The 50,936-nt window shown below is 64.9% G+C and carries 49 protein-coding genes, 1 tRNA gene and 1 riboswitch (1 of these 51 only partly in view); of the genes, 33 read left to right on the top strand and 17 right to left on the bottom strand.

Features of this window, described 5'->3' with window-relative positions; all coding sequences use genetic code 11:
• Positions 1-273, top strand: a 273-nt coding sequence (locus tag H162_RS33230) for a transposase (protein WP_020653248.1), incomplete at its 5' end; no start/stop codon positions are given.
• Between the two features lie 154 nt (positions 274-427).
• On the opposite strand, the gene H162_RS0113675 is transcribed toward H162_RS33230, so the two are convergent.
• The gene (locus H162_RS0113675) at positions 428-1,063 is read right to left on the bottom strand and encodes a hypothetical protein (protein ID WP_026354615.1); all 636 of its coding nucleotides are present in this window, start codon (positions 1,061-1,063) and stop codon (positions 428-430) included.
• A 19-nt stretch (positions 1,064-1,082) separates the two neighbouring features.
• Positions 1,083-1,670 (bottom strand): hypothetical protein, encoded by a 588-nt coding sequence (locus H162_RS0113670; protein ID WP_026354614.1) that lies wholly within the window; start codon positions 1,668-1,670, stop codon positions 1,083-1,085.
• 190 nt (positions 1,671-1,860) lie between these two features.
• On the opposite strand from H162_RS0113670, the gene H162_RS0113665 reads away from it, so the two are divergent.
• Positions 1,861-2,565 carry an HAD family hydrolase gene (locus tag H162_RS0113665; RefSeq protein WP_040787350.1) on the top strand — a complete coding sequence of 235 codons (705 nt, stop codon included), beginning with the start codon at positions 1,861-1,863 and terminating at the stop codon, positions 2,563-2,565.
• A gap of 90 nt (positions 2,566-2,655) precedes the next feature.
• Positions 2,656-3,672 (top strand): heat-inducible transcriptional repressor HrcA, encoded by a 1,017-nt coding sequence (gene hrcA, locus H162_RS0113660; RefSeq protein ID WP_020654039.1) that lies wholly within the window; start codon positions 2,656-2,658, stop codon positions 3,670-3,672.
• A 61-nt stretch (positions 3,673-3,733) separates the two neighbouring features.
• Here the strand turns inward: hrcA and fur are convergent, their stop codons facing one another.
• Complete coding sequence (gene fur, locus H162_RS0113655) at positions 3,734-4,165, bottom strand: ferric iron uptake transcriptional regulator (protein WP_020654038.1); 432 nt, start codon at positions 4,163-4,165, stop codon at positions 3,734-3,736.
• 215 nt (positions 4,166-4,380) lie between these two features.
• On the opposite strand from fur, the gene H162_RS30820 reads away from it, so the two are divergent.
• The 17 genes from H162_RS30820 to H162_RS0113570 all read left to right on the top strand — a co-directional run bounded on the left by H162_RS30820 (position 4,381) and on the right by H162_RS0113570 (position 25,366).
• Complete coding sequence (locus H162_RS30820) at positions 4,381-4,995, top strand: outer membrane protein assembly factor BamE (RefSeq protein ID WP_211223702.1); 615 nt, start codon at positions 4,381-4,383, stop codon at positions 4,993-4,995.
• Positions 4,996-5,007: 12 nt separating this feature from the next.
• A complete protein-coding gene (gene dapB, locus H162_RS0113645) occupies positions 5,008-5,817 on the top strand; it encodes a 4-hydroxy-tetrahydrodipicolinate reductase (RefSeq protein ID WP_020654036.1) in 810 nt (269 codons plus the stop codon).
• Position 5,818: 1 nt separating this feature from the next.
• Positions 5,819-6,145 carry a barstar family protein gene (locus H162_RS0113640; RefSeq protein WP_020654035.1) on the top strand — a complete coding sequence of 109 codons (327 nt, stop codon included), beginning with the start codon at positions 5,819-5,821 and terminating at the stop codon, positions 6,143-6,145.
• A 158-nt stretch (positions 6,146-6,303) separates the two neighbouring features.
• The gene (gene leuS, locus H162_RS0113635; protein ID WP_020654034.1) at positions 6,304-8,955 is read left to right on the top strand and encodes a leucine--tRNA ligase; all 2,652 of its coding nucleotides are present in this window, start codon (positions 6,304-6,306) and stop codon (positions 8,953-8,955) included.
• 3 nt (positions 8,956-8,958) lie between these two features.
• On the top strand, positions 8,959-9,474 hold the full coding sequence (locus H162_RS0113630; protein ID WP_026354613.1) for an LPS-assembly lipoprotein LptE: 516 nt from the start codon (positions 8,959-8,961) through the stop codon (positions 9,472-9,474).
• A 12-nt stretch (positions 9,475-9,486) separates the two neighbouring features.
• Positions 9,487-10,500: a DNA polymerase III subunit delta gene (gene holA / locus H162_RS0113625; RefSeq protein ID WP_020654032.1), complete on the top strand. Its 1,014-nt coding sequence runs from the start codon at positions 9,487-9,489 to the stop codon at positions 10,498-10,500.
• 94 nt (positions 10,501-10,594) lie between these two features.
• Positions 10,595-11,860 carry a glutamate-5-semialdehyde dehydrogenase gene (locus tag H162_RS0113620; RefSeq protein WP_020654031.1) on the top strand — a complete coding sequence of 422 codons (1,266 nt, stop codon included), beginning with the start codon at positions 10,595-10,597 and terminating at the stop codon, positions 11,858-11,860.
• A 15-nt stretch (positions 11,861-11,875) separates the two neighbouring features.
• Complete coding sequence (locus H162_RS0113615) at positions 11,876-12,292, top strand: CopD family protein (protein ID WP_020654030.1); 417 nt, start codon at positions 11,876-11,878, stop codon at positions 12,290-12,292.
• 129 nt (positions 12,293-12,421) lie between these two features.
• Positions 12,422-13,624, top strand: a complete 1,203-nt coding sequence (locus H162_RS0113610) for a THUMP domain-containing class I SAM-dependent RNA methyltransferase (RefSeq protein WP_371846847.1) — start codon at positions 12,422-12,424, stop codon at positions 13,622-13,624.
• A 1-nt stretch (position 13,625) separates the two neighbouring features.
• The gene (locus H162_RS0113605) at positions 13,626-14,906 is read left to right on the top strand and encodes a multidrug effflux MFS transporter (protein WP_020654028.1); all 1,281 of its coding nucleotides are present in this window, start codon (positions 13,626-13,628) and stop codon (positions 14,904-14,906) included.
• Positions 14,907-15,244: 338 nt separating this feature from the next.
• Positions 15,245-17,395, top strand: a complete 2,151-nt coding sequence (locus H162_RS0113600) for an HDOD domain-containing protein (protein WP_020654027.1) — start codon at positions 15,245-15,247, stop codon at positions 17,393-17,395.
• Between the two features lie 28 nt (positions 17,396-17,423).
• The gene (locus H162_RS0113595) at positions 17,424-19,616 is read left to right on the top strand and encodes a putative bifunctional diguanylate cyclase/phosphodiesterase (RefSeq protein WP_156885600.1); all 2,193 of its coding nucleotides are present in this window, start codon (positions 17,424-17,426) and stop codon (positions 19,614-19,616) included.
• A 6-nt stretch (positions 19,617-19,622) separates the two neighbouring features.
• Positions 19,623-21,191, top strand: a complete 1,569-nt coding sequence (locus H162_RS0113590) for a tetratricopeptide repeat protein (protein WP_020654025.1) — start codon at positions 19,623-19,625, stop codon at positions 21,189-21,191.
• Between the two features lie 132 nt (positions 21,192-21,323).
• Positions 21,324-22,553 carry a putative DNA modification/repair radical SAM protein gene (locus H162_RS0113585; protein WP_020654024.1) on the top strand — a complete coding sequence of 410 codons (1,230 nt, stop codon included), beginning with the start codon at positions 21,324-21,326 and terminating at the stop codon, positions 22,551-22,553.
• On the top strand, positions 22,550-24,040 hold the full coding sequence (locus H162_RS0113580; RefSeq protein WP_020654023.1) for a UdgX family uracil-DNA binding protein: 1,491 nt from the start codon (positions 22,550-22,552) through the stop codon (positions 24,038-24,040). Before H162_RS0113585 ends, H162_RS0113580 begins: the two co-directional genes overlap by 4 nt.
• Before the next feature lie 127 nt (positions 24,041-24,167).
• Complete coding sequence (locus H162_RS0113575) at positions 24,168-25,196, top strand: TraB/GumN family protein (protein WP_020654022.1); 1,029 nt, start codon at positions 24,168-24,170, stop codon at positions 25,194-25,196.
• A 96-nt stretch (positions 25,197-25,292) separates the two neighbouring features.
• A tRNA-Gly gene (locus H162_RS0113570) sits at positions 25,293-25,366 on the top strand.
• Between the two features lie 35 nt (positions 25,367-25,401).
• Here H162_RS0113570 and H162_RS30815 read toward each other — a convergent pair.
• Entirely contained in the window at positions 25,402-26,706 is a 1,305-nt protein-coding gene (locus tag H162_RS30815; RefSeq protein ID WP_156885598.1) for a sialidase family protein, read from the bottom strand.
• A 123-nt stretch (positions 26,707-26,829) separates the two neighbouring features.
• On the opposite strand from H162_RS30815, the gene H162_RS0113560 reads away from it, so the two are divergent.
• Together H162_RS0113560 and H162_RS0113555 are read left to right on the top strand one after the other, a co-directional pair.
• A complete protein-coding gene (locus H162_RS0113560; protein WP_051109930.1) occupies positions 26,830-27,756 on the top strand; it encodes an aldo/keto reductase in 927 nt (308 codons plus the stop codon).
• The gene (locus H162_RS0113555; RefSeq protein ID WP_020654019.1) at positions 27,753-28,424 is read left to right on the top strand and encodes a DUF6064 family protein; all 672 of its coding nucleotides are present in this window, start codon (positions 27,753-27,755) and stop codon (positions 28,422-28,424) included. The genes H162_RS0113560 and H162_RS0113555 overlap by 4 nt, the downstream gene beginning before the upstream one ends.
• A gap of 38 nt (positions 28,425-28,462) precedes the next feature.
• On the opposite strand, the gene H162_RS0113550 is transcribed toward H162_RS0113555, so the two are convergent.
• Both H162_RS0113550 and H162_RS0113545 read right to left on the bottom strand, forming a co-directional pair.
• On the bottom strand, positions 28,463-28,993 hold the full coding sequence (locus H162_RS0113550; protein ID WP_020654018.1) for a YqhG/Tai3 family protein: 531 nt from the start codon (positions 28,991-28,993) through the stop codon (positions 28,463-28,465).
• Positions 28,994-29,140: 147 nt separating this feature from the next.
• The gene (locus tag H162_RS0113545) at positions 29,141-30,256 is read right to left on the bottom strand and encodes a succinylglutamate desuccinylase/aspartoacylase domain-containing protein (RefSeq protein WP_020654017.1); all 1,116 of its coding nucleotides are present in this window, start codon (positions 30,254-30,256) and stop codon (positions 29,141-29,143) included.
• 166 nt (positions 30,257-30,422) lie between these two features.
• Here H162_RS0113545 and trmB point away from each other — a divergent pair, with 166 nt between their 5' ends.
• From trmB to H162_RS0113530, 3 genes are all read left to right on the top strand, one after another.
• Positions 30,423-31,103 (top strand): tRNA (guanosine(46)-N7)-methyltransferase TrmB, encoded by a 681-nt coding sequence (gene trmB / locus H162_RS0113540; protein WP_020654016.1) that lies wholly within the window; start codon positions 30,423-30,425, stop codon positions 31,101-31,103.
• Positions 31,104-31,230: 127 nt separating this feature from the next.
• The gene (locus tag H162_RS32665) at positions 31,231-32,445 is read left to right on the top strand and encodes a sensor histidine kinase (RefSeq protein WP_051109928.1); all 1,215 of its coding nucleotides are present in this window, start codon (positions 31,231-31,233) and stop codon (positions 32,443-32,445) included.
• A complete protein-coding gene (locus tag H162_RS0113530) occupies positions 32,442-33,194 on the top strand; it encodes a LytR/AlgR family response regulator transcription factor (protein WP_020654015.1) in 753 nt (250 codons plus the stop codon). Before H162_RS32665 ends, H162_RS0113530 begins: the two co-directional genes overlap by 4 nt.
• Before the next feature lie 9 nt (positions 33,195-33,203).
• Here H162_RS0113530 and recQ read toward each other — a convergent pair whose 3' ends face one another.
• Positions 33,204-35,030, bottom strand: coding sequence for a DNA helicase RecQ (gene recQ, locus H162_RS0113525; RefSeq protein WP_020654014.1), 1,827 nt, complete (start codon positions 35,028-35,030; stop codon positions 33,204-33,206).
• A 7-nt stretch (positions 35,031-35,037) separates the two neighbouring features.
• On the bottom strand, positions 35,038-35,871 hold the full coding sequence (locus H162_RS0113520; RefSeq protein WP_020654013.1) for an undecaprenyl-diphosphate phosphatase: 834 nt from the start codon (positions 35,869-35,871) through the stop codon (positions 35,038-35,040).
• 210 nt (positions 35,872-36,081) lie between these two features.
• Between H162_RS0113520 and H162_RS0113515 the strand changes: the two genes are divergently transcribed.
• Complete coding sequence (locus H162_RS0113515; protein WP_040787363.1) at positions 36,082-36,492, top strand: hypothetical protein; 411 nt, start codon at positions 36,082-36,084, stop codon at positions 36,490-36,492.
• Between the two features lies 1 nt (position 36,493).
• Here the strand turns inward: H162_RS0113515 and H162_RS0113510 are convergent, their stop codons facing one another.
• On the bottom strand, positions 36,494-36,772 hold the full coding sequence (locus H162_RS0113510; protein ID WP_020654011.1) for a YkgJ family cysteine cluster protein: 279 nt from the start codon (positions 36,770-36,772) through the stop codon (positions 36,494-36,496).
• Positions 36,773-36,907: 135 nt separating this feature from the next.
• Between H162_RS0113510 and H162_RS0113505 the strand changes: the two genes are divergently transcribed.
• From H162_RS0113505 to H162_RS0113485, 5 genes are all read left to right on the top strand, one after another.
• On the top strand, positions 36,908-37,801 hold the full coding sequence (locus tag H162_RS0113505; protein ID WP_026354609.1) for an SDR family oxidoreductase: 894 nt from the start codon (positions 36,908-36,910) through the stop codon (positions 37,799-37,801).
• Between the two features lie 104 nt (positions 37,802-37,905).
• Entirely contained in the window at positions 37,906-38,547 is a 642-nt protein-coding gene (locus H162_RS0113500; RefSeq protein WP_020654009.1) for a TetR/AcrR family transcriptional regulator, read from the top strand.
• Positions 38,548-38,707: 160 nt separating this feature from the next.
• Positions 38,708-39,361: a protein-L-isoaspartate O-methyltransferase family protein gene (locus tag H162_RS0113495; protein WP_020654008.1), complete on the top strand. Its 654-nt coding sequence runs from the start codon at positions 38,708-38,710 to the stop codon at positions 39,359-39,361.
• Positions 39,362-39,370: 9 nt separating this feature from the next.
• On the top strand, positions 39,371-39,694 hold the full coding sequence (locus H162_RS0113490) for a rhodanese-like domain-containing protein (protein WP_026354608.1): 324 nt from the start codon (positions 39,371-39,373) through the stop codon (positions 39,692-39,694).
• 39 nt (positions 39,695-39,733) lie between these two features.
• The gene (locus tag H162_RS0113485; protein ID WP_020654006.1) at positions 39,734-41,065 is read left to right on the top strand and encodes a TolC family outer membrane protein; all 1,332 of its coding nucleotides are present in this window, start codon (positions 39,734-39,736) and stop codon (positions 41,063-41,065) included.
• Positions 41,066-41,158: 93 nt separating this feature from the next.
• Here the strand turns inward: H162_RS0113485 and ribB are convergent, their stop codons facing one another.
• The 8 genes from ribB to H162_RS30805 form a co-directional block, all read right to left on the bottom strand.
• Positions 41,159-41,806, bottom strand: a complete 648-nt coding sequence (gene ribB / locus H162_RS0113480) for a 3,4-dihydroxy-2-butanone-4-phosphate synthase (RefSeq protein ID WP_020654005.1) — start codon at positions 41,804-41,806, stop codon at positions 41,159-41,161.
• A gap of 102 nt (positions 41,807-41,908) precedes the next feature.
• Positions 41,909-42,049, bottom strand: a riboswitch (FMN riboswitch).
• Positions 42,050-42,068: 19 nt separating this feature from the next.
• Positions 42,069-42,329: a hypothetical protein gene (locus H162_RS34025; RefSeq protein ID WP_156885597.1), complete on the bottom strand. Its 261-nt coding sequence runs from the start codon at positions 42,327-42,329 to the stop codon at positions 42,069-42,071.
• Between the two features lie 68 nt (positions 42,330-42,397).
• Positions 42,398-43,507, bottom strand: coding sequence for a hypothetical protein (locus H162_RS34020; RefSeq protein ID WP_156885596.1), 1,110 nt, complete (start codon positions 43,505-43,507; stop codon positions 42,398-42,400).
• Between the two features lie 39 nt (positions 43,508-43,546).
• Positions 43,547-45,109, bottom strand: coding sequence for a hypothetical protein (locus H162_RS33225; RefSeq protein WP_084677013.1), 1,563 nt, complete (start codon positions 45,107-45,109; stop codon positions 43,547-43,549).
• A 43-nt stretch (positions 45,110-45,152) separates the two neighbouring features.
• Positions 45,153-47,978: a type VI secretion system Vgr family protein gene (locus H162_RS0113470; protein ID WP_020654003.1), complete on the bottom strand. Its 2,826-nt coding sequence runs from the start codon at positions 47,976-47,978 to the stop codon at positions 45,153-45,155.
• Positions 47,979-48,250: 272 nt separating this feature from the next.
• Positions 48,251-48,664 carry a lactoylglutathione lyase gene (gene gloA / locus H162_RS0113465; protein WP_020654002.1) on the bottom strand — a complete coding sequence of 138 codons (414 nt, stop codon included), beginning with the start codon at positions 48,662-48,664 and terminating at the stop codon, positions 48,251-48,253.
• Positions 48,665-48,769: 105 nt separating this feature from the next.
• A complete protein-coding gene (locus tag H162_RS0113460) occupies positions 48,770-49,195 on the bottom strand; it encodes an OsmC family protein (RefSeq protein ID WP_040787357.1) in 426 nt (141 codons plus the stop codon).
• Between the two features lie 17 nt (positions 49,196-49,212).
• Positions 49,213-49,524: a hypothetical protein gene (locus tag H162_RS30805; protein WP_020654000.1), complete on the bottom strand. Its 312-nt coding sequence runs from the start codon at positions 49,522-49,524 to the stop codon at positions 49,213-49,215.
• A 130-nt stretch (positions 49,525-49,654) separates the two neighbouring features.
• Here H162_RS30805 and H162_RS0113450 point away from each other — a divergent pair, with 130 nt between their 5' ends.
• Positions 49,655-50,569: a DUF3667 domain-containing protein gene (locus H162_RS0113450; RefSeq protein ID WP_169444492.1), complete on the top strand. Its 915-nt coding sequence runs from the start codon at positions 49,655-49,657 to the stop codon at positions 50,567-50,569.
• Positions 50,570-50,699: 130 nt separating this feature from the next.
• A protein-coding gene (locus H162_RS0113445; protein ID WP_020653998.1) for an NAD kinase crosses the window boundary here: on the top strand, positions 50,700-50,936 show its beginning. 666 nt of this gene lie beyond the right edge of the window; 237 of the gene's 903 nt are visible here — the first part of the coding sequence; it begins with the start codon at positions 50,700-50,702; its stop codon lies beyond the right edge, outside the window.

Raw genomic sequence — 50,936 nt, 5'->3', positions numbered from 1 at the left:
TGGCAGACATCCGGCGGGTGGCAGTGGCTGCGCGCCTGGCGAAGCTGGCTGAAGATGGCAAACGACAGCGGGATCGAGCCGCTAAGGAAATTCGCCACCAAGTTAAAACCCTACTGGCGAGGCATCGCAGCGCGGCTGCGCTGGCCGATGCATACCGGCCAGCTCGAGGGCATCAACAACCGTATCAAGGTGATGAAGCGGATGGCCTATGGCTACCGGGATAGCGACTTCTTTTTCCTCAAGATCAAAGCCGCGTTTCCCGGAAATCCGTGATGAACCAAAAAAAAGCCCGCCGGGAGGCGGGCTGAAATCCAATTCTTTTCTGAGGAGAGTTGGAGGAGACAGGAGTTAGTATGCTGCGCTACAGCATATAAGTCCAATTTCCCTTTCAAATACTCGACATAAGAATTGCGTATAACTGATGAGCTCAGGTGCGCGGTACGCAGTTGACGTTGATGTTGGTCACCGGCGCGTCGCCCATGACGCCGGTCGGGTTCGACACGGTGCACACCAGGCCGTCCGGTTGCTTGACCACGGTCACGCCATAGCTCACGTTGTAGGGAACCTCCAGCGGCATCGCATAGTCGAACGTGGTCGCGTTCTTGGTCAGGGTCAGGATGCCGGTGGTGCTGCCGTTCGCCAGTTGCAGTCCGTCGACGGTCAGGCCGCTGATCTTGCCGCCGATGGCAAAGTCATTGATGAAGCAATTGACGATGACATTGATCCGCGCCAGGCGGCCGGCGGTATCCTTGTTGATCAGGTCGTTGGTGAAGGTGCCGGGGAACTCGCAGGTCTGGTGTTGCGGCTGGCGATCGATCAGGACGTGGTACTCATCGCCGTATTCCAGCTTGTTCGGGAATGCAAAGGTCACCGGATCGCCGGCCTTGGCCGGCGGCGCAACATTGATTCTCGTGCCGCCATTAATCAGAACCAGGTCAGGATAGACCAGGCCGCCGATGGTGCCGGCCACCGTGAACTCGGCTTTGTCGCTACCGCCACCACACGCGGCGAGACCCAGGGCCAGCGTCAGCGCGAGCGCCGGACGGATCAGGGAAGACTTCATTCGGTTTGCTCCAGGAGAATTAAGGGGCGCAGGTGACGACCACGTTGGTGACGTCGTTGGCGCCCATGGTGCCGCTGCCATTGGCGACGGTGCAGGACTGGTTGGCAGGTTGCTGCAGGACCGCGACGCCATAGGCGGCGTCTTCGGACACCTTGGCCATGGTGAACGAGGTCGCGCCGGCGCCGAGCGTCTGGCGATCGGCGCCGTTGACCAGGACCAGTTCGCCCTTGAGGCCGGTAATGGTTCCCTTCAGCTCGTGGGTCTTGATGGTGCAGATGACCTGGACGGTCTGGACGTGGAAGGCTGCGCGGCCGCGGCCCTGGCGCACTTCGCAGGTCTCGGTGTTCGACGGGCGCGCCTTGACCTCGACGTTGTACTGGTCGTCGGTCGAGACCAGGGTCGGGAACGCGAAGGTGCCGGCGCCGGTGCTATTCGCCGGCACCGGGACGGCGTAGTCGGAACCGCCATTGTTGGTCAGGACCAGGCCCGTCTTCGTGACACCGGCAAAGGAGCCACCCAGCACCAGCTCGCCGTCGCCGCCACCGCAGGCGGACAGGGCGAGCGTGCAGGCCAGCGCGGCGCCGGCACGCAGGTAGGAACTCTTCATAATTTCTCCAAAAGATCAGCGGGAATGCGCGGCAGCGCAGTTGGATAGACAAATCGCCCAACATTTTAGTGCATTTGCCAAGCAGCAGGTCTATTTGCCTTTGTATCACGGTGTAACGGCCGGGTATGATTGATTTTCGGGGAGCGGCTCGCTATGCTGGAAGCGCCTTCCCATCCTACCCCCACGCACTATGACGAGACCCTGGCCGAAAGCCGTTCTGTTCGATTTAGACGACACTTTGTGGCCGATCGCGCCGGTCATCATTGAGGCCGAGAAAATTCTCTATGCATGGCTGGCCGAGCATGCGCCGCGGGTGGTCCGGCAGTACACGATCGACACCCTGCGCCAGGCCAGGCTGGAACTGCTGGCGCGGCGGCCGGAATTCGAGCTCGACCTGGGCGCGCTGCGGCGCGCCGGCCTGATCGCCGCGTTCGAGCAGGCCGGCGAGGATGTCGGCAAGGTGGAACTGGCGATGGTCGAGTTCTTCGCGGCGCGCAACGCCGTGATTCCCTATGACGATGTATTGCCGGGACTGCTGCGCCTGAAGAGCCGGGTGCGGATCGGTTCCATCACCAACGGCAATGCCGACCTGGAGACGATCGGACTGTCGCGCCATTTCCACGGCTCGGTCTCGGCGCCCCGGCTCGGCGTGGCCAAGCCCGATCCGGCGATCTTCCTGGCCGGCTGCGAGGCGCTGGACGTGGCGCCCGGGGAGGCCGTGTATGTCGGCGACAACCTGCTGCTCGACGTGCAGGGCGCCCAGCGCGCCGGCTTGCGCGCGGTCTGGATGAACCGCATCGGCCAGGTCAACGAGCTCGCACACGAGGTGCGGCCGGACGGCGAAGTGAGCAGCCTGGATGAGCTGCTGAGCTGGCTGCAACAGGAACATGGCTGATCCGGCGCACACAATCCTTGCGCTGACGGGCTGCGTCCCAACGTACAATATGATCAGCGCAAAGCTTTTTGCTCCCAAGAATCAAGAACCATGTCAATCGATCATCGTGCCCAAACCCTGCTGAAAGCGCTTGTCGAACGCTATATCGCCGACGGCCAGCCGGTAGGCTCACGCGCGCTGTCGAAGATTTCCGGCCTCGACCTGTCGCCGGCGACGATCCGCAACATCATGGCCGACCTCGAGGAAATGGGCTATGTCTCCAGCCCGCACACCTCGGCCGGCCGCATCCCGACCCCGCGCGGCTACCGCCTGTTCGTCGATACCCTGCTGACCGTGCGCCACCTCGACGACAAGACGGTCGACGCCGAGCGCATGCGCCTGCCGTTCCAGCAGCCGCAGAAGATCATCGCGAACGCGGCCCAGATGCTGTCCTCGCTGTCCCAGTTCGCCGGCGTGGTGCAGAGCCCGCGCCGCGAATCGGTGTTCCAGCAGATCGAATTCCTGCGCCTGTCCGAGAAGCGCATCCTGCTGGTCATCGTCGATCCGCGCGGCGACGTCCAGAACCGGCTGCTGCTGACCGACGTCGACTACACGCCGGCCCAGCTGACCCAGTCGGCCAACTACCTGAACCAGAACTACGCCGGGCTGAGCTTCGACCAGGTGCGCGGCCGCCTGACCGGCGAGCTGCGCCAGCTGCGCGACGACATGGGACGCCTGATGCAGGCGGCGGTCGAAGCCGGCAGCGAGGCGATGGCCGAGGGGGACGACATGGTGATTTCCGGCGAGCGCAACCTGCTGTCGGTGTCGGACCTGTCGTCGAACATGAGCTCGCTGCGCCAGATGTTCGAGATGTTCGAGCAGAAGACCGGCCTGATGCAGCTGCTCGACGTGTCGAGCAAGGCGGGCGGGATCCAGATCTTCATCGGCGGCGAATCGAAGCTGGTGCCGATGGAGGAAATGAGCGTGGTGGCCGCGCCCTACGAGGTCAACGGCCGGATCGTGGGGACGCTCGGGGTGATCGGGCCGACGCGCATGGCCTACGAGCGCGTCATCCCGATTGTCGATATTACGGCGAAGTTGCTGTCGAACGCGCTGAGCCAGCCGTAAAAAAGCACGCCCTGGAAGCGTGCTGGGGACGGGAAAGCCGTCGGGTGCGACTTGGTGCTGCTTAGTGCTGTTTACGCGGGCAGTTCGGCTTGACGCAGTTGCCGTAGATGGCCAGCGCATGCTCCGCGATCTTGAAGCCGCGTTCGACGGCGATCTTGTGCTGGCGCGATTCGATCTCCTCGTCGAAGAACTCCTCGACATGGCCGCAGTCGAGGCAGACCAGGTGATCGTGGTGCGAACCGGCGTTCAGCTCATAGATGGCCTTGCCGGTTTCGAAGTGGTTGCGGTTCAGCAGGCCGGCCTGCTCGAACTGGGTCAGCACGCGGTAGACCGTCGCCAGCCCCACATCCATGTTGTCAGCCAGCAGGATTTTGTAGACATCTTCCGCCGTCAGATGCCGTACTGCGCTGTTCTGGAAAATTTCCAGGATTTTCAGTCGCGGCAGGGTGGCCTTCAGGCCACTGGCCTTCAGGTCGGTCGGGTTGTTGCTCATGTTTGTTACTCGTATATTGGCAGAGTGCTTTATGATATAGCGTTTTGGAGCTCCCGCTCAAGGGAACCTCGAAAAACCTGCTACGCATTGCGCTGTCGGCGGGGCCGCCCAGGCCTGCGATGCTCGCTGTACTCTCGTACAGCTGCGCTTCTCGGCCAACAGTGCTGCCGCTCGCTACGGTTTTTCGAGGTTCCCCCAACGTTTTGAGGTTATCTATGCGCGTCAAACATGCCGTATTTCATCGATTTCCAGCCAGGGCTGCGCTGGCGGCGGGCCTTGCATGCACGCTGATGCTGTCCGGCTGCGCCTCCTGGCGTAACCAGACGCGTCCTGCCGCGCCGGTGAATACGGACCCGGCCGCAACGGCCGCCGACGCCGAAAAATCCGCCGCGGCCGCCAACGCGGGCGCGCAAACCGTCCAGGCCACCAAGCTGCAGAAGTTCTTCTGGGTCTTCTCGCCTTTCCGTCCCGACATCCAGCAGGGTAACTTCGTCTCCCAGGAAATGCTGAACCAGCTGAAGGTCGGCCAGACCCGCGAACAGGTCCGTTTCCTGCTGGGCACGCCGCTGCTGACCGACGCCTTCCACGTCGACCGCTGGGATTACCCGTTCTACCTCGCGCGCGGCAATGGCGAACTGACCACCAGCCGCGTCACCGTGTACTTCAAGGACGACGTGGTCGAACGCTTCGAAGGCGGCAACCTGCCGAGCGAGCGCGACTACATCAACCGCATCGCCGGTCCGGCCAAGTCCACGGGCAAGGCCAAGCCCGAAACCCGTCCGGTCCAGCCGGTCAAGGCCGGCGACGCGCCGGCGCCAATCCAACCGTAATCGGAGCCAGTCATGACGAGCTTGAAAATCGCCGTTGCCGGCGCCAGCGGCCGCATGGGCCGCATGCTGATCGAAGCCATCCAGGCCGCGCCGGACGCGGAACTGGCGGGCGCCCTCGACGTCGCCGGTTCGCCCTTCATCGGCAGCGACGCCGGTGCATTCTCCGGCCAGCTGACCGGCGTGATCATCCAGTCCGACCTGGCGGCCGCCCTGGCCCGGGCCGACGTGCTGATCGACTTCACCCGCCCGGAAGGCAGCTTGCACCACCTCGAGTACTGCGCAGCCAACGGCAAGCAGATGGTGATCGGCACCACCGGCTTCGACGACGCCGGCAAGGCCGCGATCCGCGCCGCTGCCGAGAAAGTGGGCGTGGTGTTCGCCCCGAACATGAGCGTGGGCGTGAACGTCACCCTCAAGCTGCTCGAAATGGCCGCCAGGAGCTTCTCGGAAGGCTATGACATCGAGATCATCGAGGCCCACCACCGCCACAAGGTCGACGCCCCGTCGGGCACCGCCCTGAAGATGGGCGAGGTGATCGCCGACGCGCTGGGCCGCGACCTGAAGGAATGCGCCGTCTACGGCCGCGAAGGCGTGACCGGCGAGCGCGATCCGTCGACCATCGGTTTCGCCACCGTGCGCGGCGGCGACATCGTCGGCGACCACACGGTGCTGTTCGCCGGCATCGGCGAGCGCATCGAGATCACCCACAAGTCGAGCAGCCGCGTGACCTACGCCCACGGTTCCCTGCGCGCCGCGCGTTTCCTGGCCGGCAAGGCCAGCGGCCTGTACGACATGCAGGACGTGATCGGGCTGAAGGGCTGACATGGCCAGCGTGGAACTGAACGGCGCAGCCATCGTCGACGAGGCGGCCTTCCACGCGGAAAGCCGGCGCGCGTTCGGCTTTCCTGAGACCTACACCGACAGCATCGATGCCTGGGTGGATTGCATGAGCTACCTGCGCGACGAGGAGAACATGACCAGGTTCCGTCTCAAGGAGAACGAGACGCTGCAGATCGTCATCCTCGATGCCGGCAAGATGCAGGCGCAGGCGCCTGAGCTGTTCGAAGAGATCGCCTACTGCGTGGGCGGCATCAACGAGCGCTACGAGGATTACGGCGAAAAGCCGGCGCTGGAGCTCGTGCTGCGCTGAAGTTCGGCAGGCAACCAAACGACAACCGCCGTTCCCGCAGCCCGCGGCAACGGCGGTTTTCCTTTGTGGCTGCAGGCGCCGCCAGTGCGCTACGCCGCAGTGCAAGATGAACCAAGTATAATGTCCGGTTCCACCCCCACATTACGTCTGCAGAAATCATGCAAGAAAAATATAGTCCAGCCGAAGTCGAACAGGCCGCCCAGGCCTACTGGAAGTCGATCGACGCCTATAAAGCCGTCGAGAACGACCCACGTTTCCCAAAAGGCAAGTATTACGCCTGCTCGATGCTGCCTTACCCGTCGGGCAAGCTGCACATGGGTCACGTGCGCAACTATACGATCAATGACGTGATGTACCGCTACCTGCGGATGAACGGCTACAACGTCCTGATGCCGATGGGCTGGGACGCGTTCGGCATGCCTGCCGAGAACGCCGCGATGGCCAACAACGTGCCGCCGGCCGAGTGGACCTACTCGAACATCGCCCACATGAAGAAGCAGATGGAGTCGATGGGCCTGGCGATCGACTGGTCGCGCGAGATGACCGCCTGCAAGCCGGAATACTACAAGTGGAACCAGTGGATGTTCCTCAAGATGCTCGAGAAGGGCATCATCTACCAGAAGACCGGCACCGTGAACTGGGACCCGGTGGACCAGACCGTGCTGGCCAACGAACAGGTGGTCGACGGCCGCGGCTGGCGTTCGGGCGCGCTGATCGAAAAGCGCGAAATCCCGATGTACTACGTGCGCATCACCGAGTACGCCGACGAACTGCTCGACTACGTCGACAACAAGCTGCCGGGCTGGCCGGAGCGCGTGCGCGTGATGCAGGCCAACTGGATCGGCAAGTCGGTCGGCGTGCGCTTCGCCTTCCCGCACGTGGTCATGGACGAAGCCGGTGAACTGATCAACGACGGCAAGCTGTACGTCTTCACCACCCGCGCCGACACCATCATGGGCGTGACCTTCTGCGCCGTGGCGCCGGAACACGCGCTGGCGCAGCACGCCGCGAAGGACAACCCGGAACTGGCCGCCTTCATCGCCGAGTGCAAGATGGGCTCCGTGATCGAGGCCGACATGGCCACGATGGAGAAGAAGGGCATGCCGACCGGCCTGTTCGTCACCCACCCGGTGACGGGCGAGCAGATCCCGGTCTGGGTCGGCAACTACGTGCTGATCACCTACGGCGACGGCGCCGTGATGGGCGTGCCGGGCCACGACGAGCGCGACTTCGCGTTCGCGAAGAAATACGACCTGCCGATCAAGCAGGTGATCGCGGCCGAAGGCCAGGAATTCTCGCTCGACGGCTGGCAGGAATGGTACGGCGACAAGGAGCAGGGCAAGACCATCAATTCGGGCAAGTACGACGGCCTGGATTACACCGCCGCCGTCAACGCGATCGCGGGCGACCTCTCGCGCCTGGAGCTGGGCGACAAGAAGGTCACCTTCCGCCTGCGCGACTGGGGCATCTCGCGCCAGCGCTACTGGGGCACCCCGATCCCGATGATCCACTGCGGCGAGTGCGGCTCGGTCCCGGTTCCCGAGCAGGACCTGCCGGTCGTGCTGCCCGAGCACCTGGTCCCGGACGGCACCGGCAACCCGCTGAACAAGGACGAAGCCTTCCTCAAGTGCGACTGCCCGAAGTGCGGCAAGCCGGCGCGCCGCGAGACCGACACGATGGACACCTTCATCGACTCGTCCTGGTACTACATGCGCTATACCTCGCCGGGTTCGGACGAGGCCATGGTCGACGCGCGCAACGATTACTGGATGCCGATGGACCAGTACATCGGCGGCATCGAGCACGCCGTCATGCACCTGCTGTACGCGCGCTTCTGGACCAAGGTGATGCGCGACTTCGGCCTGGTCGCCTTCGACGAGCCCTTCGTCAACCTGCTCACGCAGGGCATGGTGCTGAACGAGACCTACTACCGCGAGGACGCCTCCGGCAAGAAGACCTGGTTCAACCCGGCCGACGTCGAGCTGACCTTCGACGACAAGGGCCGTCCGCACAGCGCCATCCTGAAGGCCGACGGCCAGCCGGTGGAGCTGGGCGGCACCGAGAAGATGTCGAAGTCGAAGAACAACGGCATCGATCCGCAGGCGCAGATCGAGCAGTACGGCGCCGACACCGCGCGCCTGTTCACCATGTTCGCCTCGCCGCCGGAGCAGACCCTGGAGTGGTCGAACAGCGGCGTCGAAGGCGCGAGCCGCTTCCTGCGCCGCGTCTGGGCCTTCGGCTACGCGCAGCGCGAGCGCATCGCGGCCGCGCTGGCGGGCCACCAGCAGGCTGCCCTGGACTCCCTCGACGACGCCCAGAAGACCCTGCGCCGCGAAGTGCACAAGGTGCTGCAGCAGGCCGACTACGACCTGAAGCGCATCCAGTACAACACCGTGGTGTCGGCCTGCATGAAGATGCTCAACACCCTGGAATCCAGCAAGCTGGCCGAGGGAGAGGCGTCGAATGCCGTGGTCGCGGAAGGCTTCTCGATCTTCCTGCGCCTGCTGAACCCGGTCTCGCCGCACATCACCCACGCGCTGTGGCAGGAGCTCGGCTATGCCCAGGTCCATGGCGACATCCTCAACACGCCGTGGCCGGAAGTCGACCCGGCCGCGCTGGAGCAGTCCGAGATCGAACTGATGATCCAGGTGAACGGCAAGCTGCGCGGCTCGGTCAAGGTACCGAAGGAAGCCGACAAGGCGGCCATCGAGGCGGCCGCACTGGCTTCCGAGGCGGTGCAGAAGTTCGTCGAGGGCACGCCGAAGAAGGTCATCGTCGTGCCGGGCAAACTCATCAACATCGTGGTGTAAGCGATGACAGCGCCGAGAATCCAATTGGTGCGCGTGCTGGCGGCGCTGCTGGCGGCCGCGGTCCTGGCGGGCTGCGGCTTCCAGCTGCGCGGCTCGGGCGGCCAGTACAACATGCCCTTCCAGAGCGTGTGGCTGGCCTTCCCCGAGACCTCGCCGCTCGGCACTGAGCTCAAGCGCAACCTGCGCGCGGCCGGCACCGTGCGTGTCGAGGAGGACGCCTCGAAGGCGCAGGCGCTGTTCGACGTGCTGGGCGAATCGCGCGGCAAGTCCATCCTGTCGCTCAACAGCCTGGGCCGGGTGCGCGAATACTCGCTCAGCTACACGCTGGTGTTCCGCGTGCGCGACGCCAACAACCGCGAGCTGCTGGCGCCGACCGAGATCACCCTGCGCCGCAACATCGCCTTCGACGAATCGCAGGTGCTGGCGAAGGAATCGGAAGAAGTGCTGCTGTACCGCGACATGCAGGCCGACCTGGTGCAGCAGATCCTGCGCCGCCTAGCCGCGATCAAGCCGGTGTGAGTGGGCTGAGCGATGCAGTTGCGGCTTGAGGCGCTCGAGGGGCACCTGTCCAAGGGACTGGCGCAGTTGTACGTGATCACCAGCGACGAGCACCTGCTCGCGCTGGAAGCGGCCGACCGCATCCGCAAGACCGCGCGCGCCCAGGGCTACACCGAGCGCGACGTGCTGACGGTCGAGCGCACCTTCAAGTGGGGCGAGCTGCTGGCGGCCAACCAGGCGCTGTCGCTGTTCGGCGACAAGAAGCTGATCGAGCTGCGCATCCCGAGCGGCAAGCCGGGCAAGGACGGCAGCGCCGCCCTGCAGAGCTATGCCAAGGACCTCAGTCCCGACAACCTGACCCTGATCACCCTGCCCAAGCTGGACTGGCAGACCGCCAAGTCCTCGTGGGTGACGGCCTTGCAGCAGGCGGCGGTCTACATCGAGATCCCGAACGTGGAGCGGGCGCAGCTGCCGGCCTGGATCGGCATGCGCCTGTCCAGCCAGGGGCAGAGCGCCGAGCGCCAGGGCCTGGACTTCATCGCCGACCGGGTCGAGGGCAACCTGCTGGCGGCGCACCAGGAGATCCAGAAACTGGGATTGCTGTACGAGCCGGGCAAGCTGAGTTTCGAGCAGGTGCACGACGCCGTGCTGAACGTGGCGCGCTACGATGTCTTCAAGCTGTCCGAAGCGATGCTGACGGGCGATCCGGCGCGGCTGGCGCGCATGCTCGATGGCCTGAAGGGCGAGGGCGAGGCGCTGCCGCTGGTGCTGTGGGCGGTGACCGAGGAAATCCGCACGCTGCTAAAATTGAAAACCGGAATGGGGCAGGGGCGTCCGCTGGGCGCGCTGCTGAAGGAATACCGGATCTGGGGTCCGCGCGAGCGGATGATGGAACCTGCGCTGCGCCGCGTGTCGATCGGCACGCTGGAGGCGGCGCTGCAGGATGCGGCGCAGGTCGACCGGATGGTCAAGGGCCTGCGCTCGAAGCAGTTTGCGGGCGACGCATGGGATGCGATGCTGCAGCTGGCCTTGCGGGTGGCGCGGTAACGGCGACGCGATCCGCCAACCCACGGGTGAAGGTCCATGCCCACTCGCCGTAACTGATCGACAACACAACGCGACAACGCAACGGGACAATACGATGGACATCACCGCACACATGCACACCCTCGGCCGACAGGCCCGCGCGGCTTCGCGCGCCATGGCCCGCGCCGACGGCGCCACGCGCAACCGCGCGCTGCTCCTGATCGCCGAGGCGATCGAACGCGATGCCGCGGCGCTGCGCGCCGCCAACCAGCTCGACCTCGACGCCGCCCTCGCCGGCGGCCTGGCGCCGGCGCTGCTGGACCGCCTGGCGCTGTCGGATGCCGCGATCGCCACCATGGTGGCCGGCCTGCGCCAGATCGCCGAGCTGCCCGATCCGATCGGCGAGATCTCGAACATGAAGGTGCGCCCGACCGGCATCCAGGTCGGCCAGATGCGCGTGCCGCTGGGCGTGATCGGCATCATCTACGAAGCGCGCCCGAACGTGACGGTCGATGCGGCCGGGCTGTGCATCAAGAGCGGCAACGCGGCCATCCTGCGCGGCGGCTCGGAAGCGATCCACTGCAACCGCGCGCTGGCCAGGCTGGTGGCCGAAGGCCTGGACCAGGCCGGCCTGCCGCAGGAGGCGGTGCAGGTGGTCGACACGGTCGACCGCGCCGCCGTGGGCGCCCTGATCACCATGCCGCAGTACGTCGACGTGATCGTGCCGCGCGGCGGCAAGGGCCTGATCGCGCGCCTGATGGAAGAGTCCACGGTCCCGATGATCAAGCACCTGGACGGCATCTGCCACGTCTACATCGACGCCAAAGCCGATCTCGAGAAGGCGCTGCCGGTCGCGTTCAACGCCAAGTGCCACCGCTACGGCACCTGCAACACCATGGAAACCCTGCTGGTGTCGCGCGAGATCGCCCCGACCGTGCTGCCGCGCCTGGCGGAGCTGTACCAGCAGAAGGAAGTCGAGCTGCGCGCCGATCCGGAAGCGATCGCGATCCTGGCCGGCTACCCGCACCTGGTCGCCGCGACCGACGAGGACTGGAGCACGGAATACCTGGCGCCGATCCTGGCGGTGAAGGTGGTGGCGGGGCTGGACGAGGCGATCGACCACATCAACACCTATTCGTCGAAGCACACCGACGCCATCATCACCGAGGACTACAGCGGCGCGATGCGCTTCCTGCGCGAAGTCGATTCGGCCTCGGTGATGGTGAACGCCTCGACCCGCTTCGCCGACGGCTTCGAGTACGGACTGGGCGCCGAAATCGGCATCTCGAACGACAAGCTGCATGCACGCGGCCCGGTCGGCCTGGAAGGCCTGACCTCGCTCAAGTACGTCGTGTTCGGGCACGGCGAAGTACGCAAATAACAACAAGGGAAGCGCATGCTGTATCTCTGGGTAAAGGCTCTGCACATCGTCTTCATCGCCTCCTGGTTCGCCGGCCTGTTCTACCTGCCGCGCATCTTCGTCAACCTGGCGCAGGAAACCAATGCGGCCGCCACCGAGCGCCTGCTGGGCATGGCGCGCCGGCTGTACCGCTTCTCGCTGATCCTGTCGGTGCCGGCGGTGCTGCTGGGCGTCTGGCTGTGGCTGGGCTTCGGCATCTCGGGCGGCTGGCTGCACGCGAAGCTGGCGCTGGTGATCGTGACGATTGGCTACCATCACATGTGCGGCGCGATCCTCAAGAAATTCGAGCGCGGCGGGAACCTGCGCAGCCATACATGGTTCCGCTGGTTCAACGAAGTGCCGGTGCTGCTGCTGCTGGCGATTGTCATCCTGGTGGTGGTCAAGCCGTTCTGAACGGCCTGCCGCCCGGGACGACAATGCCGCCAGTGGCGGCATTGTCTTTTTTAATGTCATCGGCCGGCGCCGCTGGCACGTTATCTCTACAGTTTCTACAGTTTTATCAACGGACAAAGGGTACCCCTCATGACCTCCTACTTTTGCCCATGCCCGCGCGGCATGGAAGCCCCGCTTGCCGAAGAACTGGGTGAAATCGCCCAGCAAAGCCCCACGATGAAGGTGCACAACCAGGTTCCAGGCGGCGTGCACTGCTCGGGCTCCCTGATCGACGCCTACCGCATCAACCTGCATTCGCGCATCGCCTCGCGCGTCCTGATGCGGATGGGCCAGCGCAGCTACCTGAACGAGAACGACATCTACGACCTGGTGCTGGAACAGCCCTGGGAAGACTATTTCGGCCCCGAGCACACCATCCGCGTCGACGTCACCGCCGTCAAGTCGCCGCTCAAGAGCCTGGAATTCACCACGCTGAAGATCAAGGACGCCGTGTGCGACCGCTTCCGCGACCAGTTCAACCGCCGCCCGTCGGTGAATACGCGCGAACCCGACATGCGCATCGTCGGCTTCCTCGACCAGCGCAACTTCATCATCTACCTCGACACCTCGGGCGAGGCGCTGTTCAAGCGCGGCTGGCGCGAGGAGACCGGCGACGCGCCGCTGCGCGAGAACCTGGCCGCCGGCATGCTGCGCGTGGCCGGCTGGAAGCCGGGCGTTCCGCTGTTCGACCCGATGTGCGGCTCGGGCACGATCCTGGTCGAGGCGGCCCAGATGGTGCAGGGCATCCCGCCGGGAGCGCGCCGCCGCTTCGCGTTCGAGAAATTCCGCGACTTCGAGCGCGAGGCCTGGCAGGAAATGAAGGCCGCGATCAAGGCCAATCCGCTGCCGGCCGAGCCCACCATCTTCGGCTCCGACATCTCGGGCGACATGGTGGCGATGACCCGCCATAACCTGAAGATCGCCGGCATCCTGTTCGAGGTGCCGCTCAAGCAGATCGAGGCCCAGCACGTGTCGCCGCCGACCGCCCAGCCGGGCATCCTGCTGACCAACCCGCCGTACGGCGAGCGGATCGGCGTGCGCGGCGACAGCACGGTGCCCCAGGACGAGATGGCGGTCAGCTTCTATTCGGCGCTCGGCACCACGCTCAAGCAGCGCTTCGCCGGCTGGACCGCCTTCCTGTTCACGGCCGACCTCGGCCTGCCGAAGCTGCTGCGCCTGAAGGAGTCGCGCAAGACCCCGTTCTTCAACGGCGCGCTCGAATGTCGCCTGTTCCGCTTCGACATGGTGGCGGGCTTCAACCGCCGCGAAGAAGCCAAGCCCAAACAGGAATGACATGCTGACGCCGCCGGACCCGCCCAATCTACCGAAAGATCCCGTCATCCCGGTTCCGCTGCCCGCGCCGCACAAGATCGCGATGCTCTCGGCCGGCGGGCTGGCCACCCTGCTGGCGGCCCTGTCGATGCTGGGGCCGTTCTCGATCGACGCCTACCTGCCGGCCTTCCCGCAGATCCGCGCCGACCTGCGCGCCTCGGGGCTCGAGGTCCAGCAGACCCTGACCGCCTACATGCTGGCCTTCGCCGGCATGGTGCTGTGGCACGGCGCGCTATCGGACGCCTTCGGGCGCCGCAACGTGATCCTGGTGGCGCTGGTGGTGTTCGCGATCGGCACCTTCGGCTGCGCCTCGGCCTCCACGGTGCACTACCTGTGGGTGTTCCGCATCATGCAGGGCGTGTCGGCGGGGGCGGGCGTGGTGGTGGGCCGCGCCATCATCCGCGACCTGTACTCGGATGCGCCGGCCGCGCGCCTGCTGTCGATGGTGACGATGATCTTCTCGATCGCGCCCGCCATCGCGCCGGTGCTGGGCGGCTGGATCGTGACCTTCTTCGACTGGCGCGCGATCTTCCTGGCCCTGTGCATCTATACGGCTGCGCTGGGCTGGTTCTGCTGGAAGCACCTGCCGGAAACCATGCCGAAGGAGAAGCGGCAGCCGTTCAATCCGCGCTTCCTGGCCGAGAGCTACAAGGCGATCTTCAGCTCCTTCCTGTTCCACATGAAGGCGGGCGTCACCGCGCTGAACTTCGCCGGGCTATTCCTGTACATCGCCGCCGCCCCGGAAATGCTGCCCGAGCAGCTCCACCTGGGACCATCGGAGTTCGCCTGGCTGTTCGTGCCGACCGTGAGCGGCATCTTCCTCGGCGCGCTGGCGGCCAACCGGCTGGCGGGCAGGATGGACTTCGCGCGCCAGATCCGCATGGGCTTCTTCTTCATGCTGGGCGCGATCGTATTCAACGTGGGCTACCACGCCTTCCTGCCGCCGTCGCTTCCCTGGACCGTGGCGCCGATGTTTTTCTACACCTTCGGCAGTTCGATCATCGCGCCGGGCGCCACCCTGATGGCGCTCGACCTGTTCCCGCACATCCGCGGCACGGTGGCGTCCTGCCAGTCCTTCGCCTCGACCCTGCTGGGCGCGGTCGTGGCCGGCGTGATCGCCCCGGCGCTGTCGCACTCGGTGCTGGCGCTGGCGCTCGGCCAGGCCGGATTCGGGCTGCTGGCCCTGGCCTTCTGGGTCACGGCGCGGCGCTACCGGCGGCGCCGGCTGCGCAGCGAGATGTAAGGAGCAAAGCCGGGGCAGCCCGGCTTTTTCATTGGCGCCACACTCTGCCGGAAGCGCCGAAATAAGTTTTCACGCCTGGATATAAACGTACTACCATCTCGTGTTTGGTAATAAATAGTTGTTGTCTTTTAACTATTTCGACCTCTGTTCGGCAACAGTTTTTCTTGAAACTATTGTTCCTGATCAGAAATGTCTATATGCTAAGAAATGTTTTCTAAATCTGGAATAGGGGATGAAACACTCCTTTGTTCGACAGACCGAAAAATTTGACCTTGTGGCGGGCCCGGGTGGGGCGGCCACTGACCAACCCTCGAAAAGTGGCGGCCGTGTTTGAAAACATGCACCAATCGGACCAGGATATCCGCAATCGCTTGCTGATTGCCCGTCTGCCGGCGATGCCGCAGATCCTCGTCAAGCTGATCGAGCACCTCCAGGCGGACGACCTGGGGATGCCGGAACTGGCCGCCCTCATCGCGAAGGATGCGGGGATGACCGGCAAGCTGCTGGCGGTCGCCAACAGCTCGGCCTATCACCGCCACACCCGCAGTCCGAACCTCGAGCAGTCGCTGGTCGCGCTCGGGACGGACATGATCAAGACGCTGGTCATCAGCGACTCGGTGTTCCAGACCTTTAACAGCTTCCCGCATTCCGGCAGCACCGACCTGCGCGCGTTCTGGAAAAACTCGCTCACCGCCGCCGTGCTGGCGCGCGAGGCCGCGCGCGCGCTCGAGTATCCGCACCTGGAAGAGGCTTACCTGGCCGGCCTGCTGCACAACGTCGGCCGCCTGGCGCTGCTGGCCACCGCGCCCAAGGAATACGGTTTCAACTTCAGCGCGCGCGACGACGAAGACCTGTGCGCGGTCGAGCAGCGCACCCTGCAGATCACGCACGCCGAGGCGGGCGCCTGGCTGGTGGAGCGCTGGCAGCTCGATTCCTTCCTGGCCGACGCGGTGCTGTACCACCACGAGGCGAGCGACCGCCTGGAGTCCAGCCATCCCCTGATCCGCATCGTGCGCCTGGCGCATGTGCTGGCCAGCCATGCCGGCGACGAGGCGGCGGTGGCGGACGCCTGCGCGCTGTGCGGGATCGAGGCCGCGCAGGCCGAACGGCTGCTGGCGGGCGCCGCGCGCCAGGTCGAGAAGGCCGCGGCCCACCTGGGCATCGACCTGGCCGGCGCCGACGACATCCCGGCGCCGCCGGCCTATGCGCCGCCGGCCGTCGATCCGGTGCAGCAGCGCCTGTCCGAGGAAGTGCGCAACATGGTGCTGGTCTCCGAGGTGGGACAGAGCCTGGCGCGCCAGCAGGGCGAAAGCGGCCTGCTGGAAGCGATGACGCGCACCGCGCGCATCCTGTTCGATTTCGAGAGCACCGTCGTCCTGCTGGAGAACCCGACCGGCCACGCCCTGGTGGGCGCGCCGACCGCGGGCAGCCAGCGCATCGCCGAATTCGCCATGCCGATCGCCAAGGGCGGCCCGGTGGCCAAGAGCGCACTGGAGCGCCGTCCCGCCTTCGTGCAGCGCGAGCGCCAGCCGCTCGGCCTGGCCGAGGAGCAGCTGCTGCGCATGCTCGGCACCGACAGCCTGGTGTGCGTGCCGCTGGTCGCGGGCGCGCGCTGCCTGGGCGTCCTGGTCGGCGGCGTGCCCGCCTGGCAGCTGCCGCATTGCCAGCGCCGCGAGCGCTTCATGCAGGCCTTCGGCGCCCAGGCCGCGACCGCGCTCGAGAACATGCTGTCCGAACGCGGCCATGCGCGCCGCCAGCTGGCCAACGTGGCCGAGGAATACCGCGAAGCCTCGCGCCGCGTGCTGCACGAGGTGAACAACCCGCTGTCGATCATCAAGAACTACCTGAGTGTCCTGGACAGCAAGCTGGCGCGCCAGGAGCCGGTGGCCGGCGAGATGTCGATCCTGAACGAGGAGATCGACCGCGTCGGACAACTGATCGGCAGCCTGGCCGACATGAAGCCGAGCGACAGTGGCCCGCGTCCGACCGAGGTCGGCAAGGTGGTCGACGACGTGCTGCGCCTGTTCCGCAGCACCGGCTTCGTGCCGGCCTCGGTCGAGATCCAGGCCCGGATGCACGAGGAAGCCAGCCGCATCGACGGCGACGCGGACGTGCTCAAGCAGATCCTGGTCAACCTGGTCAAGAACGCGATCGAGGCGCTGGGCGGCACGGGCGGGCGCATCGAGATCGTGAACCGCGGCCACGTCAACCGCGAGCGCCAGCTGTACCTGGAACTGGTCGTCAGCGACAACGGCCCCGGCCTGTCGCGCGAGGTGCTGGCCAACCTGTTCGCGCCGGTGAAGAGCACCAAGGACGGCGCCCACCACGGACTGGGCCTGTCGATCGTGCACAGCCTGGTCAAGAAGCTGGGCGGCCACATCGCCTGCCGCAGCGGGCGCACCGGCACCGCCTTCGAAATCCTCCTGCCGGCGTGGTCCGGCGCCGGCACGGCGGTCGCCTTGCCGGCGCGCGCGCTCGGCTCTGCCTGAACCCACCATGAACGCGACCTCCGCCACCATGTTTCCCGGCGATCCCGCTCCGTTTTCTCCGACCCTCGAGGCGGACAGCCAGCCGCGCCTGCTGCTGGTCGACGACGAGCCGCGCCTGCTGTCATCGCTGTACGAACTGCTGCGCGACCGCGGCTACCGCCTGGTCACGGCGTCGTCGGGCAACGAGGCGCTGGCCCAGCTGTCGCGCCAGCGCTTCGACCTGGTGCTGCTCGACCTGCGCCTGCCCGACATCGGCGGCCACGACGTCATGGACTTCATCAACGAGAAGGGCATCGACGCCGATGTCATCGTGATGAGCGGCGAGGTGGGCATCGATGCGGCGATCGGCGCGCTCAAGCGCGGCGCCTACGACTACCTGCGCAAGCCCTACAGCCGCGAAGAGCTCCTGACCACGGTGGCCAACGCGCTGCAGCAGCGCCGCCTGGCGGCCGACAACGAGCGCATCGCGACCCAGCTCGAGAACTCCGAGAAGATGTACCGCTACCTGGTGGACAGCTCGCCGGACATCATCTACACGCTGAACCACGAGGGCCGCTTCACCTTCGTGAACGACCGCGCCTACCAGCTGCTCGGCTACACCAGGGACGAGCTGCTGGGCCAGCACTATTCGATCCTGGTGCACGAGGAAGACCTGGAGCGCGCGCGCTACGTGTTCAACGAGCGCCGCGTTGACGAGCGCGCCTCGCGCAACGTCGAGCTGCGCCTGAAGTGCCGCGGCGGCAACGGCCATGACCGTACCTTCAACACCACCCTGATGACGATCTCGCTGAACGCGATCGGCATGCACGTGCCCGACCAGGAAGTGAAGAAGCTGGAATTCTTCGGCACCTACGGCGTGGCGCGCGACATCACCGACCGCAAGCGCGCCGAAGAGGTCATCTCCTACCAGGCCTACCACGACATCCTGACCGACCTGCCGAACCGGATCCTGTTCAAGGACCGCCTCGGCCTGGCCGTGATCCAGGCCAAGCGCAAGCAGACCGAGCTCGCGGTGATGTTCATCGACCTCGACCGCTTCAAGCTGGTCAACGACACGCTCGGCCACGTGAAGGGCGACGAGCTGCTGCAGCAGGCCGCGCTGCGCCTGAAGGAATGCCTGCGCAAGGGCGACACCCTGGCGCGCCAGGGCGGCGACGAATTCACCATCGTGCTGCCCGAGCTGCGCGACCGCGACGACGCGCGCATGGTGGCCGACAAGTTCCTCGAGGCCCTGCAGCGCCCGTTCGACCTGGACGGCCACGAAGTGCACATCTCGGCCTCGATCGGCATCGCGATCTACCCGGGCGACGGCGAATCGATCGACGAGCTGCTGCGCCATGCCGACATCGCGATGTACCAGGTCAAGGCGCTGGGCAAGAACGGCCACAGCTTCTACCACGACTCGATGCTCGACGTGTCGCACCAGAAGATCGCGCTCGAGCAGGCCCTGCGCCGCGCGCTCGAGCACGACGAGCTGGAGATGTACTACCAGCCGCAGATCGATGCGGTATCCGGCCGGATCGTCGGCGCCGAGGCGCTGATGCGCTGGAACCATCCGACCCGCGGCCTGCTGTCGGCCGGCGAGTTCCTGCCCTTCGCCGAAGAGAACGGCCTGATGCTGCCGATCTCGGACTGGATGATCGGCGCGCTGTGCCGCGACATGCTGCAATGGAAAATGGTCGGCGGCGCCGACGTGCGCCTGTCGCTGAACCTGTCGCCCCAGTACCTCGACCGCGGCGACTTCTTCGAGAAGATGCGCGGCGCGCTGCTGCGCTACGGGATCGCGCCGGGCCAGATCGAGGTGGAGATCACCGAGAACATCTGCATCCGCAATCCGCAGTACGCGATCGAGCAGCTCAACAAGCTGTGCCAGCTCGGCGTGTCGGTGGCGATCGACGACTTCGGCACCGGCTATTCCTCGCTTTCCTACCTGCACCGCTTCCCGATCCATACGGTGAAGATCGACCAGTCCTTCGTCAAGGAGATCCACGAGCAGGGCGGGCATTACCCGGTGATCCTGGCGATCATCTCGATCGCGCGCGGCCTGGGCCTGCACCTGATCGCGGAAGGCGTCGAGACCGTGGAGCAGGCGAATTACCTGCGTTCCAACGGCTGCCACACGATGCAGGGCTACCTGTACTACCGCCCGATCCCGCTGCAGGACTTCATCGGCGCGCTGCGCGCGAAGTCGGCGCCTGGCCTGCGCGCCGTCCAGGCGTAGGCGGCCATGCCCGACACCCCGGTCCAGCCCAGCGACACGGACAGCCGCCACACGGCGGAATTCCTGCGCCTGAAGGCGCTGGCCGAGCGCGGCGTCGCCAATGCCCAGCACAGCCTGGGCTTCATGTACGTCAACGGCCAGGGCGTGCCGCGCAACTACGAGCTGGCGGTGGCCTGGTACCGGATGGCCGCGTCCGCGGGCGTGGAGCAGGCCCAGTACAACCTGGGCGTGATGTACCAGAAGGGCCAGGGCGTGGAACAGGACTTCGGCCAGGCCGCCTACTGGTACCGGCGCGCCGCCGAGCAGGGGTATGCCCAGGCCCAGTACAACCTGGGCTGGCTGTACGCCAAGGGCCAGGGCGTGCCGAACGACGTGCAGCAGGTCTTGCACTGGTTCAGCCAGGCGGCCGAGCAGGGCGAACCGGGCGCGCAGCACAACCTGGGCATGATGGTCGAAACCGGCAAGGGCGTGCCGCAGGACCTGGACGCGGCGCTCGGCTGGTACCGGCGCGCCGCCGAGCAGGGCTACGCGCGCTCGCAATTCAACCTCGCGCTGCGCCACGACAGCGGGCAGGGCGTGGCGCGCGATCCGCAGCAGGCGCTGGCGTGGCTGCGCAAGGCCGCCGAGCAGGGCTATGCGCCGGCCCAGTTCAACCTCGGGCTGCGCTACGACAAGGGACAGGACGTGGAGCAGGACAGCCGCCAGGCGATCCTGTGGTACGGCCGCGCCGCCGACCAGGGGCATGCCAGCTCGCAGTTCAACCTGGCCCTGATCCACGACAGCGGGCAGGGCGTGCCGCGCAACGAGACGCTGGCGCTGGCCTGGTTCCGCCGCGCGGCCGGGCAGGGCCACGCGGGCGCGCAGGACAACCTCGGCATGCGCTACGAGAACGGCCAGGGCGTCGAGCGCGACCTGGCGCAGGCGGCGCACTGGTACCGCCAGGCGGCGGAGCAGGGCCTGCCGGCCGCGCAGCACCACCTGGGCCAGCTGCACGACAGCGGCGGCGGCGTGGAGCAGGATGCGGCGCTGGCGGCGGCGTGGTACCGCAAGGCGGCCGAGCAGGGCCACCTGCGCGCCCAGTTCGACCTGGGATTGCGTCATGAAGGCGGGATCGGCGTGCCGCGCGACAGCGCGCAGGCGCTGGAATGGTACCGGCGCGCCGCGCACCAGGACTATGCGCCCGCGCAGTACATGGTCGGCGCGCTGCTCGACCGGCTGGAGCAGGGCGATCCGCGCGAGGCCGCCGACTGGTTCCACAAGGCGGCCGACCAGGGCCATGCGCTGGCGCAGTTCGAGCTGGGCCTGCGCTACGACTGCGGCAAGGGCGTCGAGCGCGACTACGAGGCGGCGCATTTCTGGTACCTGTGCGCCGCGCGCCAGGGACATGCGCGCGCCCAGTTCAACCTGGGCGTGATGTACGCGGCCGGGCAGGGCACGCAGCGCGACCTGATGGAAGCGTACGCATGGCTGCACCGGGCGGGCAGCGCCGGCGTGGCGCCGGCGGCGGCCTACCTCAAGAAGATCGCAGGGCGGCTGGAGCCGCTGCAGCTCGAACAGGCGCAGCGCCTGGTATAAGGCGGACGCGCGCCGCGCCAGCCAAGCCTGTCCCACCTTTGAACCGCCCACACCCCCGCACGCCTGCGCCCGCGCATGCCGTGCCCCGGCGCGCTGCGGTACACTGTATGCCCATACAGTTGACCCGCCGCGATGGAACTTAACGACAAGCTCGAAATCCTGGCCGACGCCGCCAAATACGACGCCTCGTGCGCCAGCAGCGGCGCGCCGAAGCGCGGCTCCGAGGGCAAGGACGGCCTCGGCGCCACCACCGGCATGGGCATCTGCCACAGCTACACGCCCGATGGCCGCTGCGTCTCGCTGCTCAAGATCCTGCTGACGAACTTCTGCATCTACGATTGCCAGTACTGCATCAACCGGCGCAGCTCGAACGTGCCGCGCGCCCGTTTCTCGGTCGAGGAAGTGGTCAAGCTGACCCATGATTTCTACATCCGCAACTACATCGACGGCCTGTTCCTGAGCTCGGGCATCATCCGCTCGGCCGACTACACGATGGAACAGCTGGTGGCGGTCGCGCGCCAGCTGCGCGAGGTGCACCAGTTCCGCGGCTACATCCACCTCAAGACCATTCCCGACGCCGACCCGGCCCTGATCGCCGCAGCCGGCCGCTATGCCGACCGCCTGTCGGTGAACATCGAGCTGCCGACCCACGACAGCGTGACCCGCCTGGCGCCCGAGAAGAACGTCCACACGATCAAGCTCGCGATGGGTGCGATCCGCCGCAAGCTCGACGAAAAGGCCGAGGAGCCGAAGGCGCCGAATTTCGCGCCGGCCGGGCAGAGCACGCAGATGATCGTCGGCGCCGACGCCAGCGACGACCACACCATCCTGAACACCGCCGAGACCCTGTACGGCAGCTACAAGCTCAAGCGCGTGTACTACTCGGCCTTCAGCCCGATCCCGCACAGCCCGAAGAGCGTGCCGGCCGCACCGCCGCCCCTGCTGCGCGAGCACCGCCTGTACCAGGCCGACTTCCTGCTGCGCGGCTACGGCTTCACCGCCGGCGAACTGATGCCGGCGTCCGGCAACCTGGCGCTCGACGTCGATCCCAAGCTGGCCTGGGCGCTGTCGAACCGCGATCACTTCCCGATGGACCTGAACCGCGCCGACGCCAGCATGATCGCGCGCGTGCCCGGCATCGGCCTGCGCAACGCCAAGCGCCTGGTCGACCTGCGGCGCCTGCGGCGCATCCGCTGGGAAGACCTGTCGCGGCTGCGCTGCAGCCTCAAGAAGCTGGCGCCCTTCGTCGTCACCGCCGACTACAAGCCGGCCCAGGGGGCGGCCGATTCGACCCTGCTGCGGCGCCACCTGGCCGACGCCCCGCAGCAGATGAATTTGTGGCCGGAACTGCAGGCCGCATGAACACCGCCGCCGCCGTCCTCGCAGGCCAGCCGGTCCAGGTGACCGGCTTCGCCGAATGGCGCGAGGCGGCGCGCGAACTGCTGCGGGCCGGCGTGCCGCCCGAGGCGGTGACCTGGGGCGCGCCGGGAGGCGACCTGTTCTCGGGTGCGCCGGCGCCGGCTGGGCCCCCGCATAATGCCGCCATACCGCTGCAGGAACCGAAACCGGCACCGCATTCGCCCCCGCGTTTGCCCCGTTCACTGCTGGAGATGCTGCAAAAAGCCGCGTGCTACCGGGATCCCGATCGCTGGGCCTTCCTGTACCGGGTGATGTGGCGCTGGCAGCAGGGCGAGCACGACGTGCAGTCGCCCGCCGACCCGGACGGCGCGCGCCTGCATGCGATGGCCAAGGCGGTGCGCCGCGAGGAGCACGACATGCATGCCTACATCCGATTCCGCGAGCGGCCCGAGGAGGCCGGGCCGCCGCGCTTCGTCGCCTGGTTCGAGCCGCGCCACGACGTGCTGCCGCAGGTGGCCGAACATTTCATCGCCCGCATGGGCGGCGTCAGCTGGATGATCGCCACACCCGAGGCCAGCGTGCTGTGGGACGGCGCGACCCTGCACAACACCGGTCCCCTGATGTCGAGCGCGGCCGACCTCGACGACGCCGGCGAGGCGCTCTGGCTGACCTACTACCGCAGCATCTTCAATCCCGCGCGCCTCAATGCGCCGCTGATGCAAAGCCACATCCCGTCGCGCTTCTGGAAGAACCTGCCCGAAGGCGCGCTGGTGCCTTCGCTGGTCAGCCAGGCGGGGCTGGGCGCGCGCCGCATCGGGCAGGTCGCCGCGGTCGGGCGCAAGAGCGGCAGCACGATCCCGATCGCGCCCGAGGATGCGCAGCCGGAACGCGAGCAGCCGTCCAGGCTCGACGAATGCCGGCGCTGCGAGCTGTGGCAGTACGCGACCCAGGCGGTCGGCGGGGAAGGGCCGAAGCGCGCGGACATCATGATCGTCGGCGAGCAGCCGGGCGACCAGGAAGACCTGGCCGGCGCGCCCTTCGTCGGCCCGGCCGGCAAGCTGCTCGACCGCGTGTTCGAGCAGGCGGGCCTGGACCGGCGCAGCGTCTATCTCACCAACGCGGTCAAGCATTTCAAGTGGGAGCCGCGCGGCAAGCGCCGCCTGCACAAGACGCCGGTGCAGCGCGAGATCGAGGCCTGCCACTACTGGCTCGAGAAGGAACTGGCCGCGTGCAAGCCCAAGGTCATCGTCGTCATGGGCGCAACCGCGCTGAAATCGGTTTTCCAGGCCGGGAACGTCACCCTGAAGGACAAGATCGGCCGTCCCGTGCGCCACGGCGACAGCTGGGTGGTGACCATCTACCACCCCTCGTACGTGCTGCGCGTGCCGGACGAAGCGTCCAAGCAGGAAGCGTTTTCCGTGATGGTCAAGGGCCTGAAGCTGGCGCAGGAACTGCTGGAGCGGCCCGACCTGCCCGAGCCTCCTCCCTGAAGCAGCCTGGCGGCCCGGTATATGCACCTCATGCTGGGGTAATAGAGTTGCAACATCCTGTTACTGTCGAGCATCTACTGCCATAATGGCATTACGATTGGCGAAACATTAACAACAGGATGTCCTCATGAGCAAACTCGTCGTACCGGCGCTGTGCCTGTGTCTATGGTCAGCGCCTTCCTGGGGCCAGTCGGCCGATCCGTCCACCCAGCCCGAGGCGGTTGCGGCCGAGGCCGTCGACGCCCAGCCGGTGCCGGAGCAGATCCACGTCGTGGCCCAGCGCCCCGGTCCGGGCATGTGGAAGGTATCGAAGGGCGATCATGTGCTGTGGGTGTTCGGAACCTATTCGCCGCTGCCGAAGAATGTCGAGTGGCGTTCCCGGCAGGTGGAGGCCGTCATCGGCCGCTCGCAGGAATACCTGGCGCCGCCGGGCGCCTCGGCCAATCCAGGCTTGTTCAAGTCGATCACCCTGCTGCCCTACATGATCGGCATGCGCAAGAATCCCGATGGCCACCAGTTGCGCGACCTGATGCCGCCGGAAGACCATGCGCGCTGGACGGCGCTCAAGGCGAAGTACATGCCGGACAACGAGGACGTCGAGCGCGAACGGCCACTGTTCGCGGCCCAGGCGCTGGTGCGCAGCGCGCGCCTCCAGGCAGGCCTGGACAGCGATTACGCGGTGCGCAAGCGCGTGCTGGAACTCGTCAAGAACCACAAGCTCAAGGTCACGTCGTCCAACGTCGAGCTGCCGATGGACAATGCACGGGGTTTGCTGAAGGACTTCAAGAAGAATTCGCTGAAGGACGTGGCCTGCCTGTCGACAACGATGGCGACGCTGGACAGCGATATCGCGGAAGCCAGCGTGCGCGCCGCCGCGTGGTCGAAGGGGAATGTGGAGGAAATCCGCAAGCTGAACATCGCCGCACGCGACGAAGCCTGTTTCGATTCCCTGTTCGACAGTGCGATGTTCGATAAGGAACCTGCGTTCAAGAACATGAAGACCAATATGCGCGAAAAGTGGCTGGCCTCGGCGGAAAAGGCGCTGGCAAACAACAGCTCGAGCTTTGCGATGCTGCCGATCAAGGACGTCCTCGATCCGAAGGGGGTGATCGCGGCGCTGGCGGCCAGGGGGTATACGGTCGAACAGCCCGATTGATGGCCGTACCCGCTTTGCCTGGCAGCTTGCGCCAGGTGGAGCAGGAGCATTGAGAATTTGTCAAATCTCCAAAAACACGCGTAGAATGCAGGCAACGCGGGTGTAGCTCAATGGTAGAGCAGAAGCTTCCCAAGCTTACGACGAGGGTTCGATTCCCTTCACCCGCTCCATTCTTCCTGTACCTTCACTTTGCAGCCCTGCTGCGTCAGCGTAATCCCTGAATCAGCCAGATACGGCTTGCCTGGCCGAATCCAAGGCTGCTGTTGATCACGGTAATCGCGCCATCCTTCCCAACGGCAAGCTTCTTTCCTAGCAGTCCCTGATGGCTTCCATTGACGCCAGCGGGATCCTCGCTGCCCGGAACCAGCCGCGATGGGCCGAATGTCAGTCCGCGATCGCTGGAGACGGCAAACCCGAGGCCGCGCGGCCTGGCGTCCGGCCGAGGAAACAGCTCCCATAAGACATGAACGCGGCCGTTCGCATCGGTCGCGAGCGCCGGATAGCCCGCAGCGACAGGCATGGAAATAGTACGAGGCGCATCGAAGCTGTCACTACCGGCATCGGCGCGTGCGTACTTGACCTTCGATGCATCACTCATCCGATCCGGGCGCTCGGCGTAAACCAGATGCACGCTTCCATCATGGCCAATCGCCAGCCGTGGCGCGTCCGCATACGCGTCCTTCACGCCGATCAGCCGCGGCTGACCGAAGGATCTGCCGGCGTCGGTGGAGACGGCCACCCGGATATCGGCATCGTCGTCTTCGCCCACCGTCCAGGCCAGCCAGACGGCGTCCGCTCGACCTGTCGCCAGCGACGGGCCGCGCGCCGGAAGGCGAGCATCGCCTGCGATCCTGGCGGGCCGGGAAAAACTGGCGCCTGCGTCCACGGATCGGATCAACCACAGCGCGCCATCGTATTCAGTCCATGCTGCGTAGACCGTCCCATTGGCCGCCACCGCGAGGTCCAGGCTGCCGTTCGACCAGATCTTGGACGAGACGCGTCCCTTGCCGTCTCCACCAATCGAGGAGGACAGATTGACGGGCGCGCCGAAACTGCGCCCGCCATCGAGCGAGCGGGCGAACAGGATGTCGCCGCCATGCGAGCCGCCGGAGAAGATGATTTCCTGCCACAGCAGGTAGACCGCGCGATCCGCCCCGGGACTGGCCGCGATGCGCGGGTGCCACGAGAAGGTGGCGCCGTTGCGCGAGGCGTTGACGGTGGCGGTCGCCACTTTCCCGTCGCCGCCGCGCGTCTGGAACAGCACATCCTTGCTGCGCTGGTCGACCCAGGCGAGCGCCAGCCTGCCGTCGGCCAGGTAAGCGACGGTGCCGTCGTCGACGTAATCGTAGTCGGATTCGTTCTGGCGCCAGGCGCCCTTCGTTCCCCCACCGGTGGCGATCTCGATCGGCGGCTGCCAGTCGACGCGGGGCGCCAGCATTGCCGCCGAAGCCAGCAATGCCAGCACCCACAGGACAAGGGCGCCCATCAGTCGAACCAGGCCGGGAAGCATGATCGGTTTCCGTGCAGCGTGTCAGTGTGCGGAACGAGTACCCGCGGCAAAGGGCAGCGCCGTACCGCGCCCGGCCACGGTATGCTGGCATCCTACGCGTCGCATTCGCACAGGAGCGCCCGCATGACTTCCGCTTTCCGCTCGCGCCGTCGCCTGCTGGGATCGCTGCTCGCCATTCCTGCTGGCCTGGCGCTGCCTTCCCTGCACGCCGCGCCGGCCGCGGCGCTGCTGACCCGGCCGATTCCGTCGACGGGCGAACAGTTGCCGGTCATTGGGCTGGGCAGCTGGATCACCTTCAATGTCGGCAAGGATCCGCAGGGCCGTCTGGAGAGCGCCAAGGTGATGCGCGCATTCTTCGCGGGCGGCGGCCGGCTGGTCGATTCCTCGCCGATGTACGGCTCGGCGCAGGATGTCATCGGCGAAGCGCTGCAGGCCATCCAGCCGGCGCGGCTGTTCTCCGCGGACAAGGTCTGGATCGGCGCCGGCGCGAGCGGCCCGGGGCAGATCGAGCAGTCGCGCCGGCTGTGGCGCGTGCCGCGTTTCGACCTGCTGCAGGTGCATAACCTGCTGGCGTGGGAAGACCACCTGCCGACCCTGCTGGCGATGAAGAAGGCGGGGCGTCTGCGCCATGTCGGCATCACGACGTCGGAGGGCCGGCGCCACGGCGAGATCGTGAAGATCATGGCGAGCCAGCCTATCGATTTCGTGCAGGTCTCGTACAACCCGCTCGACCGCGAGGTAGAGCAGCGCATCCTGCCGCTGGCGCGCGAGCGGCGCATCGGCGTGATCGTGAACCGGCCGTTCCGGCAGGGCGAGCTGACCCAGGCGCTGGCCGGCAAGCGCCTGCCGGGGTGGGCCGCCGAGATCGGCTGCACCAGCTGGGCGCAGGCGTTGCTCAAGTTCATCGTCTCCCACCCCGCCGTCACCTGCGCCATTCCCGCCACCTCGCGGGTCGATCACGTGCGCGAGAACCTGCTGGCCGGCGCCGGCCGGATGCCCGACGAGGCGCTGCGCAAGCGCATCGCCGCCGATGTCGAAAGGCTGGCATGAGCGAATGGTGGACGTACACGCTGGCCGACCTCCTGATGTTTTCGGCGCGGACGTATTACCGCCTGTTCGAACTGTACAACCGGGACATCTGGCCCGCCCATGTGTTGGCCGATGCCGCGGGCATGCTCGTCATCGGCTGCATCGTCCGCGCCGGCGCGCTGGCGTACCGGATCGCATACAGTCTGCTTGCAGTGAGCTGGGGCTGGATCGCGTGGGCCTATCACTGGGAACGGTATGCCGACATCAACATCGCAGCACCATATTTTGCGGCTGGGTTCAGCTTGCAGGCGCTGATGCTGGGCTGGCTGGCATTGCAACCGAACGAGGTGCCAGCGGAGCGGGCACCCGCCCGGCTGGCAGCGGGGATCGTCGGATTGTCCGTGATCGGGTATCCGCTGCTGGCGCTACGAGAGGGGCGCGGCTGGGTGCAAGCCGAAATCTTTGGTATCGCACCTGACCCGACGGTAGCGGCCACCCTCGGTGTCCTGCTGGTGTCGCGCGGCCACTGGGTTACGTGGTCAATTCCCATAGCGTGGTGCGCAGTCAATGGCGCTACATTGATGGAACTGCAGGTGGACCATGCCTGGCTACTACCGGCGCTTGCAGTCGTTACCGTAGCTGTCGGCTTGTTCTCCAGACGCGTCACACATCCGGGAGCCATGCTTTGAATGGCTGAGCAAGTTTCATGCAAGCCTCAGCATACTATTCACTTGCCTTGATGAGTGAGCTTGTTCGCCAGGAGTTGTTTGAGTGACGCGTTCTTCCACCCTTCGTAGCGGATGTCGTTGATTCTCCATTGGCCATCCCGCTTCACCAAGTGGTACTCCAACTGTATTTTTTCGCGATTCGATGGATATGTGAACTCAACCGCTACGATGCCATTGCCCACCGATCGGATCGACAGGTCGGCTGCGCCGGGATCCTGTGAAACAAAAATGGGATCGAAGCCGAGGTTGCATACGTCGCCAGTTTTCTGGGCGCAGCGTCGATCCGCGATGAGCAGCGAGGCGAGTTCAGGATCGAAATAGCGTAGTAGAACTGATTTCTCTTGCTCAGGCAGCGGCTTGCCGAAAATTTCGTTTGCTCCAGAGATGGCTTGCCAGGCGAAGGCCTTATAGAGGCCACCGACGACAGCGATCTGTTTGTCAGGACTAGATGGGGCAGCAATACTCGATCCAATGGAGAAAAGAGCAATGCCGCATGCGGCGATAACACGTTTAATGGCGGTCGACAGCATACGGAGGTCTCTCGTTACGATAGCCTGGGTGTGTTCAACTTCAGAAGCGAATTGCGCAGCTTCAATCTTGAAGGAAACAGTATCCTGGAATTTTGCGAGACCTTTTCCGGATATCTCGTATAAAGCAGCGTAGCAGAGACAGAAACATCAGCTCGACAGCAAATTTCCCGACCTGAACGATTCCTCTCCCGCCACCTTACACACGTGCATGCCGCGCAGCAGATGCCGATGCGCCGTGCTCGCAAACAGCAGGCCCGGACGGCTCGCCGACAAGGCGCTCACCTTGCCGCTGACCGGATTGACGATGTCCGCGATCGGCTCGCCCGCCTCGACCCGGTCGCCCAGCTGCTTGTGGAACACCAGCACGCCCGCATGCGGCGCCTCGAGCGGCTCGACCGCGCCGAGCGGCGTCGGGGTGCAGCGCGCCTCGGGCAGCGCGCGCACCGGCAGGTCGAGCACGCCGGCATGGGCCAGGTACTGGAGCAGGGCGTCCGCATCCTGGCGCGCATAGTCGTAGCGCACGTCCATCTCGCCGCGCAGCTCGATGGTCACGGCCACGCAGGCGGGCGGGATGGCGGCGTCGGGAAAGTGGTCCGCCAGGTCCCACCACAGCCGGCCGCATGCCTCGTCGAAGGGTTCGCCGCCCGACTCGTTCGCCAGCAGCAGCACCCGCGCGCCCATCAACGCCGCCAGCGGCTGCACCGCCCCGGCCAGCGGCGTGCCGGCATACATGTGCAGCACCGCCTCGTTATCGCAGTGCAGGTCGAGCATGAAGTCGGCGTCGATCGCCATCGCCAGCAGGGTTTTCTTCAGCGTCCCGGCGCTGTCCTTCGGCTCCCACGCGTCCACCGAGCGGCGCGCCTGCTCGCGGATCAGCGCGACATTGGCCTGCGCATCCGTGCCGAGCCTGCCCGCGAGCGAGGCCTTGAGCTCGTCGGCCACGTGACGATAGGCGCGGTTGAAGTTGATGCCGGTCGCGAGGTCGTAGCGGCCGAAGGGCGTGCCCTGGATGACCTGGGACAGTCCGAGGGGATTGGCGGCCGGCACCAGGATCACCTCGCCCTTGACCCGTCCTTCCGCATCGAGCCGCTCCAGTTCCTGGCGCAGGACATGCGCGACCAGCATGGCCGGCACTTCGTCGGCGTGCAGCGCGGCCTGGATGTAGACCTTCCTGCCGATGCCCGGTGCGCCATAGTGGAAGGAGCTCAGGTGGACGGTGGCGACGTTGTCGTCGATGGCGATCGGGTGTTTCGTCGAATGCATGGGCAGGTTCCGGCAACGGTGGCGATGCCGCGATGATGGCCGAACCGGGCCGGCCGCCCCGCACGCCCTACGGGGGGCGGGACGCGTGAGCTATAATGGCGACCGTTTTTCCTCATTTCTCATCCCCATGTCCTCTGATACGCCAACCAACGGCCCGGCGCGGCCCATGCTTTACGATCCCACCGAACACCGCATCCGCAGCTTCGTGACGCGCGCGGGACGGCTGTCGACCGCGCAGGCGCGGGCGCTGGAGGAACTCGGTCCGAAGTTCCTGATCGAGTACAAGAAGGAGCCGCTGGACCTGGCCCGGGCCTTCGGCCGCAAGGCGCCGGTGGTGCTGGAGATCGGCTTCGGCATGGGCGACACCACCGCCCACATCGCGCGCCTGATGCCGGAGAAGGACTTCCTGGGCGTCGAGGTGCACACGCCGGGCGTGGGCAGCCTGCTCAAGCAGATCGGCGAACAGGACATCGCCAACCTGCGCCTGATCCAGCACGATGTCGTGGAAGTGCTGAACAACATGATCGTCGACGGTTCGCTCGACGGCGTGCACGTGTTCTTCCCCGACCCGTGGCACAAGGCGCGCCACAACAAGCGCCGCCTGATCCAGCCGCCCTTCGTCAAGCTGCTGTGCCAGAAGCTGGCGCCGGGCGGCTACCTGCACTGCGCCACCGACTGGGAAGACTACGCAATCCAGATGCTGGAAGTGCTGGGCAACGAACCGGAACTGCAGAACACCGCCGAAGGCTACGCCCCGCAGCCGGCCTACCGCCCGCTGACCAAGTTCGAGAACCGCGGCCTGAAGCTGGGCCACGGCGTCTGGGACCTGGTGTTCACCAAGAAGTAATCCTTCCCTTCAAGGCGGATCGTCGTTCGACCATCCGCCTTCGTCGTTCGTCACCGCCCGCTTTTCTCTCCGCCCCAGGATGCCTAGACTGGTCTCGTTGCTATACATTAACGAGTACGGAGGAGCCATGTGGGGAAAATTCTGGAAGTGGTGGCGCGCGTGGGAAGAGGAACAGCTGGCCGTGCTTCAGCAGCCGAGCCTGGCCGCGCACGCGCCGGAAGGCTACCGCCGTTACTTCGCCTGCAAGCTGGCCGCGCTGTCGCCGATCGAGCGCCAGGAACTGCACCGTTTCTCGGTCACCTACCGTGGGCGCAGGTTGATCCTTGCGCTGCTCAAGCTGTGCCTCGTGTCCTCGCTGGCGGGCGCCGTGCTCAAGCTGGCTTTCCTGCCCAATCTTCCCTGGCCTCACACGATGTTCGGCGCCAATGCCGTCGGCCTGGCCATGGTCATGGCGCTCACGACAGTCTGGTTCAACTACCCCAGGATCGCCCGTCACAAGCTCAGGACGTTCGCGGCTGTCGTCGGCCTGGCGCTGGCGGGCGGCCTGTTCGGCAGCGCGGTCGCGATGTTCGAAAAGGGCGAATCCTGGGAGATCCTGCTCGACAGGCTGCCCAGGATCGTGGCCACCGTGACCCTGGTGCCCGGCCTGCTGTTTGCCGGGCCCCTGATCGTCCTCGCGGTCATGCGCAATCGCCATTACGAGACGCTCACCGCCCGGCTCCAGCGCGATGCCGAGCAGGAGCGCCTGGCGCGCGAACTGAGCGAATCGCAGCTGCGCCTGCTGCGCGCCCAGATCGAGCCGCATTTCCTGTTCAATACGCTGGGCGCGGTGCAGCAGCTGGCCGAGCAGGGCGCCCCCCGTGCCGCCGAGCTGACCGCCAACCTGATCGACTTCCTGCGCGCCAGCATGAGCGACATGCGCTGCGAACAGGTCAGCCTCAAGGCGGAGTTCCGGCTGGTCGAATCCTACCTGCGCGTGATGCAGACAAGGATGGGCGAGCGCCTGCACCTGCGTATCGACCTGCCCTCCGCCCTGGAAGGGATATGCGTGCCGAGCATGATCGTGCTGACCCTGGCCGAGAATGCGATCAAGCACGGCATCGAACCGTCCCTGCGCGGCGGCGAGGTGGACGTCTCGGCCGAAGGGGATGCGGACCGGGTCCGCATCCGGGTGCGCGACAGCGGCGTGGGCATGAGCGATACGCCCGGCGCCGGCATGGGACTGGAAAACATCCGGCAGCGCCTGCGCCTGGCCTATGGCGACGGCGCCGGCCTGGCGCTGAGCGAAGCCGATCCGGGCCTGGTGGCCGAGATCCTTATCCCCTGCAAGGAAGCCCGATGACGAAGGTGACGGTACTAGTGGCGGAAGACGAACCGCTGATGCGCGAACGCCTGCTCGGCATGCTGGCGGCCACCTGGCCGCAGGCCGGGGTGGTGGCGGTCGCCGAAAACGGCAACGACGCCTGGGACGCTTTCCTGGAGCACGAGCCGCAGGTGGTGTTCCTCGACATCCGCATGCCCGGCATGTCGGGGCTGGAGGTGGCGGAGCGGATCGGCAAGCTGGCCCACGTGGTGTTCGTCACCGCCTACGACCAGTACGCGGTGGACGCCTTCGACGCCGGCGCGGTGGACTACCTGCTCAAGCCGGTGCAGCCGGGCCGGCTGGACAAGGCGGTGGCGCGCATCCGCGAAAAGCTCGGCAGCCGGCCGGCCGACCTGGGCGCCGTGCTGCGCCAGCTGAAGGCGGCGGCGCCGGAAGCGAAGCAGGAAAAGATCAAGTGGATCAAGGCCAGCGTCGGCAAGCAGATCCGCCTGATCGACGTCGACGAGGTGCTGTTCTTCCAGGCCGACAGCAAGTACACGCGGGTGGTGCTGGCCGGGTCGGAAGCGCTGGTGCGGATCCCGCTGAAGGATCTGCTGGGCGGGCTGGATGGCGAACGTTTCTGGCAGATTCACCGGGGAACCCTGGTGAACGTGAACGCGATCGCGGCAGCGGAACGGATCGATGCGGAACGGATGCAGGTGCTGCTGCGCGGGAGCGAGGAAACGCTCCCGGTCAGCCGCAGCTTCACCCACCTGTTCCGCGAATGAAGCCTCGGGCTACATCATCTCGCCGATGAGGGCGACGATCTCGTCGCCATACGACACCAGCTTCTTCTCGCCCACGCCGGTGACGCCGCGCAGCTGGTCGAGCGAGGTCGGCTTGACCTTGGCGATCTCGCGCAGGGTGGCGTCCTGAAACACGACATAGGCCGGCACGCCGTGTTCGCGCGCGGTCCCCATGCGCCACGAGCGCAGCCTGTCGAAGATCGCCTGCTCGGAGCGCGACAGTTCGATTTCCTCGAAGCTGGAGCCCGAGCGCGAGGCGGCCGGGCGCTTGGCCTTGACCGGTTTCTGGTACTGGCGCAGCTGCACCTTCTGCTCGCCCTTGAGCACCGGGCGCGCGGCGTCGGTGAGCTTGAGGGAGCTGAAGGCGTCGTGGTCGACCGTGACGAAGCCCAGCGCGATCGCCTGGCGCACGATGGCGCGCCATTCCTGCTCGGAGCGGTCGGCGCCGACGCCGAACACGGTGAGCTTGTCGTGGTGCCACTGGCTGATGCGCTCGGTCTGGGCGCCGCGCAGCACGTCGATCACGTGGCCGGCGGCGAAGCGCTGGTCGACCCGGTAGACCGTGGACAGCAGCTTTTGCATCGGCACCGTGCCGTCGAAGGACACCGGCGGGATCAGGCAGGTGTCGCAGTTGCCGCAGGGGCCGGAGCGTTCGCCGAAGTAGTCGAGCAGGCGCATGCGGCGGCAGCTGAGCGTCTCGCACAGGCCGAGCATGGCGTCGAGCTTCATCGACAGCACGCGCTTGAAGGTTTCGTCGGCCTCCGATTCGTCGATCATGCGCCGCTGCAGCACCACGTCCTGCAGGCCGTAGGCCATCCAGGCGCTGGCCGGCATGCCGTCGCGGCCGGCGCGTCCGGTCTCCTGGTAGTAGCCTTCGATGCTCTTGGGCAGGTCGAGGTGGCAGACGAAGCGCACGTCGGGCTTGTCGATGCCCATGCCGAAGGCGATGGTCGCCACCATCACGATGTTGTCTTCGCGCAGGAAGCGCGCCTGGTTGGCGGCGCGCACCGTGTGTTCCATGCCGGCATGATAGGCCAGGGAGCGGATGCCGTTCTCGTTGAGGAAATCGGCGGTCTCCTCGACCTTCTTGCGCGACAGGCAATACACGATGCCGGAATCGGCCGCGTGCTCGGAGGTGATGAAGTCGAGCAGCTGCTTGCGGCCGGTGGTCTTTTCGACGATGGAATAACGGATGTTCGGACGGTCGAACGAGGACACGAACTGGCGCGCTTCTTCCAGCTGCAGGCGGTGCGCGATCTCGGCGCGGGTCTGCTGGTCGGCGGTCGCGGTGAGCGCGATGCGCGGCACCTGCGGGAAGCGCTCGTGCAGGATCGACAGGCGGATGTACTCGGGCCGGAAGTCGTGGCCCCACTGCGACACGCAGTGCGCCTCGTCGATCGCGAACAGGGAGATGTGCGAGGCCTCGAACAGTTCCAGGCAGCGCGGCGTCATCAGGCGCTCGGGCGCCACGTAGACGAGGTCGATATCGCCGGTGCGCACTAGGCGCTCGATGCGCAGGGTTTCCTCGAAGGTCTGGGTCGAGTTGAGAAAAGCCGCGCGCACGCCGACTTCGGCCAGGGCGTCGACCTGGTCCTGCATCAGGGCGATCAGCGGCGAGACCACCACGCCGACGCCGTCGCGCAGCAGGGCCGGGATCTGGTAGCACAGCGACTTGCCGCCGCCGGTGGGCATCAGGACGAGCGCATCGCCGCCACTGGCCACGTGCTCGACGATGTCGGCCTGCTGTCCGCGGAAGGCGGGATAGCCGAAGACCGTCTGCAGCAGGTGGAGCGCGCGCGCGCTGATATCGGAATTCATGGCTTGTTTATTCAGCCCAGCTGACGAGGTCGAAATGGGCGGTTACCAGGACCAGGATACCGAATACGATACGGTACCAGGCGAAGATCGTGAAGTCGTGCGTGCTGATATAGCGCAGAAGCCAGCGCACGCACAGGAAGGCCGAGACGAAGGCGGCCAGGCCGCCCAGGCCGAACATCGGCAGGTCGGCCATGGAAAGCAGCTCGCGCTGCTTGATCACCGAGTAGGCGGTGGCGCCCAGCAGGGTCGGGATCGCGAGGAAGAACGAGAACTCGGTGGCGGCCTTGCGCGACAGGCCGAACAGCATGCCGCCGATGATGGTCGCTCCCGAGCGGCTGGTGCCCGGAATCAGGGCGAACGACTGCGCCAGGCCGACCTTGAGCGCGTCGAGGAGGCTCATGTCGTCCACCGACTCGATGCGCGCCGCCTGCGTCCTGCCATTGTTGCGGCGCTCGACCCACAGGATCACCAGGCCGCCGACGATGAAGGCGGTGGCCACCGGCACGGGCGCGAACAGCCGGGCCGTGATGGCCCCGTTGAACAGGAAGCCGAGCGTGGCCGCCGGAAGGAAGGCGATCAGCACGTTGGTGGCGAAGCGCTGCTGTTTCGGGTCGGAACCGAGGCCTTGCACGACGCGCGCGATGCGCTCGCGGTATTCCCAGATCACGGACAGCATCGCCCCGGCCTGGATCGCGATCTCGAAGACTTTGACTTTCTCGCCGGTGAAATTGAGCAGGCTGCCTGCCAGGATCAGGTGACCGGTGGAGGAAATCGGAAGGAATTCCGTGAAGCCCTCGACCAGGCCCATGATGATCGCCTTGATGGCGAGAAGAATATCCATGAAGCTTGTTAAAGTGATCTCGAAGTGTTCCGTGGAAGAAAACTGCGCGGGGTCGAAGCTTACCACGAGCAGGGCCTGGCCCGACGGCTCATCCGTGGCGGGCACTGTATTTTATTGGTGGCGCGTTGCCATTCGATGACGGCCGGGATGCTTGCATTTATCGCTGCCAGGCGTGCGCAACTTCGCGCGGAGCGTGCTAGACTGAAGTGCATGAGTATTCTCATAGTTCTCGTACTTGCCGTGGCCGCCGTGGCGGTCTTCCGGGGTCAGTTGTCGAATTCACTGCGTTACCGGACCTGCCAAAGCCGGGTCTGGCGGCGCGCGTTCCCAGGCGCATCGCGGAAGGACATTCGCGAATTCCTCGCCCTGGTGGTATCGGCGTTTTCATTCCGTGACAGCGACCGGCTGCGCTTTCGCCCCGACGACGAAGTACTCGGCATTTCCCGTGCCGCCCATCCCCACAAGCGCCCCACCGACGTGGCCGACATCGAAACGCTGGCGACAGCCTTGCAAAAGCGCTATGGCGTGATGCTGGCCGAGGGCTGGTACGACGGACTCACCCTGGGGGCCCTGTTCCGCAAGGTCCAGTCGGTACGCACCGACCACGCCATGGCCGCCTGATTCATCCTGGCGCCGTCGCCTGCTCCAGTTCGCCCAGCCAGTGGATCGCCTGTTCGCGGCTGGCGCCGCACATCTCGCTCGAGGGCTGCAGCCCGCCGCAGAAGGCCGGACGCTCGGGCTTGCCGAAGATCATGCAACGCTCGTCCTCGCCCAGCTGAATGCAGCGCACGCCGGCAGGCTTGCCGTGCGGCATCCCTGGAATCGGGCTGGTGATGGACGGGGCGGTGCAGCAGGCGCCGCAGCGCGGGCGGCATGCGAAAGGGGTGGTGGAGGTGCTCATGATCGTAGCAAAGGCTGGGCGCCAGTATACATCGCAACGGGGTCCTAACCGGGCGCTTCATTGCTGGAAATCCTGCTACGTTGTCGTTATTGAAAAATAAACCGGCAAGCTGCGGCGCAGACAGCGGAGGCATCGATGTCCACCAGTCCACTCAAACCCCTGAACCGGCAGGTCATGGTCATCACCGGGGCCACCAGCGGGATCGGCCTGGCGACCGCGCAGGACGCCGCCAGGCAGGGCGTGAAGCTGGTGCTGGCCGCGCGCGGCGCCGACGTGCTCGATGCGGTGGTGGCGGGCATGAACGCGCTCGGCCAGGAGGCGATCGGCGTGGTGGCCGACGTGTCCGAGCGCAGCCAGGTCGAGCGCATCGCGCAGATGGCCATCGCGCGCTTCGGCCGCATCGATACCTGGGTCAACAATGCCGGCGGCACCATCTACGGCCGGCTCGACGAAGTGTCCGAGGAGGACAGCCGGCGCCTGTTCGACATCAATTTCTGGGGCATGGTGCATGGCTCGCTGACCGCGCTGCCGCACCTGAAGCTGCAGGGCGGGGCGCTCATCAACGTCGGCAGCGAGGCTTCGGAGGTGACGATCCCGATGCAGGGCATGTATACGGCCAGCAAGCACGCGGTCAAGGGCTTCACCGACGCCCTGCGTGTCGAAATCGAACAGGTCGACGAGGCGCCGGTATCGATCACCCTGATCGAACCGGGCCCGGTCGACACGCCGCTGCCCCAGCATGCGCGCAACTACATGGACCGCGAGCCGAAGCTGCCCTCGCCCCAGGTCGATCCGCACCAGGTCGCCGCCGCCATCCTGAACGCGGCGGTCGTGCCGATGCGCACCGTACGCGTCGGTTTCATGGCGACCGTCGACACCGTCATGGAAAAACTGATGCCCAGGCTGTCGGACCGGCTGTCGGTCTTCCAGGTGTCGCGCCAGCAGCGGGATGCCCCGCCGCACAATCCGGACGGCAGCCTGTACCAGTCGTGCGCGAACGGGCGCATCTATGGTCCGGGGAGCGCCTGAGCTGACGGGCGCCCGTGTCGCGTCCTGGGACGCATTCTTTGCTTGACTGGGCAGTTAACAGCGTTCTATAGTTGATGATCATAAAATAGTTTCTAGGTTGAAACATGCAATGTCAACTCGACAGCAAACCGCGCTGGGAGCGCCGCAAGGACGCCCGTCCCCAGGAGCTGCTCGCTGCTGCCATTGACCTGTTCGTCGAGCGCGGCTTCGCTGCGACGCGCCTGGAAGACGTGGCGCGCAAGGCCGGTGTATCGAAAGGTACGCTGTACCTGTATTACGCCAACAAGGAAGAACTGTTCAAGGCGGTGGTGCGCGAGAGCATCGTGCCGATGATCGGCGAGGCCGAACTGTCGGTGGCCGAGTTCGACGGCCACAGCGCCGACCTGCTGCGCCATGTGATCCTGTCGTGGTGGCGCCGGATCGGCAGCACCAAGGCCTCCGGGATCAGCAAGCTGATCATGGCGGAAGCGGACAATTTCCCGGAGCTGGCCTGTTTTTACCGGGAAGAGGTCATGTACCGCGGCACCCGCATGATTTCGAGCATGCTCGAGCGCGGCGTCAACCGCGGCGAATTCCGCGCCCTCGACATTCCCCAGGTGACCCAGGTGCTGATCGCGCCCATGACGATGCTGTCGACCTGGAAGCACAGCATCGCGCCTTGCGAGCGCTGCGACCTGCAGCCCGAAGCCTTCCTCGAAGCCTTCCTCGATATCACCCTGCACGGGCTGATCCCGGCTGTCCGGTAAGTTGCCATCACGCCAAAGTCCGTATTTCTGGCGTTCATTCCCTCCAAACTGCAGACTGTCGCAATTTCCCGCGGTCCTGGCGCCCCATCGTTAAGATGTGCGTCCTGAGGCCGTTCAACGATAAAATATCGGATTATTTATTTTTCCACCGAGAACTCAGATGAATATCGAACAAGCCCGCTTCAACATGATCGAACAGCAGATCCGTCCGTGGAACGTGCTGGACCAGGACGTGCTCGACCTGCTGCACGTGGTCAAGCGCGAACAGTTCGTGCCGGAAGCCTTCCAGAACCTGGCGTTTGCGGACATCGAGATCCCGCTGCCGGGTGGCGAAGCGATGTTTACGCCGAAGATGGAAGCGCGCATCGTGCAGGAAATCGCGGTGAAGAAGCATGAGAACGTCCTCGAGATCGGCTCCGGTTCGGGCTACATGGCTGCGCTGCTGGCGCATCGCGCGCGCCATGTGACCGCCGTCGAACTCCTGCCGGAAACCAAGGCGCTGGCCGAACGGAACCTGGCCAAGGCCGGCGTCACCAACGTGACCGTCGAGCAGGGCAACGGCGCCGAGGGCTGGCCCAAGGGCGCGCCGTACGACGTGATCGTGGTGTCGGGCGCGCTGCCGGTGCTGCCGGACGCCCTGCTCAAGCAGGTCAAGGTCGGCGGCCGCATGGCGGTGATCCTGGGCGAAGCGCCGGCGATGAGCTGCAACATCATCACCCGCACGTCGGAAACGGCTTATGACTCGGTCAAGGTGTTCGAGACCGACGTCAAGCCGCTGACCGGCGCCCCGGCGCCGTCGCGCTTCACGTTCTAAGGAACTGCGATGCAACAAATGACTGCTCCCGAGTTGGCCGCCTGGCTGGCCGACCCGGCGCGCGAGCAGCCGCTGCTGCTCGATGTGCGCGAAAACTGGGAATTCGAGACCTGCCATATCGCAGGCTCGGTCCAGATTCCGATGCACCTGATCCCGATTCGTGTCGGCGAGCTCGACGACGACCGCGGGATCGTGTGCATCTGCCACCACGGGGCACGCAGCATGCAGGTTGCTGCTTTCCTCGAACGAAACGGATTTAGCAACGTAACGAATCTGACGGGCGGAGTACACGCCTGGGCCGTGCAGGTCGATCCTTCGATGCCGAAGTACTGACCTGGTTCCTAACTTTTGATGACTCCTGTGGAGAAAGCAATGCAGAAACCCCTTATCGCCGTGCTGCTCGCCAGCGCGTTTTTCTCGCTCAACGCAAGCGCGGCCGACCTGATCCAGGTGTACCAGCAGGCTCTGGCCAACGACGCGACGTATGCGAGCGCGCGCGCGGCCCTGTCGGCCGGGCAGGAACGGATCACGCAGGGGCGTGCAGGCTTGCTCCCGGTGGTGGGGGTCAGCGGTAACTACACCAAGAACGACAATGATTTCTCGCCGTGGAACGAGGGCGCCCCGGGCGTCTTCGGCACCGGCGCGAACCTGCGCACCAACGAGTACACGCTGTCGCTGCAGCAGCCGCTGTTCCGCTGGGACCGCTGGCAGACCTACCAGCAGAGCAAGCTGCAGCAGGCGATCTCCGAGGCGCAGTTCGCCCAGGCGCAGCAGGACCTGATCACACGCGTGGCCTCGGCCTACTTCGAAGTGCTGGCGGCCCAGGACAAGCTGGAATCGACCAGCGCCCAGAAGTCGGCGGTGACCGAGCAGCTGGCCTCGGCCAAGCGCAACTTCGAGGTCGGCACCCAGACCATCACCGACACGCACGAAGCGCAGGCCGCGTACGACCTGGTGATGGCGCAGGAATTCGCCGCGATCAACGACCTGGACAACAAGCGCAATGCGCTGCAGGCGATCATCGGCAGCGCGCCGGCCACGCTGGCGCCGCTGAAGCCGGGCATCACCCTGGCGCCGCCGCAGCCGGCCACGGTGGATCCGTGGGTGTCGTCGGCGGAAACGCAGAACTACGGCGTGACGGTGCAGGAACTGTCGGTGGAATCGGCGAAGCGCGACATTTCGCGCAACCGCGCCGGCCACCTGCCGACCCTGGACCTGATCGCCACCTCGACCCGCCGCGACATCGACGGCAGCACCCAGAGCTCGGGCGTGACCAAGAACAACGCGATCGGCGTGACGTGGAGCGTGCCGATCTTCAGCGGCTTTGGCGTGACCAGCCGCGTACGCGAATCGATCGCGCTGGAAGACAAGGCGCGCAACGACCTGGAAGCCACCCGCCGCAACGCGGCGCTGCAGGCGCGCCAGTCCTTCCTCGGCGTGAACAGCGGCCTGGCCCAGGTCAAGGCGCTGGAAGCGGCGGAAGTGTCGAGCCAGTCGGCGCTGGAATCGAACAAGCTCGGTTACCAGGTGGGCGTGCGTATCAACATCGACGTGCTGAATGCGCAGCGCCAGCTGTACCAGACCCGCACCGACCTGTCGCGCGCACGCTATGACACCATCCTCAACGGCCTGCGCCTGAAGGCGGCCGCCGGCTCGCTGCGCGAGGCGGATCTGGTGCCGGTGAATAACCTGCTGGCGAAGTGATCCGGCGCACGCCGTGACGGCGTGCCGCGTGATGACAACCCGGAGACGGCTTGCCGGTATCCGGGTTTTTCTTTTTTTGGAGTACCCCGCCGCTTACGCTGCGCGCGCCTTACGCCATTGAATCAGCTCGGCGATCGTCAGGATCGGGAACCCGCGCTCTTCGGCGAACTGCTCGATCGCCTCGCCGCGCATCATGGTTCCGTCGGCGTTCATCAGCTCGCACAGCACCGCAGCCGGCTGCAGCCCGGCCAGTTTGGCCAGGTCGACCGAGCCTTCGGTATGCCCGGCGCGCGCCAGCACCCCGCCCGGGGTGGCGCGCAGCGGGAACACATGTCCCGGACGCACCAGGTCATCCGGCTGCGCATTGCGCGCGATCGCGGCGCGGATGGTGGTGACGCGGTCGGCCGCCGACACGCCGGTGCTCACGCCATGGCGCGCCTCGATCGACACCGTGAACGGCGTGCCGTAGCGGCTGCCGTTCTCGGCGGCCATCGGCGGCAGCTCCAGCGCGCGCACCTTGTCGTCGGACAGGCACAGGCACACGATGCCGCTGCATTCGCGGATCAACAGGGCCATGGTCTCGACGCTGAGCTTTTCGGCCGCGACGATCAGGTCGGCCTCGTTCTCGCGGTCGAAGTCGTCGAGCAGGATCACCGGCACGCCAAGGCGCATGGCGTCCAGGGCGGCGGCAATGCGGCCTTCGAGGTCGGTACTGTGGAGGGTGTAGGAATTGACTAACATGTGAGACGCTCCTCGCATAAGTTGGCGAAAAACGCATCAGGGCAAGCGAATACGCGCACTTCGGCTGGCCGCGTGGCGGCAGCAGGCAAAGCGCATGACAACGCACATCTTCTTTCATCCGGACTATACCGTCGGCTCTGGCCTCTCACCAGATCTGCTGACCCTGCTTGTAGCAGGCGCTCGCGGGCTCGACCGTTAGGCCATACCGCCGGTGGGGAATCGCACCCCGCCCCGAAGACGTATGAATAAATGGATGCCTGTGTTAGCAGGCGGGGAAATTGTAGCAGCGCCTCAAAGTCTTTGCTGAAGAGCTGCTGATTTTGCGGTCAGGCTCTTGCTGAAGGGGGGCAAGGGTGTTCTTGTTCCTTCCTTGCTTGCGACTTTTGCGGACGGTGTCTTCGGTGACCCCCATGAGCGCATGAAGACGTTCTTGCAAACCCTTTAAATACTCCATCGAAGAAAAATAATACAGCAGAGCTGCTTGCTTTTTCTGCCATGGTGTCAGCTGATAGGTCGGCGTCATAGATGATCCCTTCTTGACTGAGCTTATACGGACGCTTACGGCTCGATTTTCTCTGATTACGACATGAGTCAATTTTGCTTCGCATCCCACTGCCAAATTACTTTTCCGTAAGTGGAACCTAAGTCTGGAAAAACATCGCCCCTTTCAAATCGGCGCCGCGAATCAACCTGTGCCGGGGTGAAGTAAAAGCCGTTGTCGTGACATGTGGTTCCTGACGCAAACCGGTGTTGTTCATGGCTGTTGTGTTCGGTCTCTATCTCTACCGGCTCAAATTCGCCATTCAAGAGTTCGACATAGCACCATTGTGAGGGATGCGATGTAAATGCATTGCGAGCAACCAGGCTGGGAACCGACTTCGGGACTAGCGGGTCCTTGAAGAAAGGATCGCTTGAAAGAGCAGGGTTGGACAGATTCGCAAATACGAAGTCGAGCATAGCCTTCTCATCCACCCAAAGCCGTGATCTGCCTACTGCAGCTAGCGCAGTCTTACCCAAATCATTAAATGATGTACAGTCCACAAGTCTTCCGTTTGGTGAGCCGACCCAGGCAAACTGCAGGGATGCATGCGGATCATCTACCGATACATAGACGCCTGTTTTAGGAGGGAGGGTGCCGCTCTCCGCAGTAATGTCAGTCCAAACGCGAAACTTCGGCAGCATGGGAAAGTGCTCTCTCTGCTTTGTCCACTCAAGAGTCAAGCCGAAATCAGTCCATTCGTTCGATCCACCGGTTTTATCCATCGTGTCATCGATATTTCCTGCATATCGAGAAATTTCAGCGAATGCTGCATCGAACTTTTCCTGTTCTTCGGGCGTGGTCCATAGCATTGAATATTCGGACATTCCGCGTCCACACTGGTATGTGCCTGTTACATGATATATGCTTAATGCTCGATCTGCGATATCTCTTGTTACGGACTGTCGAAAGTCGGCAAGAAAGCCCCATGCATTATTAGCCCAATTCTCGGTCGTATTGCGATCTCCCCACTGAGGGCTCCGTAACCACTGGTCCCGCTTCTCTTCGCGACTTTTTTTCAACGTATCGTCAGTAATTCCCATTAGTGCGTCCAAGCGGAATTTTAGTCCTTTTAAATAGTCCATCGATGAGAAATAATAGAGCAGAGAGGCTTGTTTTTTCTGCCACAAGGTTAGCTCGGAATGTGTCTTCATAATGGTCATAATTAGGATTGGTGGACTCGGTTGAATACATTATTTATCTTATTTCCTCAGTGTCGTTAACTGTCCGGGCAATGATGGTAAGCCTATTTTGTATTCAAGCCCGCTGCCATTAAAGTCGATATATCCCCATCCCGTCTCAAATGGGCCGTTGATGCTTGGATGTTTTATGGCTTCACGAATTCCGGTATATTCTTTTCTTTGCAACTCATCCAACTTATTGTATTCATTCTGATCGATGGCGTCGTTGAGGATGTCCTTGTTGCTTCCCGTTTTCCTGTAATAGAGCATAATGTCATTTCGAGGATCGTTCCTGGCTACATTGAAAACGATTTGTTCCCAGCCTCCTTCCAGGTAACGATTGGCGAGATTGTCTTTTGTTTGGCTGGAGGCCGGGCCTCGCCAGACTTTCATGGATTCACCAGGCTTTATGTCGAAGATTACAAATTGTCCATTAGCGTTCCAATCCGGCCATACGGCCAGGTACTTGCGCCATGCTTCTCGGGGATGGGGGGAGTTCTGGATTTTCTTGAAGACCTCCTCACTGATCCAGCAATCGCTCATTGCGCGACTATTCGGTGACACGATCCGGTAGAGGCGGGCCGGACCTTTTATCTCTTCAGTCTCCATCTTATGGAATGACTTGATATTATCTTCGTTTAATGGCGGCCATCCATCTTGCACTTTTTCTGCAACTTTCAACTCCACGTCTTTATATTTTTGACGCCGCCAAGGAAGCTTTGTTCCTTCATTAAGCCATCCGGGCCTCGGGTGCGGGGTGCGCATAAGGCTGATTGCTGTCGATTCCGGAAGAGTTCCTCGATAATGGACATTGCTGACATTTACTATCCCCTGTCGGGATTTCAATGTTTCTCGTTCTAATCTGTGGGCAATGTTATTCATGACTGAATCGATAGTTGCGATCACCTCTGTCATTCCTTCTTGCGCTCGTGAACGTACCCATAGGACGATCTCGAGCGTTTTCTTTGCTTTCGGTCCGACTGTGGGAATAAGCTCGACCTTTGCAACCAGTATACGTAGCGTCCGGATTCCAGCATCAAAGGCCTGTATGAGTTCGTTAGGTCTGATTTTTGACTTGATTGCCTTGATTTCTTGGGATAACCAAGAAAAAACTTCATCGACCTTGTGTTGATGTAGATAGCGCTGGAATGATTCTCGTCGCAGCAGAGTAATGACCCACGTCATCGCATTATCGACAGCGCTTTCGATTGCTTGTCCGCTCGCTCTTCGTACGAAGGCAAAGAATACCTTCAATACACCTTTCACAAGAGACCCGAGAAACGGGAATAGTCCTATCAATGTAAGAACCAATGCGATCCACGCCCATTTGTCAATGACGTCTTCTCGCAATTTCTTGCAATTCGCGATCAGATCGCGAACATCGCATACCTGATCCACTAACGGAATCATCGAGATTGCCGCATCGAGCACTATCTGCCCGGTCGACCTGTTCTCATCGAAATCTCCTTGAACGGCCTGCCAGAACCATTCCCAGGGATTTCCTGCAATCTCCTCTTCGGTTTTTTGTTCATTCGTTGCCCACGCCAGCGCATCCCGCATTTGCGTCGTGTTTATCTCGGCCATGAATATCTGCTCCGACGGTAAGCTATCGTGAAGAACAGCAGGGTCAGCGGATCAAACTTTGAAGAGGGTCGTGCGGTGTTTCTTTTTGTGGCTTGCGCGGCTTGTAGATGACTTTCGCAACCGGCTTGTCTGCGATGTTTTCATGCAGTGCTTTCCCGTCCTTGTCGAGCGTGCCGGAGATCACGGGGCCGCCTTTGAAGTGAATCTCATACTCGGCATCCGGGATGCCTTCCCCAAGCTCGGCGTCGACATAGTTCAGGGCGATCCAGTGCTGCGCCTCTTCTTCAGGCTCGCCTGGCAAGCTGCGCAGATCGGCGGCTTTCCGCGCGCCCTTGTCGAACACATGCTGCCCACCCTTGACCGTGAATTTCCCCGGACAGGCAAACGTGATATTTCCCCCCTCGAGCGTGATCGCGGACTGTCCCGCCTGCAGCACGATCTTTTCCCTGGCCTTGATCTCGATCCGGTCATTCACCGAAATCACCGTGATCTCCTGGTCCGCCAGGATTTCCAGCTGATCCGTATGCGCCTGCAGCGATACCGGCCCGTTCGCCGCGATCGCCTGGATCCCGCCCGCATGCGTGAAGAAGCTGGCGGCATTCCCAGCCACGGCCGACACCGTATGCGCGGCCGCCATGTGCAGATCCGACTGCGTGCTCCAGTGCAGCTGCTGGCCTGCGTAGATCACGGTCGATGCCGGCGTCGCCCAGTTGATGCCGGCCGCCGAATCCATCAGCACGAGCGCCGCACCGAACTTTTCCACCGGCTGCTCCGGATCGAGCTCGCGCGAGCCGCTGCCCGCCTTGAGCGCCGCCTGTCCATCGACCGCGCCTTCGTAGCTGCCCTTGGCCTTGGGATCGATCCGCTCGATGAGTTCCTCCAGCGCCCTGGCGGCATCCTTGCTGAACAGGGCTTGCTGCTGCGTGGCCGCGTCACCCAGTGTGCCGTTCAGGGCTTGCGCAGCCTTGAACGAAGCCAGCGCCTCGGCCACGTCGATCTGCGTCGACGTGATCCCGCTCCCCAGCCCGGGCCGCGCATGCGTCGAGAGCAGCACGCCTTCGCCGCCGCGCAGCACGCCCCAGGCATCGGTGCGCAGCTCGAAACCGCTGCCCCGGTACGCGCCGCGCTGCGCCGAGTGGGGCGACTGCTGCACCAGGTAGCCGAGATTGAGCTGCGAGTCGGCGCTGCTGCTTGCCAGCCGCATGCGTAGCTGGCCGGTGCTGTCGTCCAGCACCCACTGGTTGTAGCCGCCTCCGTCGACATTCACGGTATGGATCCCGGACAGCACACCCGGATGGTCGGCCCCGGAATCGACGCCGGCCGCGAACGGCGGCAGGTCCGATCCCGTGTACAGCTGGGCCACGACGACCGGGCGGTCGATATCGCCTTCGATGAAATCGACCAGCACCTCGGTCCCGATGCGCGGCGTGAACACCGTGCCCCAGTTCGGCCCGGCGAGCGCTTCGGCCACGCGCACCCAGGCGCCGGAAGCGTCGTTGCCGGGCGCGTTGCCCTGCGCATCCAGGTCGTGCGCCATGCCGCCGGGGTTCGCGGCCAGGCCGCGCTGCCACGGGAACTGCACTTTCACCTGGTGGTCGCGCGTGGTCGTGGACACCGCGCCGGGCAGGCCGACCACCAGCGCCGTCTGCGGCCCGGGCGCGCTGCGGGGATGCGGCGCCGCCGTTGCGCGCGGCACCAGGGCCACGGTCTCGCGCACGCAGGCGAAGCTGTTGCGGTAGGTCCCGTTGTCGACGCCGGCTCCGGTGGCGCCGGCAATCCCGGTCCGGAAGGTGTTGCGCGCCTCATGCCGCACCCATAGCACCTTGAAGGCATTGTCGCCCTCCGGATAGCGGTCATGCTGGGTGAGCTGGAATGCGCAACCCGCCGCCAGCCGGCGCACCGCGCCATCGCCCTCGAATACCTTGTTGTGCAGTTCCAGCGCCTGCAGCATCAGTTCGCTGTGCGTCCTGGCGGCCGCGCTGTCGCTGGCGATGCGCTCGCCGCTGCCGTCGTAGACCTGCATTGCCGGCAGCTCGCCCGCATCCAGGTGCGAATGCTGCTCGGCGCCTGGCGCGAACAGCTGCGCCGGATCCCAGCTGCTGATCGTGACGGCGTTGGCCTGCACGCTGCGCCGCGCGCGGAAGGCGTCGATGGCGTCGTCGCGCTCGGTCGCGCGCACGCCATGGAAGCGGATCACCTCCCCGCCCGGCATGCGCGGCGCCAGGGCCCGGCTGTCGAAGATGACGAGGCGATGCCGGGCCTGCCCATGGCCGGCGCCGCCCCGGCCTTCGGCCTGGTCGTGCTCGAAGCGCCAGTTCAGGCCTTCGGAGGCGAGCAGGCGGATGAAGAAATCGAGGTCGCTCTCGCGGTACTGCGTGTAGATGGGACGCGCCGCCAGCGCCTGCGTGAGATCGAAGTCGAAGCGCACCTGGGGATAGTCGGCCAGCAGTTCGGTGACGATGTCGCGTGCGTTCCGGTCCTGGAAAACATGGCTGTCGCGGCGCAGCGCCAGCAGCGCCAGCGCGGGCTCGAGCCGCAGGCGGTAGCGCGCCACGCCGCCGTCGGCGCCCAGCCACGAAGCCGCGGTGCAGGTGCCGTGCCACGCGCGCCGCGCACCGTCCGGCTGCAGCAGGCCGAGGGTCAGTTCCTCGCCGATGAACAGCGACAGATCGAGGTCGGTGGAGGTGCTGAGCGCGTCGACGTCGAAACGGAACAGTTCATTGACCGCCTCGCGGCCCGTGAACTGCTCGGCCGCCAGCGAATCGGGCAGGCCGCCCGGCTGGGCGCTCGCCAGCGTGACGAGGCGCGCATGCTGGCTCAGGCCCGTGCCGAACAGGCCCAGCGACGCAAGGTCCGGAAGCGCTTTCATCGGAAAGACTCCTTTGCATAGTCAACGATCGGAGCGGCTTCATGGCGGCCACTTCGTGCAGAGGTCGCTCAGCGGTCGATCTTAAAGGAGCCGGGCAAGACGATGGTGACTGGAGGCATGAGCTTGATCATGCTTTGTCGAAATATTCTGAGGGGGTGAAGCGGGCGCAGGGCAGGGCGCCCTGGCAAGGCCGCGCGAGGCGACCGGATGAGATGAAACAGGCGCAGCGGCCGTTGCGGCGCCGCGCCCTGCTGGCCGGAGCGCTGCCGGTATCAGCTGCTCAGGCCGCCGCCGCCCTGGTGATCCTTGCGCTCGATCAGCTCGACCTTGTAGCCGTCCGGGTCGGTGATGAAGGCGATCACGGTGCTGCCGCCCTTGACCGGGCCCGGCTCGCGCGTGATGTTGCCGCCGGCCGCGCGCACCTGGTCGCAGGTGGCGTAGATGTCGTCGGCCGAGATCGCGATGTGGCCGTAGGCCGTGCCCATGTCGTAGCTGTCCACGCCGTAGTTGTAGGTCAGCTCCAGCTCGGCGTGTTCCGGGTTGCTGCCGTAGCCGAGGAAGGCCAGCTTGTATTGGTATTCCGGGTTGTCGCTGGTACGCAGCAGCTTCATGCCGAGGACGTTCGTGTAGAAGTCGATGGAACGCTGCAGGTCGCCGACCCGTAACATGGTGTGCAGGATGCGCATGGTGAGGTGTCCTTGTGGATCATCAGGAAAGCGGCAATTTTATGCGTTTGCTGCGATCCTTGCCGGGGTGGGCGTGCCGGTCCGCACGCCCGTCCGCGATCCGGCTCAGCTTTCCAGGCGTGCGTCCAGGGTGATGGTGGCGTTGAGCACTTTGGAGACCGGGCAGTTTTCCTTGGCATCCTTGGCCACCTTGTCGAACGTTTCCTGGCTGGCGCCCGGAATCTTCGCGACCAGGTCGAGGTGCACCGCCGTGATCGAGAAGCCGCCGTCGACCTTGTCGAGCGAGACGGTGGCGGTGGTGCGCAGTTCCTGCGCCTTCAGGCCGGCCTGCTCCAGCTTGCCGGACAGGGCCATCGTGAAGCAGCCCGCGTGGGCGGCGCCGATCAGTTCCTCGGGATTGGTGCCCGGGCCGTCCTCGAAACGGGTGTTGAAGCCGTATTGCGTATCCTTGAGCACGCCGCTACCGGTCGAGATCGCGCCCTTGCCATCCTTGATGCCGCCGCTCCAGACGGCGCTGCCATTGCGTTTGATCGTCATGTGTTTTCCTTTCAGGGTTTCTTGTCGGGCGCCGGCGTGGACGCATCGTGGTCGCGCATCGAACGGTGCCGGTCCGGCTGCGGCTTGGCCTGGCCAGTGGCGCCCGGCGCCGGCTCGACGGCTTCGGAAATGCCCGGCGTGGCGCGCGCATCGGTATCGACCAGGCCCTGTTCCAGGTCCTTGGCCGCCTGCTTGATGACCCCGCGCGGTTCCTGGGCCTGCCCATCCGGGCTCTCGTCGCGCTCGTGGGGCTGGCGCTTGACGCCGTCGTTCTGCATCGGTTCCTTGGTGTTGACGAACCGGTCCTTGGTTTCGGTAACCATGTTGCTCTCCTTTGCTTTCCGTTTCGTCAATCCTAACTGTGCGCGGGCGAGACAGTCGCGCAATTGGATGATGCTTTTTTGCAATTAAATCGCTACCATGCAGGCTTGTCCGTTTTTCATCCTCGACACCTTGAAATCCGAAGCCCTTCCCAGCCACGCCACCTGCTGCAAGAACTGCGGCGCCGCTACCTGCGGCAATTTCTGCCAGCAGTGCGGCCAGGCGACCCACCTGCACGTGCCGAGCGCGCGCGAATTCCTGCACGAGTTCATCGCCCATTACGTCGCGCTGGAAGGCAAGCTGTGGAAGTCGCTGGCGCTGCTGCTGTTCAAGCCGGGTTTCCTGAGCCGCGAATATATCGAAGGCCGGCGCGTGCGCTACATCGAGCCGCTGCGCCTGTACCTGACCTTCAGCATCATCTTCTTTGCCCTGTTCAAGATGAGCGGCGTGGATATCGTCAATTTCGGCAACAGCGGCCGGGATGCGGCGCGTCCGGCGGTGAGCACACTGGTTGGCGCCAGGCAGCCGAAGGATGCCAAAGTCAAGGAAGCAAACGACAGGGAGGAATACAACAGCTTCCAGCGCAACACCATCGAGAAGCTTGGTTCCATCAATCCACAGCTCGGCGCGAACACGAAAAAATTCTTCGACCTGCCCACCGAACAGCAGAACACCGCCACCAAGCGCGCCTTCTTCGGCTACGCCCCCTACGCGATCTTCCTGCTGATGCCGGTGTTCGCGCTCTTCCTCAAGCTGCTCTATCTCGGCACCAGGCGGCGTTACGGCGAACACTTCCTGTTCGCCCTGCACAGCAATGCCTTCGCCTTCGTCATGCTGAGCGTGTTCATGCTGACTCCGGACGGATGGAGCTTCGTGCGTCTCCTGACGATGGGCTGGCTGGTATTCTACCTGCCGACCGCGATGCGGCGCGTGTACGGCGGCAGCCGCCTGGTCACCGGGCTGCGCTGGATCGCCCTGATGATGCTGCATATGCTGAGCCTGATCGTCGCGGTGGTGGCGGCGACCGGCATGGCGCTGATGGGCTGAACTTGCAGGTCTCGGGGCGGCCCCGTTATACTGTCTATCTGTACAGTATTTCACGGGCACCCAACTGGCAGTCGCAGGGATTATCGGTTAATCTCCAGCGTGTCGTCACCACCCTACCGCCGAGATCGATATGACCGCCACGCCTGAACCGCAACCCATCATCGCGCTCGTCGTCCGGCACAATACGGCCGGGGTAGAGGAGCCGGTGGGCCGTATCCTGGAATTCCTGCGCGACGCCGGCTACCGCGTCGTCTTCGAAACCGACACCGCCGCCCACCTGGCGCTCGACGGCATCGAAGCCATCAGTGTCGACGAGATCGGCAGGCAGGCCCAGGCCGCGGTCGTGGTCGGCGGCGACGGCACCATG

This window comes from Massilia niastensis DSM 21313 (assembly GCF_000382345.1).
Classification (GTDB): Bacteria; Pseudomonadota; Gammaproteobacteria; order Burkholderiales; family Burkholderiaceae_D; genus Telluria; species Telluria niastensis.
The sequence above is the reverse complement of the archived record's forward strand: the minus strand, read 5'-3'. Positions and strand labels throughout refer to the sequence as shown.

What these genes read in the sequence shown, in the direction of transcription:
- H162_RS0113675 (WP_026354615.1), bottom strand. Translation starts at nt 1,063, where the DNA reads ATGAAGTCTTCCCTGATCCGTCCGGCGCTCGCGCTGACGCTGGCCCTG.
- H162_RS0113670 (WP_026354614.1), bottom strand. Translation starts at nt 1,670, where the DNA reads ATGAAGAGTTCCTACCTGCGTGCCGGCGCCGCGCTGGCCTGCACGCTC.
- H162_RS0113665 (WP_040787350.1), top strand. Translation starts at nt 1,861, where the DNA reads ATGACGAGACCCTGGCCGAAAGCCGTTCTGTTCGATTTAGACGACACT.
- hrcA (WP_020654039.1), top strand. Translation starts at nt 2,656, where the DNA reads ATGTCAATCGATCATCGTGCCCAAACCCTGCTGAAAGCGCTTGTCGAA.
- fur (WP_020654038.1), bottom strand. Translation starts at nt 4,165, where the DNA reads ATGAGCAACAACCCGACCGACCTGAAGGCCAGTGGCCTGAAGGCCACC.
- H162_RS30820 (WP_211223702.1), top strand. Translation starts at nt 4,381, where the DNA reads ATGCGCGTCAAACATGCCGTATTTCATCGATTTCCAGCCAGGGCTGCG.
- dapB (WP_020654036.1), top strand. Translation starts at nt 5,008, where the DNA reads ATGACGAGCTTGAAAATCGCCGTTGCCGGCGCCAGCGGCCGCATGGGC.
- H162_RS0113640 (WP_020654035.1), top strand. Translation starts at nt 5,819, where the DNA reads ATGGCCAGCGTGGAACTGAACGGCGCAGCCATCGTCGACGAGGCGGCC.
- leuS (WP_020654034.1), top strand. Translation starts at nt 6,304, where the DNA reads ATGCAAGAAAAATATAGTCCAGCCGAAGTCGAACAGGCCGCCCAGGCC.
- H162_RS0113630 (WP_026354613.1), top strand. Translation starts at nt 8,959, where the DNA reads ATGACAGCGCCGAGAATCCAATTGGTGCGCGTGCTGGCGGCGCTGCTG.
- holA (WP_020654032.1), top strand. Translation starts at nt 9,487, where the DNA reads ATGCAGTTGCGGCTTGAGGCGCTCGAGGGGCACCTGTCCAAGGGACTG.
- H162_RS0113620 (WP_020654031.1), top strand. Translation starts at nt 10,595, where the DNA reads ATGGACATCACCGCACACATGCACACCCTCGGCCGACAGGCCCGCGCG.
- H162_RS0113615 (WP_020654030.1), top strand. Translation starts at nt 11,876, where the DNA reads ATGCTGTATCTCTGGGTAAAGGCTCTGCACATCGTCTTCATCGCCTCC.
- H162_RS0113610 (WP_371846847.1), top strand. Translation starts at nt 12,422, where the DNA reads ATGACCTCCTACTTTTGCCCATGCCCGCGCGGCATGGAAGCCCCGCTT.
- H162_RS0113605 (WP_020654028.1), top strand. Translation starts at nt 13,626, where the DNA reads ATGCTGACGCCGCCGGACCCGCCCAATCTACCGAAAGATCCCGTCATC.
- H162_RS0113600 (WP_020654027.1), top strand. Translation starts at nt 15,245, where the DNA reads ATGCACCAATCGGACCAGGATATCCGCAATCGCTTGCTGATTGCCCGT.
- H162_RS0113595 (WP_156885600.1), top strand. Translation starts at nt 17,424, where the DNA reads ATGTTTCCCGGCGATCCCGCTCCGTTTTCTCCGACCCTCGAGGCGGAC.
- H162_RS0113590 (WP_020654025.1), top strand. Translation starts at nt 19,623, where the DNA reads ATGCCCGACACCCCGGTCCAGCCCAGCGACACGGACAGCCGCCACACG.
- H162_RS0113585 (WP_020654024.1), top strand. Translation starts at nt 21,324, where the DNA reads ATGGAACTTAACGACAAGCTCGAAATCCTGGCCGACGCCGCCAAATAC.
- H162_RS0113580 (WP_020654023.1), top strand. Translation starts at nt 22,550, where the DNA reads ATGAACACCGCCGCCGCCGTCCTCGCAGGCCAGCCGGTCCAGGTGACC.
- H162_RS0113575 (WP_020654022.1), top strand. Translation starts at nt 24,168, where the DNA reads ATGAGCAAACTCGTCGTACCGGCGCTGTGCCTGTGTCTATGGTCAGCG.
- H162_RS30815 (WP_156885598.1), bottom strand. Translation starts at nt 26,706, where the DNA reads ATGCTTCCCGGCCTGGTTCGACTGATGGGCGCCCTTGTCCTGTGGGTG.
- H162_RS0113560 (WP_051109930.1), top strand. Translation starts at nt 26,830, where the DNA reads ATGACTTCCGCTTTCCGCTCGCGCCGTCGCCTGCTGGGATCGCTGCTC.
- H162_RS0113555 (WP_020654019.1), top strand. Translation starts at nt 27,753, where the DNA reads ATGAGCGAATGGTGGACGTACACGCTGGCCGACCTCCTGATGTTTTCG.
- H162_RS0113550 (WP_020654018.1), bottom strand. Translation starts at nt 28,993, where the DNA reads ATGCTGTCGACCGCCATTAAACGTGTTATCGCCGCATGCGGCATTGCT.
- H162_RS0113545 (WP_020654017.1), bottom strand. Translation starts at nt 30,256, where the DNA reads ATGCATTCGACGAAACACCCGATCGCCATCGACGACAACGTCGCCACC.
- trmB (WP_020654016.1), top strand. Translation starts at nt 30,423, where the DNA reads ATGCTTTACGATCCCACCGAACACCGCATCCGCAGCTTCGTGACGCGC.
- H162_RS32665 (WP_051109928.1), top strand. Translation starts at nt 31,231, where the DNA reads ATGTGGGGAAAATTCTGGAAGTGGTGGCGCGCGTGGGAAGAGGAACAG.
- H162_RS0113530 (WP_020654015.1), top strand. Translation starts at nt 32,442, where the DNA reads ATGACGAAGGTGACGGTACTAGTGGCGGAAGACGAACCGCTGATGCGC.
- recQ (WP_020654014.1), bottom strand. Translation starts at nt 35,030, where the DNA reads ATGAATTCCGATATCAGCGCGCGCGCGCTCCACCTGCTGCAGACGGTC.
- H162_RS0113520 (WP_020654013.1), bottom strand. Translation starts at nt 35,871, where the DNA reads ATGGATATTCTTCTCGCCATCAAGGCGATCATCATGGGCCTGGTCGAG.
- H162_RS0113515 (WP_040787363.1), top strand. Translation starts at nt 36,082, where the DNA reads ATGAGTATTCTCATAGTTCTCGTACTTGCCGTGGCCGCCGTGGCGGTC.
- H162_RS0113510 (WP_020654011.1), bottom strand. Translation starts at nt 36,772, where the DNA reads ATGAGCACCTCCACCACCCCTTTCGCATGCCGCCCGCGCTGCGGCGCC.
- H162_RS0113505 (WP_026354609.1), top strand. Translation starts at nt 36,908, where the DNA reads ATGTCCACCAGTCCACTCAAACCCCTGAACCGGCAGGTCATGGTCATC.
- H162_RS0113500 (WP_020654009.1), top strand. Translation starts at nt 37,906, where the DNA reads ATGCAATGTCAACTCGACAGCAAACCGCGCTGGGAGCGCCGCAAGGAC.
- H162_RS0113495 (WP_020654008.1), top strand. Translation starts at nt 38,708, where the DNA reads ATGAATATCGAACAAGCCCGCTTCAACATGATCGAACAGCAGATCCGT.
- H162_RS0113490 (WP_026354608.1), top strand. Translation starts at nt 39,371, where the DNA reads ATGCAACAAATGACTGCTCCCGAGTTGGCCGCCTGGCTGGCCGACCCG.
- H162_RS0113485 (WP_020654006.1), top strand. Translation starts at nt 39,734, where the DNA reads ATGCAGAAACCCCTTATCGCCGTGCTGCTCGCCAGCGCGTTTTTCTCG.
- ribB (WP_020654005.1), bottom strand. Translation starts at nt 41,806, where the DNA reads ATGTTAGTCAATTCCTACACCCTCCACAGTACCGACCTCGAAGGCCGC.
- H162_RS34025 (WP_156885597.1), bottom strand. Translation starts at nt 42,329, where the DNA reads ATGACGCCGACCTATCAGCTGACACCATGGCAGAAAAAGCAAGCAGCT.
- H162_RS34020 (WP_156885596.1), bottom strand. Translation starts at nt 43,507, where the DNA reads ATGACCATTATGAAGACACATTCCGAGCTAACCTTGTGGCAGAAAAAA.
- H162_RS33225 (WP_084677013.1), bottom strand. Translation starts at nt 45,109, where the DNA reads ATGGCCGAGATAAACACGACGCAAATGCGGGATGCGCTGGCGTGGGCA.
- H162_RS0113470 (WP_020654003.1), bottom strand. Translation starts at nt 47,978, where the DNA reads ATGAAAGCGCTTCCGGACCTTGCGTCGCTGGGCCTGTTCGGCACGGGC.
- gloA (WP_020654002.1), bottom strand. Translation starts at nt 48,664, where the DNA reads ATGCGCATCCTGCACACCATGTTACGGGTCGGCGACCTGCAGCGTTCC.
- H162_RS30805 (WP_020654000.1), bottom strand. Translation starts at nt 49,524, where the DNA reads ATGGTTACCGAAACCAAGGACCGGTTCGTCAACACCAAGGAACCGATG.